We start from the raw sequence: 57,671 nt of genomic DNA on the forward strand, positions 1-57,671 counted from the left end.
CACCACGCGGGCTGTCAGGCGGCGGCGCCGGCGGCCTTCACCAAGTGGATCGTCTGGTCGATGGTGGCCTGGCGGTCGGTGGTGAAGGCCGGGTCGAGCAGGGCCTCCGGGTCGGCGAAGGGCAGCAGGGCGGAGATGTGCAGGTGGCCTCCGGGGATGTCGGTGGCGCCGAGGGCCACGCGGAGACGGTTCGAGCGGTACATGCTCTCGTTCGACAGGTAGCTTCCGCCGCCGCCCGAGGAGGCCTGGCCGCCCGGGGTGGGTTCGCCGTCGTGGCATGTCACCCGGCCGGTGGGGCGGTCGCCGGCGGCCCATTCGCACAGCTGCGGGTTCAGGCGGGTGGGCCACGGGGTGGTGCCGGCGCCGACCATCGCCTGGTGCGGCAGGGTCGTCTCGATCCACTCGGGGGTGGGGGTGGGCTGCGGCCAGCCGGCGGCCGGGGGCACCTGTTCGGGGGTGCCCACGTTGTTGTTGTCGGGGACGCCGCCGCGCCAGCCGGCCGCCCAGCGCTCCACGTGCATCACGCCGCGCAGGCCCTGGCTGATCGTCATGATCAGGTCGGCTCGCTGCGGGGACCGGCGGGTCAGGTGCGGGCCGAAGGCGTCCTCGACGATGCCCCGGTCGAAGCCGCCCCAGGTGACCGGCAGTGCCACCGCCTGCACCTGCACGGTGCGGCCGGCACTGCGGAAGACCGCGCCGTCGAGTTGCAGGGCGGCGCCGCCGGACGGATTGGAGCGGCGGATCTCGGCGTCCAGCTGGTACGGGTCGAAGCCGCTGACCAGCACCCGGGTCACACCGGGGCGGAAGGTGGTGGAGGTGAGGCCGCGGGCGGCGTACTCATAGGTCTTGACCAGCTTGTCGCGCTGGGTTCCGGAGAGCGGGAAACGGGGCGTCCACTGCCGGATGTCGCGGGTGCCGGTGAGCCGGGTCCAGTAGAGCGGTCGGTCGTCGTACCGTTCGATGTCACCCATCTGGATGCGGCCCTGCGCGCGGGCGACGGCGGTCGTCCACAACCGCTCCCCGGCCGCTTCGGCCTTCCTGGCCGCGGCGGCCAGGGTGGGTGCGGAGCAGAGCGCGGCCCGCAGCCCGCCGGGCAGCCCGGTGAATCCGCCGGCCTCGATCAGGGCGCCGGGCACCTGTTCGGCGGCGATCCGGGCCTCCTCCACGGTGACCGGCAGCGCGGTGTCGAAGCAGTCACGGGTGGCCGCGGAGGCGGGTGCGGGCGCGGCGACCGCCCCCAGCAGGAGGGCGGTCAGTGCTCCGGTGATTCGTACCAAGGTCACAACCTCTTCCCAAAGACGACATCAACACTTGTACGTCTACAGGGGATAGATCGGAATCGCTACTGTGACGTCATGCCGCAAGACTTCAACCCCGCACTGCGTGGGTACGAGATGAGAAAGGTCGACGCGGTCCTGGATCGCGCCGTCAAGGCCCTGGCCTCCGGGAGCCCGTCACAGCGCGCGTCGGCGCAGGCGGCGCTGCGGGCGGCGGATTTCCCGATCGCGCTGCGCGGTTATGTCCGGGACGAGGTCGACGACGCGGTGCGGGAGCTGCTGCGGCAGTTCGGCGAGCACGACCTGCGGGAGACGCTGGGATCGGTGCTGCGGCTGACGGAGCCGACGGACGAGTCGATCGTCGACGAGGTGCGGCGGCTGCGGGAGCTGGCCGATCGGCACGATCGCTGAGTCTCGTGGCCGGGACGCCATCGTCGGCGCCGTCGCCCTGGACGGTTTCGCCGAGCCGGCCGCCCGGCCGCGAAACAATAAATTCATATTCTTCTTTTTCTCACCCCGGCGGTTTCTACTTCGGGCATGAAACGCGCCGCCGTCCTCCTCGCCACCTCCCTGCTCGGCATCGGCCTCGCCACCCCCGCACGGGCCGCCGCCCCCGTCGACTACGCCGCCCTCGGCGACTCCTACTCCTCCGGGGTGGGGGCCACCGGGCAGTCCGGCTCCTGCCTGCGCAGCAACCGCAGCTACGGCCCGCTCTGGGCGGCCGCCCACAACCCGGCCACCTTCCAGTTCCTGGCCTGCAGCGGGGCCACCACCGACGACGTCCGCAACACCCAGATCCCGGCGCTGAACAGCGGCACCGACCTGATCAGCATCACCATCGGTGGCAACGACGCCGGCTTCACCAGCACCCTGCTCACCTGCTGGACCACCAGCGACGCCAACTGCGCGGCCCGGGTGAACCAGGCCAAGGCCTACGTGGCGAACACCCTGCCCGGCAGACTGGACGCCACCTACGCCGCGATCCGGGCCAAGGCGCCGGGCGCACGGGTCGTGGTCCTGTCGTACCCGCTGATGTACGCCTCCCCCGCCCCCGGCTGCGCGCTCAGCGCCGCCAAACGGCAGGCGATCAACGACGGCGCCCGGGTGCTGGACGAGAAGATCCAGGAACGGGCCGAGGCGGCCGGATTCGTCTATTCGGAGGTGCGTGACGACTTCGCCGGGCACGAGATCTGCTCACCACAGCCGTACCTCAACGGTGTGACCCTCATCCCGGCGCAGAACTCGTACCATCCCAACAACAGCGGATACGCCAACGGCTATCTGCCCGCGTTCACGGAGATGGCGGGATAAGACCCGTAACCGGTGCGGTCCGTCAGTCGTTGGCGAGTCGGTATCTCCGAACGGACGCATAGATGTCAGGCCAGGCCCGTTCCGTCCTCGTCGCCGTGCCCGCCGTCCTCGGCGGGGCGGCGCTGATCACCGCGCTGATCCTGCTCCCGCCGGCCGTCGGCGCCGGGCTGCTGACCGCCTGCTCGGCCGGCACCGCGGCGGTGATGATCCGGGCCGCGGCGACCGGCCGGGTGGCCGGACCGCGCACCCGGGCCGCGGCGCTGGCCGCCGGGGTCCTGCTCACCGCGCTGGCCGGGGCCGGCAGCGGGCTCGCCTCCTGGCTGGCGCCGGACGTGCTGGTCGGCGGTGGGGTGCCGCTGCCCGCCGAGATCCCGCTGGTCACCATCTTCCTGGTGGCGCTGCTCTACCTGCCGGCGGTGCTGCGCCCCCGGCAGCCCCGCGACGTGCTGAGCCGGCTGCGGGTCGGGCTGGACATCCTCGGCGTCACCGCCTGCCTGATGTTCCCCTGCTGGCTGCTGATGTTCAGCGGCGGTGGTGAACGCCGGGGCGCGTCGATCACCGCGCTGATCTTCGGGGGTGGCGCGGCCGCCGCGGTCGCGGTGATCGGCCTGCACGCCGTCCGGCACCGGGGCGCGCTGCGCTGGTGCGGCCCGGCCGCCGCACTGTCCCTGATCTCGTCGACCGCCATCGTCGTCGGCCTGGACCATCCCGGTCACCCGAACGCCGACATCGCCACACTCGTCGCCGCCGCGGCGATCAACGTGGCCGCGGTGCTGCTCTGGTACGGGTCGGTCCGGCTCGCCCCGGACACCGGCGCGGTGCCACCGCCGGGCAGCGAGTCGGCCGCCAGCTTCCCCCTGCTCACCGTGCTGAGCGCGGGCGCCGCCCTGGTCGCCGTCTACCACCTGATGAACGGTGGCGCGATGGACGCGACCACCATCGCGCTCGGCGCCACCGCGGTGATCGCCGTGGTCGGCCGGGAGTGGGCGTCAGCGGTCACCCTGCGCCGGCAGGCCCAGCACCTGATCACCCAGGGCAACCGGCTGCGCGGGCTGATGTTCGGCACCACCGACGTGGCGATGGTCCTCGACTCCACCCTGGCCGTGCGCTGGCAGTCGCCCGCGGTGGCCCGCCAGTTCGGCCTCTCCGACCAGGAGGTCCTCGGCCGCAGCGTGTGCGCGCTGGTGCACCGCGACCATGTCGACGCGGTGCACCGATTCCTCACCGAGCAGATCACCGGCGGTGGTACGGCGGACGGCCTCGCGGTCCGGCTCCGCGACGGATTCGGCCGGTGGCGGGAGACCGAATGGAGTACGAGCGGGGCCGACCCCGCCGAGCCGGGCGCCAACCTGGTGGTGCACGTACGGGATGTGACAGGTGTCCGTGATCTGGAACAGACCCTGCGCGAATCCGCCCACCTGGACCGGCAGACCGGCCTGGCCAACCGGGACGGGCTGCTGCGGGCCGCCGAGCTGACCCCGGGCGCCGGCGCCGTCCTCGTCGTCGAGCTGGACGGGCTCACCGCGATCGGTGACGTGCACGGGCCGGACGTCGCCGAGATCGTGCTGGTGGAGGCGGCCCGGCGGCTGCGGGTCCAGGTCACCGGCCCGGACATCACCGCCCGGCTCGGCGAGACCCGGTTCGTGGTGCTCACCGGGCGCGGGGCGATCCGGGCGCAACTGCTGGCCGGGCAGGTGGTCAACGCGCTGTCCGCGCCGTACCCGGCGGCCGGGGTGGTGGCGCACCTGTCCGCGTGGGCCGGCCTCGCCGACCGCACCGGCACCGACCTGGTGGACGAGGTGATCCGCCGGGCCACCCTCGCCCTGCGGTCGGTGCGGTCCGGGCCGACCGGCGCGGTCGAGTGGTACGCCGCCGAGATGGAACAGCGGCTGCTGCGCCGGTCCACCCTGGAGCAGGACCTGCCCGGCGCGCTCGCCCGCGGTGAGATCGACCTGCTGTTCCAGCCGATCGTCGAGCTCACCGACCGCGGCCCGGCCGGAGTGGAGGTGGTCCCGGTGTGGCGGCACCGCACCCTCGGCCCGGTGGAGGCCGCCGAGTTGCGGCCGCTCGCCGAGGATCTGGGGCTGCTCACCCGGCTCACCGAGTCGGTGCTGCGCCGGTCCGGGCCGCTGCTGGCCGGCTGGCGGCGGCAGTACGGCGACCTCCGGCTGTCCGTCGACGTGCGCCCCCGGGAACTCCTCGACCCGGCCTTCCAGGTGTGTGTGCAGACCGTGCTGGAGGGCAACGGGCTGCCGTACCCGGTGCTCACCGTCGAGATCGCCGAACAGCACCTGCTCGACGCCCAGCCGGCCATCGACGACCTGGCCGCCTGCCTCGGGCAGTTGCGCGCCCTCGGGGTGCGGACCGCGGTCGACGACTTCGGCACCGGGCCGATCTCGCTCAGCCGGCTCCGGATCCTCCCCATCGACCTGCTGAAAGTGGGACGGGAGGTGTACGGCCACAGTTCGGTGATGGACGTGACGGTCTCCCTCGGGCAGCGCCTGGGGATGGAGGTGATCGCCCTGGACCTGCGGGATCAGAGCGACATCGACGCCGTACGGTCGTCGGGCTGCCGGATCGGGCAGGGCCCACTGCTCGGGCGGCCGATGCCGGCGGAGCGTCTGGAAGCACTGTGGGAGGACCACCGGAGCCGTCGTCCACTGTAGAGTCCTGCGGTCATGGGGGAACTCTCGGTTCGGTTCCTGGACGGAAAACCAGACACCGACCTATTGCGTACGCTGTACGAAACGGTGATCGAGCCCAGTTTCGTGGCCGGTGAGCGGGAGCCGTTCGACAGGTTGACGCGTGTGCTGGACGCCGGGGAGCTGCGCGGGGCGGTCGCGGTGACGCCGGACGGGGAGCCGGTGGGCGCGCTCTTCCTGGAGTGGTTCGCGGACGTGCGGGCCGCGCTGCTCTGCTATTTCGCGGTCCGGCCCGATCTGCGCGGGCAGGGCGTGGGGCGGATGCTGGTGGCCGGCGCGACGCCCCGGTGGCGGGCCGAACTCGATCCGCTGGTGGTCTTCGCCGAGGCCGGTGATCCGCGGGCCGCCACCCCCGCCGATCTCGGGGACGCCTCCGATTTCGGGGACGATCACGCCCGGTTGCGGCTCTACGCCGGGTTCGGGGCCCGGCGGTTGCCGATCGGCTATCTGATGCCCGAACTCTCACCCGGCGCCGGCCGGCTGTCCGATCTGCTGCTCCTGGTGGTCTCGGCGAGCCCGGCGGTGAGTCCCGAACCCGGCCTGATCAGGGGATCGATCGTGGCGGACTTCCTGGTGCGGTATTTCGCCCGGCAGGAGGGCCGGGCCGACCCGGACGGCGACACCCGGCTACGGCGCCTACTGGCCGAATGCCGCCGCGACGACCACATCCCCCTGCTGCCCCTCGCCTGAGCCGGGCGATGAGTTCCCGGCTCGGCGCCGGTCCTGGACAGTGCTGGTCCTGGACAGTGCTGGTCCTAGACAGTGACGCCGACATCGCGGAGGACATCATGGGACTGATTCACATCGATCTTTTCACCACGCTCGACCTGGTCGCGCAGTCGCCGGGCGCGCCGGATGAGGACCCGGAGGGCGGTTTCGCGTTCGGGGGCTGGCAGGCGCCGCTGATGGACGAGGCGGTCGGCGGGTCCGTGCTGGCCGGGATGGACGGGCTGGACGCGCTCCTGCTGGGCCGGAAGACGTACGACATCTTCGCCGCCTACTGGCCGCATCAGGACGACACGATCGGCCGGCTCTTCAACCGGGTGCCGAAATACGTGGCGTCCCGCGGCAACCCCGATCTGCACTGGACCGGATCGTCGCTGGTGACGGACGTACTCGAAATCCGGTCCAAGCATGAGAACACGCACGTGATCGGCAGCCTGGACCTGGTGCAGACCCTGCTGCGCGAGAAGCTGTTCGACCGGCTCACCCTGTGGGTCTACCCGATCCTACTCGGTGCCGGGAAGAAGGTGTTCGACGGCGGTCAGGTGCCCTCGAACCTGACCCTGCTGGAGCCCCCGGCCGCCGGTGGAAGCGGCGCGGTGATCCTGAAGTACGGGCTGGCCGACGGCGTCCCCGGCACCGGAGACATGACGAGGAACTGAGCGCGGGGTGCTCCGGACCGCGGGCGCGATCCGGAGCACCGGACTGTCAACGACGCGTCTTGGGCAGGTCGTACTGATCGGCCGATCGGCAGTCCTTGTGGTTGCCGATCGCACCCGGGCCCAACTCGGCGAGCGCGTCACGGGCCCGTTCCCGGCCGAGGTTCCACGCGTACCACGGATCGTCGCCCCGCAGATCGTCGGCGATCCAGCTCAGTGTGCAACGCCGGACCGGGTCGGGCAGGGTGGCCAGGGCCGGGGTGGCGTCCGCGGACAGCGCCCGCAGATACCACGCGTCGATCCGGCCGGTGTCCGCGTACCGTTTGGCGTTGCTCCGGGCCACGTAACCCTCCGGGTCCAGGACCGCCAGACCGAGAAGCATCACCACCGCCAGACCGACCGTGGTCGACGGGATCCAGCGGCCCCGCCACTTGACGCCGGCCACCGCGATCAGCACGAACACGACGCCGAGCAGCATCTCCGACGCCATCACGAAGATCCGTTCGCCGGTGAAGCTGTACACCCGCTGGTACTCCCACATGCGCGACAGCGCGGACGCCACGATCACCACGCTCAGCGCGCAGATCAGGCCGAGCAGGACCCGCAGCATGACCCGTTCGGTGCCGGTGTCGCGTTTCGCCCAGCGGGACAGCGCGGCCAGCAGCACCAGTGACAGCAGCGTGACCGCCACCAGCTGCCAGAAGCCGCTGCGGGCGTACTGCGAATAGCTCAACCCCGCCGTTTCCAGTACGTGCGTGCTCCCACCGAACAACACGGTGAACTGCACGGCCACGAACCCGGCGAACAGAACCACCAGGGCGGCACAGGCCGGCGCCCACTCCAGCAGACCGAATCTGCCCTCCCCCTCGGTGTCCATGCCGGACGTCTTCGGCGGCGCCGACAGGGTGTAGACGCCGGACACCGCGAGCAGCGCACCGGCCACCGCGAGGAAGACCCACTGGAAGACCGAACCGCCGTTGAAGTCCGGCACCACCGTGTCGAGCAGGGTGGAGAAGGCGACGTCCGCCGACGACAGCAGCGCGCCGAAGACGAGCAGCACCACGACGGTGAGCCCGGCCGAGAAGAGAACCCGGCCGGCCATGCCCGGATTGCGGCTGGTCCGCAGGTGGTTACGCACCCACGGGATGCCCTTCAGCGACGCGTACGGTGCGGCGATCAGACTGAAAAGGATCGACCGGACCTGCCGGCCGCCGACGATCGCCAGAGCGGTGCAGCCGATCGCGCCGAGCACACTGAACGTCACCAGCCACCAGGCGTTCCGGAACGCCGGAACGAGCATCAGAGCCAGCGCGGCCACCGCCCAGCCACCGCGGTAGAGCCGCTCCGGCCGGGGCAGATCCTTCGAGGTGCGCACCGCGAACGCCACACTCAGCGTCAGCGTCAGCCATGCCAGGAACCAGCCGACACCGACCCGGTCCAGCGGCAGAAAGAGCAGAAAACCGAGACCGCTTGCCAGTACGGCGGCCGGAACGGCCCAGCCCTGCGCCGCCTTCGGCCCGCCCCAGTGCTTCTCCCGGAACTTCTGCCACGCGGTCGGCGGCGGCTCATAGGCGCCGAACGGCCGCATCGCATACGGCGCCCCATGCTGATATCGCGGATCCGCGCCCTGCTGGTGCGGCTGCCCGGCCTGACCCGGCTGTCCGGCCTGACCCGGCTGCCCGGCCTGACCCGGCTGCCCGGCCTGACCCGGCTGCCCGGCCTGACCCGGCTGCCCGGCCTGACCCGGCTGCCCGGCCTGGCCCGGCTGTCCGGCCTGGCCCGGCGCAGTTCCGTGCCCGGCCCCCTGTCGCGCCGCCGGGGATCCGGTCGCGGACTTCGCCACCACGGCTGCCGGGTCCACCGGTGACGATGACGCCTGTGCCATCGGCTGGGCCGCTCGGTCATCAGCCCTCGCCGCAGACGCGTCCTTCCCGGTCTCGCCCGCGCCCTTCTTCGATCCGGTCCGGTCCACGCCCGTGACCGATTCTGATCCACCCGCACCCGCGCCCGCAGCAGTCCCGGCGACACCCGCACCCGCGGCCGTCCCAGCGACACCCGCACCCGCGGCCGTCCCGGTGACACCCGCACTCGAAGCCGGTGCCGGGCCGCCCGTGCTCACGGCCGGGCCGGACCCGAGAGTCCCCGTTTCCGGCGCGGATCCACCCGCGCCACTCTCGGATCCGGGCCGGCTCGTGTGCCCGGGCGCCACCGCTCGGCTCGCGTCACTCCCGGTCACGGTCCCGCTGTCCGCCGGAGCGGCCGCTGACCGCTGAGCCGGGACCTCTTGGACCGGAAGCATCGGCACGAACAGTGCGTAACCTCGCGTCCCCGGTGGAATGCTGACCGGAATCGCCCAGGCCGGCTCGCCGTCGGCCCCGGGCCAGACCATCGACGGAATGGCGTCGGTCGGCGGCATGACCAACAGCTGCGGCGCCGATACGGGCGCCGCGGCGGCCGGCTTCGGCACGATGGTCGGGTCCGGTGCGGTGGTCGACTCCGGTGCGGTGGTCGGTTTCGGTGCGGTGGTCGGTTTCGGTGCGGTAGTCGGGTCCGGCACGGCGGATCGCCCCGTCTCAGCCGGATCAGGTTGCTCTGGTGGCAGCTCCGCCACTGCACCCTCCTAGGTTGCTCGGTTCGCACACTGTAGGGCGTGCGCCGAGCAATTTCTACGCTGGGACGGGTCCGTACCGCCGCGACGGTCCTCACTGATGGCACAGATCCGGGATGTCGCCGTCACCGAACCGGTCCGCGCCCGGCCGACGTCGCGGAGGCGGAGGCCGGTTCGCGGCCCGGCGCGGACCCTGACGGCCACTTCAGTCAGGCCGATCACCCGCGGAAACGTCATGGAGACGGGCCGCGACGTGAAAACACCGGCCCGGCGAAGGACGCCGGGCCGGTGTGGGAGGAGTGCGGGTCAGGCGGGCTGCAGTTTGCGCAGCGGCTGGGCCTCGACCACCTGGCCGGAGGCGAGGGAGTACCAGGTGGGCACCACGTTCACCCGGCCGGCCGTGACCGCCCGGTCGATCAGGGCGGAGCGGTCCAGAAGCTGTTCCGCGGTGAACCGGGCGTGCTGCTCCACCGTCTCCTCGAACGTCTCCGCGCCGGCGATCCGGGCCCGCACGATGTCCGGCGCGATGTGCTCGGCGACGTCGCGGATGCAGCCGGGCGGCACCTTGCCCTCGTCGACCATGGTGGTGGCGGCGGCCACCGCGCCGCAGCCGTCGTGGCCGAGGATCACGATCAGCGGGACGCCGAGGACCTCGACCGCGTATTCGATGGAGCCGAGCACCGACACGTCGAAGACGTGCCCGGCGGTCCGGACCACGAACAGGTCGCCGAGCCCCTGGTCGAAGAGGATCTCCACCGGCACCCGGGAGTCGGCGCAGCCGAACACCAGGGCCGAGGGCGCCTGCGCGCCGACCAGTTCGGCCCGCCGGTCGGCGCCACGGCGTACGTCGGCGGTGCTCAGCCCGGCCACGTACCGGGCGTTGCCCTCCCGGAGGGCCGCCCAGTGCGTGCCGGTGGCGGTACCAATGACGTTCGACATGTCTCTCCCGATCAGTTGAGGATGGCGCCGGTGACGGCGACCTGCTCCTTGAGGACCTCGTTGATGAGGCCCTGGGTTTCGTTGATCTTCTCGACGGCGGTGTGGATCTGAGCCAGGGAGCCGACGACCGCGTCGACGCGCGCCTGGATGGTGCTGACCCGTTCGCTGACCTCGGCGGTGGCCCGCTCGGTCTCCCCGGACAGCTCCTTGACCTCGCCGGCGACCACGGCGAAGCCCTTGCCCGACTCGCCCGCGCGGGCCGCCTCGATGGTGGCGTTGAGGGCGAGCAGGTTGGTCTGCGCGGCGATCTGCTGGATCGTCTTGACCACCTGGTTGATCTCGGCGCTGGCCTGGCCGAGGGCGGCCACCTGCTCGTTGGCCTCGACGGTGAGCCGTTCGCCGGTCTGGGCGACGGCTGACGCGTCGGCGACGTTGCGTTCCACCTCACCGATGGATTCGAGGAGGGTACGGCCGGCCGTGTTGAGCTGGGCGGCCGCGGTGAACCGTTCGAGGGCCTGACCGACCAGGAACGCCGTGTTGCGCAAGGCCGCCTCCCGTCCGGGGTACATGATCAGCGTCCGGGTGGCGAAGAAGTCCATCGTCCCGACGATCTGCCCTCCCACTCTGATCGGCAGGCAGACGCCGGATTTAACCCCGGCGGCCTGAGCCGCGGGCCGGCGTACACAATCGGTCAGTTCGCCGAGGTCTTCGACGAACACCAGGTCGCCGCGCGCCCAGGTGCGACCGGACAGGCCGACACCTTTGGCGAACGAGGCGGACATCGTGACGCGGCGGAACTCGGCGCCGGCGTCCCCGGACTCCAGGGCGAAGCGGAGCACGTTCTCCTCCTCGTCCAGGGACCAGAACGAGCCGTACTGCCAGTCGAAGTCGGCGCGGATGGTCTCCAGCGCGGAGCGCAGCGCCTCATCCCGGCTGGTGGCCTCGGTCATCTGCCGGATCACCGTGGAGACGGCTTCCACGTCCTGGGCGTTCTTCTCCTGCTGGACGGCCTCGTGCAGGCGGACCAGGGCGGCGGAGACCAGCACGCCGACGGCACGGAGCACGCCGAGGCGGCTGTCGGTCAGGGCGAGTTCCTCGGTGGAGAAGAAGTCCATCGTCCCGACGACGGTGTTCTTCTCCACGATCGGGAAGCAGATGCCGCTCTTGACGCCCGCGTTCAGGGCTGCCGGGGCGCGTACACAATCGGTGAGGTCTGCCAGGTTTTTGACGAAGACCAGGTCGCGCGAACGCCAGGCGCGACCGGACAGGCCCACCCCTTCGGCGAACGCGGCCTCCAGGGTGACCTTGCGGAACTGGTCGGTGACGGTGCCGCTCTCCTGGGCGAAGCGGAGCAGTTTGGCGGGTGCGTCGAGCTGCCAGTAGGAGCCGTAGGCCCAGTGGAACCGTTCCCGCACCAGCGCCAGCGCGGTGCCGATGGCTTCTTCAGGGGACTTGCACGTCTCCATGGCCCGCACGATCGCGGTGACGGCCTCGACGTCTTCCCGGGCTTCGGTCAGCTGCTCGTTGAGCTGATCCGACTCTCGTTTCCTGGCGCCGAACACTCTGCTCCCTCCGGCGGGCGGCGGGGGTCGCCGCTCGTCTTGGCGGGAATGTCGGCACGGTGGCGGGCCGGTTGAGGAAAATCAGTCGTCGTCGGTGAAGACCTCCTCGCGCCGCTTGCGGATCGTCGGCAGGACCGCCAGGACCAGGATGAGCACGGTCAGTGCGAGCAGGGCCGCGGAGATCGGCCGGGTCAGGAAGACCGCCGGGTCACCGCGGGAGATGATCAGCGCCCGGCGCAGGTTCTCCTCCAGCAGCGGGCCGAGCACGAAGCCGAGCAGCAGCGGCGCCGGCTCGCATCCGCATTTGATCAGCACGTAGCCGAGGAGGCCGAAGAAGGCGATCGCGTACACGTCGTACGGGTTGGCGCTGAGCGAGAACGTGCCGATCACCGCGAACAGCACGATCATCGGGAACAGCACCTGGTAGGGGATGCGCAACAGCCGGACCCAGATGCCGATCAACGGCAGATTCAGCAGTACGAGCAACACGTTGCCGATCCACATGGACGCGATCAGGCCCCAGAACAGGGCCGGTTCCTCGGTGACCACATTCGGTCCCGGGGTGATGCCGTGCACGATGAACGCGCCGACCATCAACGCCATCACCGGGTGCGCCGGCAGTCCCAGGGTGAGCAGCGGGATGAACGAGGTCTGCGCGGCCGCGTTGTTGGCCGACTCCGGGCCGGCCACCCCCTCGATCGCGCCGTCGCCGAACTGCTCGCGCCGCCGGGAGATCCGTTTCTCGACCGCGTACGAGGTGAACGACGCCAGCACGTGACCACCGCCGGGCAGGACGCCGAGCGCCGCGCCGAGCCCGGTGCCGCGCAGGATCGGGCCGGTGATCCGGCGCCGGTCCTCGGCCGTCGGCCAGAGGTTCGCCACCGTGCCGAGCAGGGCCGGGCGGTCGCGTTCGTTCTCCAGGTTGCGCAGGATCTCGGCGATGCCGAACATGCCGACGGCCACCGACACGAAGTCGATGCCGCCGAAGAGTTCCCGCTGGCCGAGGGTGAAGCGCGGGGTGCCGGTGTAGATGTCCTGGCCGACGGTGCCGAGCAGCACGCCCAGGGCGATCATCGCCAGTGCTTTCAGCGTCGATCCGCGGGCCAGTGCGATCGACACGATCAGCCCGAACAGCACGAGCGCGAAGTAGTCGGCCGGGCCGAACCGCAGCGCCACACCCGCCAGCGGCGGGGCGGCCACGGCCAGGATGACGGTGGCGACGGTGCCGGCGAAGAACGATCCGACCGCGGCGGCGGCCAGGGCCGGGCCGGCCCGGCCCTGGCGGGCCATCGGATGGCCGTCCAGGGCGGTGACCGCCGACGACGACTCACCCGGCAGGTTGATCAGGATGGCGGTGGTGGAGCCGCCGTACTGGGCGCCGTAGTAGATGCCGGCCAGCATGATCAGCGCGGTGACCGGCTCGAAGTTGAAGGTGATCGGCAACAGCATCGCGACGGTGGCGGTCGGGCCGATGCCGGGCAGCACCCCGACCGCGGTGCCGAGCAGCACGCCGGCGAAGCACCAGAGCACGTTCTGGGCCAGCAGGGCGGTGGAGAACCCCAGCTGCAGGTTGCTGAGGAGATCCATCACCAGCCCCACAGCGGGAGCCGGACCTGGAGGCCGTAGAGGAAGATGAGTGTGGCGGCCAGGGTCAGCCCGGCCGCCACGGCCACCGCGGTCAGCGGCCGCACCCGGCTGCTGGCGAACGCGGTGAGCAGGGCGGTCACCAGCGCGGTGGGCACGAAGCCGAGGCGGCGCACGAAGAACCCGAAGAACAGCACGGCCGCGGTGATCAGGCCGGCGGCCCGCCAGGGCACCCGCTCGAACGGTGCCCCGGATCCGGCGAACAGGCCCTTCCCGGCGATGGCCAGGCCGAGGGCGGCGACGATCGTACCGGCGAGCAGTGGGAAGTAACCGGGACCCATGCGCAGCGGGGTCCCCCGGTCGTAGCCCAGTGACCCCACCACGAACAGGCCTCCGATCAGGACGAAGATCCCTCCGGACAGCACATCCGCCCGCCGCATCTAGGAGGCCCTGACGCCGGCGTCGGCGATGACCTTGGCCCAGGTGGTGATCTGTTCCTCGAGGTGGGCGCGGTGGGCGGCCGGGGTGGCGGCGGCGGCGTCGACCGGCGCGGTGCCGAGCTCGGCCATCTGCTCGACGACGGCCGGGTCGGCCAGGGCGGTGGTGAGGGCGGCGGACAGCTTCTCGATCACCTCCGGTGGGGTGCCGGCCGGGACGTAGAGGCCGTGCCAGACGCTGACCTGCAGTTGCGGCATGCCGGCCTCGGTGGTGGTGGGCACGTCCGGCAGGCTGGCGACCCGGGACGGGGTGGTGACCGCGTACGGCTTGACCTTGCCCGCGGTGATCTGCCCGCTCGTGTTGGTCGTCTGGTCACACATGAAGTCGACCTGTCCACCGACCAGATCGGTGAGCGCCGGGCCGGTCCCCTGGTACGGCACCTCCTGCAGCTTCACACCGGCCGCGGCCTGGAACAGCAGTCCGCAGAGGTGCGAGGCGGCGCCGATGCCGGCGTTGGCGAGGGTGACGGTGCCCGCGTTGGCCTTGACGTATTCGGTCAGGCCGGCCAGCCCTTCCGGCGGAAAGTCGGGCCTTGCCACGATCGTCATCGGCACCTCGGTGACCATCCCGACGGTGGCGAAGTCCGCCAGCGGCTGGAAGCCCAGCTCCTTGTAGAGGGCGGGCGCGGTGGACATGCCGATGTGGTGCATCAGCACGGTGTACCCGTCGGGCTGGGCGTTGGCGACCTGGCCGGCGCCGACCGTACCGCCGGCACCCTCGACGTTCTGGACGACGATCTTGCCGCCGAGCGCCGCGGCCATCGGGTCGGCGATCATCCGGGTGACGGTGTCGGTCGGTCCGCCGGCGCTGAACGGCACGACGAAGGTGATGTTCTCGCCGGGGTACTCCGCGCCGGTCTCGGCGGGTCCGGCACATGCGGCGGCGAAGAACACGAAGGCAACTACGGCGATCGATTTCGTACGCATGCGCGGACGGTAGTTGCCCTGTGAACTAGATCACTAGAGTTGCCGCCCGTACGTCATCGAAACGATGCCTTGCCGACCACGCCCGCGATCGCTATGTTAATGGGAAATCACACATCGATGAACTTTAAAACCCCTCCGTAGCACCGGTGAGAGCCGCTCGGGAAGCAGGTAAGCGAATGCAGAATCTCAGCAGGAGAAGCGTTCTGACCCTCGGCGCCGCGCTGGGGCTGGCGGGCGCCACCGCACCCTCGCAGGCGTGGGCCTGGTCGTCGGCGGGCTCCATCGCCGGCACCGACACCATCTCCGACCCGTGGAAGGTCTGGGACGACGCCACCGACCCACTGCTCGTCTCGATGCTCCAGAACGGTCAGATCCCGGCCGTCAACAACGCCTTCGAGACGTGGGTGAAGAACGGCGACCCGCTGCCGTCCGGCCCCGGAGTGCCCGCCGCGCTCACCAGCTACCTCCAGACGTACAACCGCCTGCCCGCGTGGGCCGACCAGACCAAACTCAACCGGGCCGCCCAGTTCAACAAGCGGATGAGCCTGTACCTCTTCCTGCTGTACGGCCTGGGCAGCGGCATCATGAGCACGGTCATCCCGCGCGAGGCCCGCAACGTCTACTGGTCCGAAGGCGGCGCGGTGATGAAATCCCGCGCGGCCAAAACCTTCACCTACGGTTACGACCTGAGCGCCCTGGACGCCTTCCAGCCCAGCGGCCACTTCATCACCACGTCCAACAAGACCCGACTGACCCACGCCGCCGTACGCCATCTGCTCCCCCAGTCGTCACACTGGCGAGCCGTCACCGACGACCAGGACTTCATCCCGATCAGCAACGGCGACATCCTGATCACCTTCCACAGCCTCGGCACGTTCGTGCACGGCAAACTCAAGTCCTGGGGCATCCGGATGTCCGCCGCCGAAGAGGAGGCGTTCCTGCACATGTGGCAGGTCGCGCTGCACCTGCTCGGCGTCCGTGACGACTTCATCCCGGCCACCTGGGCGGCCGCTAGAGAGCAATCCCAGTACGCCCTCAACCCGCTGCTCGCCCCCACCCCCGAAGGCATCGACCTGGCGAGCATCCTGCTCAACCTGACCTCCGAGATCGACCTCGGCGTCACCCGCGGCTTCCAGCGGGAATTCGCCCGCTACCTGCTCGGCGACAAGGTCGGCGACTGGCTGAGACTCCCGCGCGACCTGGTGTCCCGCGGCGTGATCGAAGTGGGCTGGCCGGCCTACGTGGCCTTCCGCGAGGGCACGTCCGGGATCATCCCGACCACCTACTCGCTGTTCGACCGGTTCATCCGCGGCCTCGCCATGCTGTTCCTCAACAACGGGACGTCGGCCACCTACACCCCGATCACCATCCCCACCGGCAACCGGGCCGGCACCTGAGGTCGTGTGGTGTTCTCCGGCGCGGATCGCGCCGGAGAACACCACACGACGTTGCTCAGACGGTCAGAGCACCGGCCGCCAGAGCGGTCACGATGTCGCGGTGGCCGGGCGTGTCCTCCCAGCGCAAGGCCCGCCCGGCCTCCACCACCACACCGAAATCACTGTGTACGAGCAACCGCGCCTGCCTCGGATCCAGCTCCGGGCGAGCCGACCGCAACTGCTGCTCCCACACCGCGATGTACTCCCGCTGCGCCAGGATCAGCGGGCGGCGCAGATCGGCCGGCAGCCCACGGATCTCCGCCTCGGCCACACTGTTCAGCGCGTTGTGCTCGAAACTGTAGGCGACGTACGCCGCGGTCAGCGACATCAGCGCCGACCGGGGATCGGACCGCTCGTACAGGCTGCGATCCACCGCCTGCGCCAGCAGACCCGCCGCCTGCAGACACGCCGCCACCAGAATGTCGATCTTCCCCGGGTAGTGCCGGTAGATCGCCGACGGGGCCAGCCCCACCGCCTGCGCGATCTGACCGTTCGTGACATTGGCGAACCCGTCCCGGGCGAACAACGGCACCGCCGCCGCCAGAATCTCCGCCCGCCGGGTCCGCGGCACCGGCGGAGCCGGCAACTCGACCAGGCCCGCACTGCCCGCCGCCGACCCCGGATCGGTGCCGGCCACCCGCAACGCCGACGCCAGCAGCAACTCCTCGATCCGGCGCTGGGCGATCGACGTGTGATGCATGGTCACCGAACCGATCGCGCCGAGCGCCGCCACCGCCCGCAACCGCTCCGCCGGAGCCGGCACCCGCGCCGCGACCCGGGCCACCACCTGCTCGAACTTGGCCCGCAACAGCCGCCGGTCGGCACGCTCCAGATAGCGGGCCTCCCACCGGTACAGGCCACCCGACGCCCGGTGCGCCACCGTCACCCGGGTCAGCGCCGCCAGCACGTCGGCCAGAGCCGCGTCCTCCGGGGTCTCGTCCAGCGCGGCCACCAGCCGGTCCACCATCACCTCGGCACAGCCGGCGAACAGGGCGTACTTGTTCGGAAAATGCCGGTACAGCGCGGCGGCACTGATCCCCACCGCGGTGGCGATCTCCTCCATCGAGGCGGCGTGATAGCCGCGCTCGCTGAACACCTGGCCGGCCGCCTCGACGATGAGCTGCTTACGGTTGTGCGGTCGGGTGGCCGCGGTCGGCCCGGCTGTCATCCGGCTAGTCAATCACAGCACTGTTTCCGCCCCCGTCCTCGTCGCTCCGCTCCGCCCCACCCACCGTCGTTCCCCAACCCACCACCGTCTCCCGCCCCGGCCCTACTCCCCAGCCCACCACCGCCATCTGCTCCAGCACTGCTTTCCGGCCTGGATCGGCGCGCCCCACCCCGCCGTTATTCGCGGTCCCGGCGTCGGCGCGCACCGCGTTCCCCACCCGAACGGTTTCCGGCCTTGAACCAGGCCACCGCTTAGATCAACCAACGGCGAGAGTCGAGTCCACCGAAAAAGCGGCATTCTTGGCTTCCGGCTCGCTCAGCACCAATCCCTCGTTCGAGCACCTTCCAGCTGAGATCTAGGCAAATCTGCCACCGCAAAAGCCATCTTCTAGGCCGCCGACCCGAGCTCGGTAAATTCCCCACATGAATGTCCGTTACTCGCCTTCATCCTGACCAATCTTGGCAGATTTACCACCGGAAAAGAGTCTTGTTCTCGGCTGCCTGATCATTCGCGGTCAATCCCACGCGCAAACGCCCCACCCAGCCGAGATCTTGGCGGATTTACCACCGAAAACGGTGGTAAATCCGCCAAGATCGGCCAAGGCGGAACTGGAAGGCGGACACTCGCCCGGGGAATTGACCTCAGACGGGCCAGCTGTGGGGTCTCAGTGGATCTGATCCGGCCAAATGGCCTCTGAACTGCATGGATCAGTTCCAGCGAGACTGCTGATCGGTCCCGCGTGTCTCAGTGGATCTGATCTCTTTCGGGCCGCAGAGCGTTGGTGTCCTGTGTCAGCCGATCCTCGGCGCGGTGTCTCTGGGGTGCTGTGAGGAATCTTGAGTGGCGGACTCTCCGTGATCATGGTCGAGAGGCATGCTTAGATTTCTCCCGTTTCTGTCATTGGTTCTTGCCTGTTTGTTGCGTTCTGCTGGCCAGTGCGTAGTGGCGGAGCTTGACGGGCCTGCCGTCAGGGGTGGTCCAGTCGGCGACTGTCGTGTGGGTGTGCCGCCAGCCAGTGGCTTCGTAGAAGGCGATAGCTGGCGAGCGGTGTTCGTCAGTGACGTTCAGCGTGAGGTCGTATTCGTTTTCGGTGGCCCAGGTTCGGACGTGGTCGACGAGTGCGCTGGCGAGAGCGCGGCGACGGGCCACGGGAGCGACGAAGAGCCGGGAGAGTTCGACGTGGTGGCCAGCGTTCTCACCGGGGGTGCGTTGGACCGCGATGTGGCCGTCGACAGTGCCCGCCACCTCTTCGGCGATCCATGCTTGCAGCAACCGCGGCGGATTGAGCCATCTGCGCGGGTCCGCCGGCCAGTTCAGTGGGTATGCGTCGGTTTCATGCACCGCGCGCAGAGCTTTGACGCACTGATCCAGGTCGGTGACTCGCCGGGTTCGGATGGTTGGGCGTGGCATCAGAACATTATTTGTGGCTGCGGGCGATCAACTGTCACAGGACAGTTGGGATGGTGTTGTTCCTGAGCGCGGTATAGATCGAGCGGTCGGGTTCGCGGGTGTTCGGTAACCACCAGGCGGGCAGCTCGGAGCCTTGGGCCCAGTGGAGAAGTGGGCTGCCTTGGTCGAGTAGCCGGCGGGGTTCGGGGTGGTCGAGATAGCGCGCGGCGTGCGCGAGGAAGATCATCGGTGTGGGGCCGCGGCTCGGTAGTTGCGGGACGCGCAGCAGGCCGGGGTGCCGTGCGAAGAGCGTGGTGAGAGCGATGGTCTCTGGCGAGCGGATGACGTCGCCGGTGACGTCGGGCAGTAGGGCGGCGCGATCGCGCCAGCGCTGGGCGATGTGGTCCGCGCTTCCGGTCTTCGCGCGGGCCCAGTCGTTGGTGATCTCGGAGGCCGTCGTGAACGCCGTGGTCACCGTGTTGCGGCGTCGTCGGCGCAGGATCGTGAAGCGGCGCCAGGCCGTGAGGATCTCTGGTGCGGGGTGCAGCGACTGGTCGACGGCGCGGGGCTCGGTGTGGGGCGCCAGCGCTCGGCCGTGCCGGAGGCAGATCGGCAGAACGCTGGGCCGTTTGGTCATGGCCAGGGTCTGGACGTTGTAGCGGGCCGCGCAGTGGGAGCAGGGCCGGACCAGGTCGTTGTCCCTGCTGGTGAACCGGTGCCAGGTGTAGGCGGGTGGCCATCCTTTTCGGGTTCGGCGGACGTGCAGGACTCTGCGCAGCGGGTCCTCGTAGTAGCCGCTGAGCAGCGAGAGCCGGAAGAAGGCGTGCTCGTTGAGTTCGAGGTCGTAGGTGTGGATCTGTCTGCTGATCGTCCAGCCGGTGCCCTCGCCCAGGTGGTCCAGGAGCAGGCCCGTTCCGGTCCGGTTGGCGCGGCCGAGACGGTGCATGTAGGAGAACACCAGCTCACCGGGCAGCGGCCGGACCTGGACCGGAAGCCGCCGAAGGTCGCTCTTCCAGTCCTGCCTGCGGGCCGTCATGGTCAGGCTGCCCCGGTCGTGGCGTCGGCTTGCTGCTCGGCGGCCGGCGTGGTGCGGCGCCGGGGCTTCGGCGTGGCCGCGGTGGCCGGAAGATGTTCGGCGGCGTGGTCGAGAACCACCCTGGCCAGACTCGTGCGGGTGATCTGTTCCGTGCCGTCGAAGATGGCTTCGACGGCGGCGTCACGGATCAGATGAGACAGGCTGCCGATCATGCCGCCGGTGCGTTGATGCAGGTAGTTGGCCAGACGGACCAGGCTGCCGGTGCGGTGACGGTGCAGGCAGAGCGCGTGTTCCATGGCGCTGACCAGAGCCGTCCATTGCTCGCGTTGGCCTCTGGTGCCATAGGCGAACGGGGTGGTGGCGATGGAGGCGAACCGGCCGGCGATCTGCCGGCCGCGGACTCCGGAGAACAGCCCGGCGTCCTCGACGGCGATGCCCGCGTAGACGAACGTCGCGGGTATGCGTTCGGCCAGGTATTTGAGCTGGTCAGAGGTCTCCGCGCCGATGCGGGTCGTCAGGCTGATGTTGTGGATCTCGTCGACCAGCACCAGGTCGGTGCCGAGCTGGCAGAGCACGTCACAGACCATGTTGGTGATGTTGACCTGGTTGAGGTTGCGGGGAATCGGCAGGCCGAGGAAGCGGGCGAACTCGGCTGCCAGGACTTTCGCCGTCGCGGCGGGCGGGACGGTGACGTAGACGACCGGCTGGAAGGCGCCGGCGAAGGGCCGCCGGCGGCGGACCAGCAGTTCGTGGTGCTTGCCGAGCTGCTTGAGCGCGGTGCTCTTGCCGGTGCCCGAGTCCCCGGTGACGATCAGGCCGCGCCGGGCGGTGTCGGTCCCGGCGTTAAGGGTGACCAGCCGGCGGCCGGTCTTGACGATCTGGTCGACGGTCGGGGTGGCAACCACGACCAGCCGCGCGTGGTGCGCGATCCGGGCCTCGTCATAGACCTCGCGGTCCTCGGCGCTCAACACGTTCAGCAGTTCCGGGGCCAGCCTCTCGACGTGCGGCGGCTGGTGGCTGACGAACCTCGCCCAGCCCTCTTTCGTGGTCGGCGGGTCATGTCCTTGCAGGTCACTGGCGTATCCGGTCATCGGTAGCGCCGTTCGTCGCCGGCCACGAATACCCCGAACGGGATCACCGTCGCCAGCGGTGCGTCATCGTCGCCGGCGTCGTCCTCGGCGGGCGCCGGTTCCGGTGGTGCGTCGTCGGTGCAGGTCAGCGGCGTCGGCCGGGACCCGGCCCGGGTGCGGGCGACCACCCGCCGGTGCCGCGGGTCGCTGTCCGGCCCGTTGCCGGCTCGGGTGAGCAGATCGTCCAGGGCCCGCGCGATCGCGGTCTCGTTCGTGTCGTCGCCGCCGCGTTGCGCCACCAGCTGGCGGGCCGTCCGCCAGGTGAAGTCCGCGAACGGTGCGCCGACCATCGGCAGGTGCGTCCAGTCCGCGGTGATCCAGCCGCCGTCGCGGTGGTTGCGGACGAACACTTGCGACAGGTCGTAGGGGTCGTAGTGGACCTCCCATTGCTTGTCCTTGCCGACCACCCCGGACACCTCGTGCCGGTAACGGCGCAGCTCAGTGCTGGTGTAGGTCCGGTAGTCGATCTGGATGCCGTGATCGCCGATCTGGCGCCACTCGATCGGCAGCAGTTCCAGGTAGTCGGCGCCGGTCAGCGGCATGGTGACGTGGCCGGCCGCCGCGATCGCCGCGACGAACATCTCGTTCGGTGACAGCACTCGGGCGCCCGCGTCCGGGTCGCGCAGACCTTCATGCGGCCGTGATTGCCACCCGGCGACGATCCACTCGTCGAGCAGTTCCTGCATCTGGGGCAACGACCAGACCGCCTCGGTCGCGGCCGCGGTGCCGCGGCGGGTGACGTTCGGGCCGAGGTAGCCGGCGACGTGCTGGCTGAACAGGGTGCGGATCGACAGGAAGGTCCGCTCGACGATGCCCTTGTCGGTGGGTGTGCCGGGACGGGCCGGCTGAACCGAGATTCCCAGCCGGTCACACGCGCGCACGAACGTCTCCGAGATGAACACCGTGCCGCGGTCGGTGACGATGGTCTCCGGGACGATCACCGGGCGGGCGGCGGCGTGTTCCAGCCGGGCGTCGAGCTCCAGCAGCCGCCGGTGCGGAATCCGTGACCGCGACATCCGCAGCGCCTGGTCCCAGCCCGGCCGCATCGGCTCCGGGACCAGCATCTTGGCCAGCAGCAGCGCCGCGTCGACCGCCTTGGTGCCCCGAGGGCGCAGCACCGCAGCGCAGATCGACCGGGTGCGGACGTCCAGCACGGTCGTCAACTCAACCCGGCCCGGCACCCCGTCGTCGAGCAGCGCCATCACGTCCAGCGGGGACGTGTCGGTCTGCACGATCTCGCCCGGCCGCAACGCGACCGTCGCGGTGAACGGGCGATCCGGGCGGTTCGCCTGGGTGCGGCGGGTGGTCGCCTCCCCGAACGTGTGCCGTCCGGTGTCCATCGCCGTGAGCAGCCGGTGGAACGTGGCGTGCGACGGCATCGGCACCACCCCCGCGCCGTGCTCGTCCTCGAGTAGCTTCTCCACCCGCCGGCGCAACCGCGTCCGGGTGCCGGTCGACTGGTTGACCTGCTCAGCCATCGCCGTCGCGACAGCCGTGACCACCCGCTCGTCCACCCGGCCGTAGGCGCTGACCGGCCGGGTGCCCCGGTGATCGACCAAGCCCCAAAGCCCCTGCTCGCGGTAGCGCAACCGCATCCGCTTGACCGTGATCGCGCTGGTCGGCTGGCCAGCCGAGGTCAGCTCCGCCGCCTTGGCCGCCTCCCGGTCGCGAAGGCTGTGCCGCGCCGGATCGTAGGGCTCCCGCGGCCGCGCCCCGTCCAGAGAGTCCGGCGGCAGACCGGTCTGGACCTCCACCACGTGCCGCTCCCAGCGGCGAGCCAACTCCCGCACCGACGCGGGCAACGCGTCGAGCAACCCGACCGGCTCCAGGCGCGGCGGCGGTGCGCTGGCCTCCAGCAGCTCGAAGCCCGCAGCCGCCAGCAGGTGTGCCAGCAGCAGCACCTGGGCGCCGCCGGCGTCGTCGACCAGCCGGACCCGGGCGCCGTCGAACCCGGCGACCGTCACCGGGCGGCCCTCGAACAGCACCCGGTCCCCGACACGCAGCACCGATCGCCCGGCGCTCACCGGGAAACCGCCGTGACCAGCGACGACTCCGACAACGGCACCGCCAGGTCCGTGTGCAGGCGCCCAGACCACAGCAGATGAAACACCGTCGGCAGGCTGGCCAGCGGATCACCCAGCAGCGCGGCGCCCTCCATCAACGGCGTGGGCTCGGCGAACACGCTGGGCGCGGCCGCGGCGACCGCCGGCCGCAGACAGCGCGGATGCCGATACCCCGCCAGCCAGCGCACGTTCGCCATCAGCACCGGATCCGGCTCATGGACCAGCCGGTAGTCCCAGCCGACCTGCTCACAGGCCCGGCCGGTCACCGCGAACACCGCGGCGTCCTTCGCCGGCATCCGATCGGCCGGACGGACGTCGACCACCACACCGGTGCCGTCGACCAGCCGGACGAAGAAGTCCGGCGCGTGCGACCGGCGCCGGCCGCCGTCGTCCCACGACAGCCAGAACGGCTGCGACGCCATGCCCGTCACCGTCGGATCGAAGTCCAGCAGCGTCAGGTGGTCGCGTTCCAGCCAGGACTCGAAGCCGACATGACAGCCGACGGTGGCCGACCACCACAGACCCGTGTTGTTGCGCTGACCCCGGTACACCGGGAACGACCGCACCGGCGCCACCGACTCGAACGCCACCGCCGCCGCGGCGGTCAGACTGTCGCGCCGCTCCCGTCCGTCCGGGCCGACATACCCGACAGCGAAGCCCGGCACCGGCGCCGGCACGGCCCCACCCACCGCAACCAGCCCGCTCAACGCCACCCCCGGCCTCAGAAAACGGGACGAGAGTATCGAGACATACCGACACCGGCATAGACCGCCCGGATCAGATTCACTGAGACGGGTCACGTGCGGATCAGATCCGCTGATACACGGATCAGATCCACTGAGAACTCACAGCCAGCAGCCGAGAAGAAGGCTCTACTCGGTGGAAAATCCGCCAAGATCTGCCAGCGTGGGGCCGGAAGGCGGACACTCGCGCGAGGAATTGACCCCAGACGGGCCAGCAGCCCAGAGAAAGGCACTTTCCGGTGGAAAATCCGCCAAGATCTGCCAAGGGCGGAGCCGGAGCGGGACATTCGCGGGGAATTGACCGCGCGGGCCGGCAGCCGAGAACAACATTCGAAACGGTGGCAAATCCTCCGAGATCCGCCGCGGAGCGCACTCGCGGCGAGTTTGGAGGAAACGCGCGCGACGAGTGGAGAAATGCGGAGGGCGCGGAGGACATTCGCGCAAGACGAGAAAAAAATCACGCAGGACACGAAGGAAACGCGCGGAGAGCGCGGAGAGAATAGCGCAGGACGGGCAGGACGGGCAGGACGGGCAGGACGGGCAGGACCCGGAAGACGCGCAGGACCCGGAAGACGCGCAGGACCCGGAAGACGCGCAGGACCCGGAAGACGCGCAGGACCCGGAAGACGCGCAGGACCCGAGGCGGTGGGGACCGAAGGGGTCGGGAAACCTAAGGCAACCTGGTCGGGCTCATGCGGCGCCGGTGAACCGCACCTCGGGGAACGCCGCGGACGGGCCCTCCAGCAGGCGCTGCCGCCGGTTGCGCAGATGCAGGTCGAAGAAGGCCAGCGGGTACGACCGCTGGATCCGCGTCGCCCGCTCTGGGGTCAGGGTGCCGACCAGCGCCCTCAGATCCTTGTCGCTCAAGCCGATGATCGTCGCCAACTGTGGGAGCAGCATCTGATGGTCGCAGTAGGAGCCGTGCACCACACCACAGGCGCGCACCGCGAGCCGCCAGCCGTGCAGGCGTGACCAGAACTGGGCGACGCTCGGTGAACCGGCCAGCGTGAAATCCGCGGTCATCAGCATGAACGGGCGGTCCAGGCCGGTGAAGACCGGGTTCGACTGCATCGGGCCGTCGAGGCCGAGCCCGGCCCGCACCCGCCGGTCGGTGCTCATCGCCAGGGCGGTCGCCGTCGCGCCCTTGGACCAGCCGAACATGCCGATCCGCCCGGGATCGAGCGAACGCCCCAGCCCGGCCGGCAAACGCTGCCCGGCCGGCAAACGCTGCCCGGCCCGGCGGCCGACGGCCAGGCCGCCGAGCTGACGGTCGGCGGCCAGACCCCCCGTCATGCGGCCGGCGGGCTGGCCCCCGAGGTGGTGATCGGTGGTCAGACCCCTGATCCGGCGGCCGGCGGCCAGGTCGTCGATGCGGTCGAGGAGGAAACGCAGGTCGGCCGCCGAATGCCACGGGGTGAACGGCTCGTCGCCGGGGACTGCCAGCCGGCCGTCCGGGAACTCGGTGAACGCGTCGCCGGTGTGATCCACGGTGACCACCACATAGCCGTGGCTGGCCAGCTCCTGAACGATCACGGTGGTCTCGGAGCGATGCCCGCCGGCGCCATGCGAATACACGATCACCGGCCATCGGCCGGGTGCCACCGGAGCGCCCTCCCGCCCGGCGGTGAGGGGCGCCGCGACGGCATCGGGGTCGAACCCGACGTCGGCGAGCAGCGCCCGCATCGGCGCCGGTGTCAGCCAGGGGGCCGGCGGGTGGTGCCGGGTGACGGTGGCAGCCGGGTACCACACACTGGTCATCAGCTCCCGGTCCTGCCGCTCCTCGTCGACGAGACGGAGCGACACGACGCCGACCGGATGTGGCCCGGTCGGTGCCGGAAGGGTGAGCAGCGCCGGCGACGCCGCCGCCCGGCCGGGGCCGAGCGGCACGACGGCCCCGGCGGCGAGGGCCGCGGCGAGCAGACGACGACGGGTGAACGCGGTGGTAGCGGTGGTAGCGGTGGCCTTCATGCCCACCACGATGCCCGCCGGGCGGGTCCCACCACATCGGCCCGTGGTCCTAATACCCTGGTCTACCCCCGGCGGGCCGAGGACGACGCGGCAAGACGAGCCGACCCGAACCCGGCGCGAGAAGGCCAGAAACGGAGAGGACGAAAAGGCCCAAAAGGATAGGAAGGGCGCGGGTCACGGTGTGCCGAGACGGGCGACGACCCAGTCGTGGAAGGCGCCGATGTGATGTTCGGAGGGAACCAGGACCCCACCGCGGGCGTACGCGCGGGACCCCATCGCCGGCTGACACCGCTCACAAGCGTCGAAGTCCTGCACGTTGACCCGATGGAACAACTCCACCGACCGGCTCACGTCCCGCCCGGAAGCCACCACCTCCTCGGAGTACAGCCAGTCACATTCCACGACCGTACGATCGGCGGCCACCGGGTACATCCGGTGCAGGATGATGTGGTCCGGCACCAGGTTGACGAAGACCTGCGGCTTGATGGTGACGGCGTAGTACCGGCGGTCCTGGCCGTCGGTCACTCCGGGCAGTCTGCCGAGCCCGGCCGACCCGTCGACGGTGAACCCTTCGATCCCGGTGCCGAATTCGGCCCCGTGCCCGACGTAGTACTGCGCGGCGTACCCGTCGGCGAACTCGGGCAGCACCTCGGTCAACTCGGGGTGGATGGTCGCGCAGTGATAGCACTCCATGAAGTTCTCGACGATCAACTTCCAGTTCGCCCGTACGTCGTACGTGATCCGCCGCCCCACCCGCAGCGTGTCGATCCGGTACGAGTCGATGGCCGTCAGCGCGCCGAGCCGTTCGGTGACCGCTCCCATCACGTCGTCCTCGAAGGACGGCGGCTCGTCGGCCAGGCACACCCACGCGTAGCCGATCCATTCCCGGAGACGCACCGGGACCAGCCCGTACTCAACACGGTCGAGGTCCGGCATCCGGGTCAGGTTCGGCGCTGCGACGAGCCTGCCGTCCAGACCATAGGTCCATGCGTGGTACGGGCATTGAAAGGCCCGCTTGACCTGCCCGGATTCCTCGGTGCACAGTTTCGCGCCGCGATGCCGGCAGATGTTCAGGAAGGCCCGCAGTTCACCATCGCGCCCGCGGACGATCAGCACGCTCTCCCGGCCGACCTGGACGGATTTGAAGCTTCCGGGGGTGGGCAGGTCGGCGGCGCGTACCGCGCAGAACCACATGGTCTCGAAGATCCGGGACTGTTCCTGGGCGAAGACCGCGGGGTCGGTGTAGAAGTGGCCGGGCAGGGTGGGTATGAGGCTGGTGGTCACGACAGCACCTCTATCGGCGGATTCGTTCCATCTTGGGGTCGTACAGCGGCTCCGCGGTGACGGTCGCGGCGAGTCGGGTGCCGAAGTATCCGATGTCCACCGGGGTGCCGGGGACGGCGAGCGCGGCGGGCAGCCAGGCGTAGGCGACGGTGCGCCCGATGGTGTAGCCGTAGGCGGCACTGGTGACGTACCCGACGGGCTCTCCGCCGTCGAACACCGGTTCTTTGCCGAGCACCACGGCGGTGTCGTCGTCCAGGGTGAGGCAGGTGAGCCGGGTGGACGGGATCCGGCCGGCGATGGCCGAGCGGCCGATGAAGTCGCCCTTGTCCATCCGTACGGCGAATCCGAGCCCCGCCGCGTACGGATCGTGTTCGGTCGTCATGTCGACGCCCCACGCCCGGTAGCCCTTCTCCAGCCGGAGGCTGTTGAAGGCGCTGCGCCCGGCCGCGATGATCCCGTGTTCGCGCCCGGCCGCCCACAGCGTGTCCCACAGTTTGAGCCCCAGGTCGGCGGTGGTGTACAGCTCCCAGCCCAGTTCCCCGACGTACGACAGGCGCATCGCGGTGACCGGGACCTCGCCGATGAAAGCGCGCTGAGCGCGGAAGTACTTGAGTCCCTCGTGGGAGAAGTCGGTCCGGGTGAGCGGCTGGAGCACGTCCCGGGCGCGTGGCCCCCACAGCCCGATGCAGCAGGTCCCGGCGGTGATGTCGCGGATGTGCACGGTGTCCGGGGCGTGCCGGCGCATCCAGTCCTCGTCGAGCGGCCCGTTGGCACCGATCTGGAAGGTCCGCTCGCCGAGCCGGGCGACGGTGAGGTCGCTGCGGATCCCACCGGCATGATCGAGCATCAGCGTGTACGTGACCGATCCAACCGATTTGTCCAAGTCGTTGGTCGTCAGGTACTGCAGAAGATCAAGTGCCCCGGGCCCACTCACCTCCAGGCGTTTGAGGGGAGTCATGTCGAACATGGCGACACGTCGGCGAGTGGCTGCGGCCTCCACCGCGGCGATCGGCGACCAGTATCGCGCGGCCCACGCGTCACGAGGGGGGACCTCGACCGGCGGGAGGTCGGCGTTGGCGGTGAACCAGTGCGGGCGCTCCCATCCGGCGGCCTCCAGGGACACCGCCCCCAGCTCCTGGTGCCGAGAGTGGAACGGGCTGGTCCGCAGGGGACGCGGCCACTCCATCGGCTGCAGGGGGTGGACTATGTCGTACACCTCGATGAAGTTCTGTTTCCCCCGCTCCTCGATGTAGGACGGGGCGAGCTGCACCTCCTCGAAGCGGTGCAGATCGGCCTCGTGCAGGTCGATCCGGGGCCGGCCCTCGACCAGCCATTCGGCCATCGCCCGCGCCACCCCGGCCGAATGCGTCACCCAGACCGCCTCGGCCACCCAGAAACCGGACAGATCACGGTGTTCGCCGAGGATGGGGGCGCCGTCGGGGGTGAAGGAGAAGATGCCGTTCATCCCCTCCTCGACCGAGGTGTGCGCGAGGTCCGGCAGCAGTTCCACGCTCTCCCGCCAGGCGGGGGCGAAGTCGTCGGGGGTGAACTCCAGGACGCTCGGCATGACCGGCGCCTCGGCCGGTGACCGGAAGTCGTGCACCGGGATCGGCCGGTGCCCGTAGTAGCCGATGCCGATCCGGTCGCCGTGGTCGCGGTAGTAGAGGTCCTGGTCCTGGTGTCGCAGGATGGGCCGGCTCGCCACCGCCGGCGAGGAGGGCACCGGGCCGGTCCGGGCGTACTGGTGGGCCAGGGGCTGCAGGGGAATCGTCAGGCCGACCATCCGGCCGATCCGCGGCCCCCAGAATCCGGCGGCGCAGACCACCACGTCGGCCGGGATGAACCCCTCGGACGTCTCGACGCCGGTGACCCGGCCGCTCTCCTGCCCGATGCCGGTGACGGTGTGTGAGCCGAGGAACCGGGCGCCGCGCGAGACGGCCCGGCCGGCCTGTGTCTCGACCGCGAGCACCGCCCCGGCCAGCCCGTCGGTCGGCACATGGAATCCGCCGAGGATCTTCGACGCGGACAGCAGCGGGTGGAGGGCCACGCATTGGTCGGCGTCGAGCAGTACTCCCTCGACACCCCACGAGGTGGCCAGGCCCTTCTTGCGTTCGAGGTCGCGCCGGCGCGCCTCGGTGGTGGCCACCTCCAGCCCGCCGACCTGCTGGAAACATCCGAGGGCGGAGAGTTTCCGGACGGTGTACGCGGCGAGTTCGGTCATGGTCTTCGACGGGTTGGTCTGGAAGACCAGGCCGGGGGCGTGCGAGCTGGAACCACCGGGGGTGAACAGCGGCCCCTGGTCGACCACCGTCACGTCGGTCCAGCCGCGCTCGGTCAGTTCGTCGGCGAGCGCGCTGCCGACGACACCGGCGCCGATGATCACTACACGGGGGGATTTGGCCATTGAGCGTCCTTGCGTTTCACGAAGCGCAACTCGACCTGAGATACGCAACAGCTTCGATGCTTGTCGCGCTCGCCGTCAAGACACTCAGATTTCCGGTCCGTGAAGCTTCCGGCTCGCGGTCCGCGGTCGTTCTCAACCCTTTGGCGGTACGCCGATCGGGCCCTCGGAAATCGGGTCGCCCCGCCCCGTCCCCGCGAGGCCGGCGGCACCGCCGGACCGCCCGGCGACCGCCGGGCGAATGCGGTGGCCGGGGGGGGCAGCCGAGCAGCCCGGCGCGGCCGGTGACGCCGTTGTCGCGCACCCGATGTCACGGTCGGGTTCCGGGGTGTCCTCAGCGGGTCCAGCCCATGCGGAGGCTCACCTCGTCGGCGGTGCGGATCACGCGTTCGGCCACCTCGGGGAAGGCCGAGCGGTCCAGGCGGTAGGCGGGCCCGGAGACGCTGAGGGCGGCTGTCACCGAACCGTCGGCGCCGCGGATCGGGGCGGCCACCGCGTTCAGGCCGACCTCGTACTCCTCGGCGGTGAACGCCCAGCCCGCGGCCCGGACCCGGACGAGTTCGGCGGTCAGCTCGGCCACCCCGGTGATCGTCGACTCGGTGAACCGCTCCAGGCCGGCGGGGACCGGGCCGGGGGCGAACGCGAGCAGCACCTTGCCGCTGGAGGTGGCGTGCAGTGGGGTCTGCTTGCCGATCCAGTCGTGGCTGGCGACCGACGCGGCGCCCCGGCTTTGCAGCACGTTGACGGCCCGGCCACCGTCCAGGATCGCGATGTTGACGGTCTCGCCCAGCTCGGCGGCGAGTTGTTCGCACGCGGCGTGGCCCTCCCGGCTGACGTCGAGCTGGGCGGCTACCGATCCGGCCAGCCGGACGATGCCGAGACCGAGGCGGTAGGTGCCGCGATCGTGGGACTGTTCCACGAATCCCCGGTGTTCCAGGGCGGCGAGCAGGCGGAACGCGGTGGACTTGTGCACGCCCAGCTCTCTGCCGATCTCGGTGACCCCGGCGGTTCGACGGCGGGCGAGGATCTCCAGGACGGCCAGGGCGCGGTCGACGGACTGCACGTGGGCCGGGTTCGACTCGCGTTCGTTGCTCATGACGCAACGATAGGACAGCCGTCCGGCCATCTCGGTCAGCCGGTTTCCGGCAGGTTGCCAGACGTGACCGCTCGCTGACGGACTCTTGACTATCGATCTCTGTCTCGGCAGTCTGTTGCGGATCTCACGAGCTGTTTCGTTTTACACAACGAATGGCGGTTGTCTGCGTGCGAAAAGTCGTGATTGTCGGGGCATCCCTGGCAGGGCTGAGTGCCGCACGCGCGTTCCGGCGGCAGTCCTTCACCGGCGAGATCGTCGTGGTCGGGGCCGAGCGGCATCACCCGTACGACCGCCCGCCGCTCTCCAAACAATTCCTCACCGGCGCGATGACCGCCGGCGACATCCGGCTCGGTGACAACCTCGACGACCTGGCCGTCTGGCGTCTCGGCGTCACCGCCACCCGGCTGGACCCGCACGATCGCGGCGTCGAGCTGGACACCGGCGAGCGGATCCGCGCGGACGGCGTGGTGATCGCGACCGGCGCGCGAGCCCGGCCGCTGGGCAATCCCGGTCACCTGGCCGGGGTGCACACGCTGCGCACCCTGGACGACGCGATCGCCCTGAAGGATGATCTGCGCGACGGCGCCCGGCTGGTGGTGATCGGCGCGGGTTTCATCGGCGCCGAGGTGGCGTCCAGCGCCCGTGCGCTCGGCCTGGACGTGACGGTCGTCGAGTCGCTGCCCACCCCGCTGGCCGGCCCGCTCGGTGTCGAGATGGGCGCGATCTGCGCGCGACTGCACACCGATCACGGGGTACGGCTACTGGCCGGCGTGCCGGTGAGCGCCCTGATCGGAACCGGCCGGGTGCGGGCGGTCGAGCTGGCCGACGGCACCCGGCTGCCGGCCGACGTGGTGGTGGCCGGGATCGGCGCGCTGCCCAATGTGGAGTGGCTGGCCGGATCCGGGCTGGACGTCTCCGGCGGGGTGCTGACCGACGCGTCCGGCGCCACCTCGATCCCGCGGGTGGTGGCCACCGGCGACTGCGCGAGGGTCGCCGGTGGGCGGCGCTCCGAGCATTGGACGCATGCGCTGGACCATCCGGCGATCGCGGTGGCCGGCCTTCTCGACAGCCGGGGGCCCACCCCCAGGGAGCCCTACTTCTGGTCCGACCAGTACGGCGTGCGGATCCAGTTCGCCGGGCACCGCGAGCCGGGCGACAGCGTCCGGGTGATCGAGGGCGATCCGGCGGACCGCAGTTTCCTGGCACTGTACGAACGGGACGGCCGGCCGGTCGCCGTGCTGGGCCTGAATCAGCCGAAATCGTTCACCCGCTGGCGGCGTCAGCTGCGCGCCAATTCCCGGGAGGCGTGATGTTCCAGCCGGTCTGCCCGCTCAGTGCCGTCCCGCCCGGCGAGTCCTACCGCTGGGATGCCGACCCGCCGGTGGCGATTTTCCACACCGAGGACGGCGAGGTCTTCGCGATCGACGACACCTGCACCCACCAGGACGCCTCGCTCGCCGACGGCTGGCTGGAGGGCTGCGAGGTGGAGTGCCCGCTGCACGCCTCAAGGTTCGACCTGCGGACCGGCCGGGTGGACGAGCCTCCGGCGAAGAGACCGGTCCGGGTCCATCGGGTGGAGGTGACCGACGGTGTGGTGCACGTCGAACTCTCCGAGGAAGCACCGAATCTGCCACCGGGAGTGAAGCAGGGATGACCCAGTACGACTTCGTGATCGTCGGCGGCGGTTCGGCCGGATCGGCGCTGGCCAACCGGCTGTCCGCGGACCCGTCGAACAAGGTTCTGGTGCTGGAGGCGGGCCGGCCGGACTACCCGTGGGACGTGTTCATCCACATGCCGGCGGCGCTGCCGTTCCCGATCGGCAACCGGTTCTACGACTGGAAGTACGAGTCGGAGCCCGAGCCGCACATGAACGATCGGCGGATCTATCACGCCCGCGGCAAGGTGCTCGGCGGCTCCAGCAGCATCAACGGGATGATCTTCCAGCGCGGTAATCCGCTCGACTACGAGCGCTGGGCCGCCGATCCGGGCATGGAGTCGTGGGACTACGCGCACTGCCTGCCGTATTTCAACCGGATGGAGTCGTGCCTGGCCGCCGACCCGGACGACCCGTTCCGCGGCCATGACGGCCCGCTTGCGCTGGAACGCGGCCCGGGCACGAATCCGCTGTTCGGGGCGATGCTGGAGGCCAGTCGTCAGGCCGGGTACCCGCCCACCGGCGACGTCAACGGGGAACGCCAGGAGGGCTTCGCCCTCTTCGATCGCAACATCCGCCGTGGTCGCCGTCTCTCCGCGGCGCGCGCCTATCTGCACCCGGCGATGAGCAGACCCAACTTGACGGTACGCACCCGTACGCTCGTGTCCCGGGTGTTGTTCCGGGGCCGGCGCGCGGTCGGGGTCGAGTATCTCAAGGGCGGCGGCGGGACCCCGTTCCGGGCGTACGGCAAGGAAGTGATCCTCTGCGGCGGGGCGATCAACACGCCGCAACTGATGCAGCTGTCCGGTGTGGGCAACGCCGCCGAACTGTCCGCGCTCGGCATCGACCCGGTGCACGACCTGCCCGGCGTCGGCGAGAACATGCAGGACCACCTGGAGGTGTACGTCCAGTACGCCTGCACCCGGCCGGTGTCGGTCCAGCCGTACCTGAAGTGGCGGTACCGGCCGTGGATCGGTGCGCGGTGGCTGTTCCTGCGCAGTGGGCCGGGCGCGACGAACCACTTCGAGGCGGGCGGTTTCGTCCGGAGCAACGACGAGGTGGCGTACCCCAATCTGATGTTCCATTTCCTGCCGATCGCGGTCCGCTACGACGGCTCGGCTCCGGCCGGCGGCCACGGCTATCAGGTGCATGTCGGCCCGATGTACTCCGACGCCCGCGGCTCGGTGAAGATCGTCAGCCGGGATCCGCGCGAGCACCCGGCGCTGCGGTTCAACTATCTCTCCACCGATCAGGACCGGCGGGAGTGGGTGGAGGCGGTCCGGGTCGCGCGCGACATCCTGAACCAACCCGCGCTGGCCGGATTCAACGGCGGCGAGACGTCACCCGGGCCGTCGGTGCGGACCGACGAGGAGATCCTCGACTGGGTGAGGCGCGAGGGTGAGACCGCCCTGCACCCGTCGTGCACGGCCAGGATGGGTGTCGACGAGATGTCGGTGGTCGAGCCGGGGAGCATGCGGGTGCACGGGCTGGAAGGCCTGCGGGCCGTGGACGCGTCGGTGATGCCCTACGTCACCAACGGCAACATCTACGCCCCGGTGATGATGGTCGCCGAGAAGGCCGCCGACCTGATCCTCGGCAACACTCCCCTGGACCCGGTCAAGGTCCCGTTCCATCGGCGGGACGTGCGATGAGGGAGATCCACTGCCCGGCGGACGGCAGCCTGGTCGCCACGGTTCCGGAGCACACCCGCGCGGACACGGTCGCCGCGATCGGGGTGGCCCGCAAGGCGTTCGACGACGGCCCGTGGCCGCACACCCCGGCAGCCGAGCGGGGCGCGCTGCTGCACCGGGTCGCCGAGCTGATCACGCGGGACAGCGGCAGCCTGGCTCGCGCCGAGTCCCTGGACACCGGGAAACGCCTGGTCGAGGCCGAATACGACATGGCCGACATCGCCGCCTGCTTCCGCTACTACGGCGGGCTGGCGGCCACCGACGCCGGCCGGGTGATCGATACCGGACGGACCGACGCGATCAGCCGTGTCGAGTACGAGCCGATCGGCGTCTGCGGGCTGATCACCCCATGGAACTATCCGCTGCTGCAGACCTCGTGGAAGGTCGCCCCCGCGCTGGCGGCCGGCAACACCTTCGTGCTCAAACCGAGCGAGCTGACCCCGTCCACCGCGATCATGCTGATGGCTCTCCTCGCCGAGGCCGGGCTGCCGGACGGGGTCGCGAACCTGGTGCTCGGCGCCGGTGCCGAGGTCGGCGCGCCGCTGGCCGAGCACCCGGACGTGGACATGGTGTCGTTCACCGGCAGCCTGCGCACCGGCCGGCTGCTGACAACGGCCGCCGCGGCCACCGTGAAACGGGTCGCGCTGGAACTGGGCGGCAAGAACCCGAACGTGGTGTTCGCCGACGCCGACTTCGACACCGCCGTCGACATGGCGCTGACCGCGGTGTTCCTGCACTCCGGGCAGGTCTGCTCGGCCGGCGCGCGGCTGATCGTCGAGGAGCCGGTCCACGACCGGTTCGTGGACGCGGTGGTGGAGCGGGCGCGGCGGATCCGGCTGGGCGGGCCGTTCGACACCGAGGCCGAGACCGGGCCGCTGATCTCGGCGGAGCACCTGGCCGAGGTGGAGGCGTACGTGGCCGCCGGTCTCGCCGAGGGCGCGGTGCTGCGCTGCGGTGGCGAACGGCTGGACGGGCCGGGCTTCTTCTACCCGCCGACCGTTCTGGACCAGTGCCGGTCCGGGATGAGCGTGGTCCGGGACGAGTCGTTCGGGCCGGTGCTGACGGTGGAGACGTTCACCGGCGAGGACGAGGCGGTCCGGATCGCCAACGACACCGAATACGGGCTGGCCGGGGCGGTGTGGACGCGGGACGCCGGGAAGGCCCAGCGGGTCGCGCGCCGGCTCCGGCACGGCACCGTGTGGATCAACGACTACCACCCGTACGTCCCGCAGGCCGAGTGGGGCGGCTTCAAGCAGTCCGGCAACGGTCGCGAGCTGGGTCCCACCGGACTGAACGAATACCGCGAGATCAAGCACGTCTGGCAGAACATCGACCCGCGTCCCCAGCACTGGTTCCGCCCCTAAGAAGGAGTCGAAGTGAACACCGAGGCAGTCATCTCGGTCCGGGACCTGTGGAAGGTGTTCGGGCACAAGGCGGAGCAGGTCCCGAAGTCGGCCGAGCTGTCCGCGCTGTCCCGCCGCGAGCTGCTGGACCGGACCGGGTGCACCGCGGCGGTCCGGGAGGTGTCGTTCGACGTCGCCCCCGGCGAGGTCTTCGTGGTGATGGGGCTCTCCGGATCCGGGAAGTCCACATTGGTGCGGTGCCTGACCCGGCTGATCGAGCCGACCGCCGGTCACGTGGTGTTCGAGGGCGAGGACATCCGGACCGCCGGACCGAAGCGGCTGCGCGAGCTGCGCCGGCGCAAGTTCTCGATGGTCTTCCAGAACTTCGGGCTGCTCCCGTTCCGGCAGGTGATCGACAACGTCGCGTACGGGCTGGAGATCCGCGGCGCCGGTAAGGCCGAACGCCACCGCCGGGCCCGCGAGGTGATCGAACTGGTCGGGCTGGACGGGTACGAGCACAGCTACCCCGACCAGCTCTCCGGCGGCATGCAGCAGCGGGTCGGGCTGGCCCGCGCCCTGGCCGGCGACCCGGACGTGCTCTATTTCGACGAGCCGTTCTCGGCGCTGGACCCGCTGATCCGCCGGGACATGCAGAACGAGGTCATCCGGCTGCACCGCGAGGTCGGCAAGACGATGGTGTTCATCACCCACGACCTGTCCGAGGCCCTGAAACTCGGCGACCGGATCCTGATCATGCGGGACGGCAGGCAGGTCCAGTGCGGGACCGGGGCCGAACTGGTCGGCGCGCCGGCCGACGACTACGTGCGGGACTTCGTCAGTGACGTACCGAAAGCCGACGTCCTGACCTTGCGCTGGATCATGCGGGACCGGCGGGACGACGATCCGCTGGACGGCCCCGAGCTGGGACCGGAGGTGATCGTGCGGGAGGCGGTCCGCCCGGTGCTGGCCGCGGGGAAGCCGGTGCGGGTGGTCGAGAACGGCGCCCTGCTCGGTGTGGTCACCGCCGAGGAGATCATCGGGGCGACCGCGTGAGGCGACCGCTGCTGATCGCCGGAGTGCTGGCGGTCTGGGTGGCCGCCTGGGTCCCGTTGCACGGCCTGCACACGCTCGCCCTCTCCCCCGCCGACCTGACCCCGCTGCACCACTGGCTGAACGAGGTCAACGACGCGGCCGGCGCCAGCCGGAACAGCAGCCCGGTCTTCCTCTACTTCTTCAACGAGATCCGCGCGGTCGTCGACGGGTTCGTCGGGTTCGTGCAGGAACTGATCGCCCAGCCGTCGGCCGGCCGGCCGGTCCCGGTGCTCGGCTGGCTCGGCGTGGTCGCCCTGATCGGGTACGTCTCGTGGGCGGTCGCCAACTGGCGGGTGGCGCTGCTGGCGATCGGCGGGTCGCTCCTCCTCGGCGCTCAAGGGCTCTGGACCGAGAGCATGGACACCCTCGCCCTGACCCTGTCCGCGGTGTTCCTCGCCCTGCTGTTCGGCATCCCGCTGGGCATCTGGGCCGGGCTCTCCGAACGGGTGCACCGGCTGATCACACCGGTGCTGGACTTCATGCAGACCATGCCCACCTTCGTCTACCTGGCCCCGCTCACCCTGCTGTTCCTGATCGGCCCGGCGTCGGCGACCATCGCCACCCTGATCTACGCGATGCCCCCGGCGATCCGGCTGACCGCGCACGGCATCCGCTCGGTGCCCCGGGCCGCGGTCGAGGCCACCGAATCCCTCGGCGCGACCCGCCGGCAGATCCTCACCGGGGTCCAGCTGCCACTGTCCAGGAGCACCATCGTGCTGGGCGTCAACCAGACCATCATGGCGGCCCTGTCGATGGTCACCATCGCGGCGCTGATCGACGCGCCCGGGCTCGGCAAGACCGTCATCAAGGCACTGCAGACCCTGGACGTGGGTACGGCCTTCAACGCCGGGCTGGCGATCGTGGTGATGGCGATCGTGCTGGACCGGGTCACCACGGCGGCCGGCGTCACCACCCGCCGGACCCGCCTGCACAAGCCGCTGCTGGCCGGATTCGGGGTGGTCGCGGCGGTCTGCGCCTACCTGTCGCACACGTACTACTGGGCGGCCGAGTTCCCCGATCGGTTCAGCGTCGGCCCGCTGCTGTCCAGGGGCGCCGACGAGGTGACCTTCTGGGCACAGACCGAGTTGTCCACCGCCACCGGATGGATCAAGGACCTGGTGACGTACGCGCTGCTCAATCCGTTGCAGTCGCTCCTGGTCGAATCACCGTGGTGGCTGGTCGGGCTGGTCGCGGTGGCCCTCGCGGCGCTGCTCGGCGACATCCGGGCGGTGCTCACCACGGCGGTCTGTGTCGGCGCGCTGATCGGCACCGGACTGTGGCAGGACAGCATGACCACCCTGGCCATGACCATCGTCGCGACGCTGCTGGTGATGGTGCTGGGTGTGCTGGCCGGAGTGTGGATGGGCCGCAGCCGGACGGCCGACCGGATCATCCGGCCGGTGCTGGACGCCGGGCAGACCATGCCGTCGTTCGTCTACCTGGTGCCGTTCCTGGCGCTCTTCTCGGCCACCCGGTTCACCGCGATCGTCGCCGCGGTGGTGTTCGCCGCCCCGGTGGCGGTCAAGCTGGTGGCCGACGGCATCCGCGGCATCCCGGCGGCCACCGTGGAGGCCGCCACCGCCGCCGGATCCAGCACCTGGCAGCTGATCACCAAGGTCCAGCTGCCGATGGCCCGGCCGTCGCTGGTACTGGCGGCCAACCAGGGCCTGATCTACGTACTGGCCATGGTCGTGGTCGGTGGCCTGGTCGGAGCCGGCGCGCTCGGCTACGACGTGGTCGCCGGCTTCTCCCAGGGCCAGCTCTACGGCAAGGGCCTCGCGGCCGGCGCCGCCATCGTGTTGCTCGGGATCATGCTCGACCGGATCGCCCGGGCCTCCTCCCCCTCGAAAGGCGACAACTCATGAGATTGCTGCGACTGGCGGCGACCGCCACGATCACGGCACTGGCCCTGACCGCGTGCGGTGGCGAGAAGATCGGCGGCACCCAGCCCGCGGGCGGGGCCTCGGGCGCCGCGGCGAACTGCGGAACGTTCAACCTGGCGATCAACCCCTGGGTGGGGTACGAGGCGACCGCCGCGGTGATCGCCCACGTCGCCGAGACCAGCCTGGGCTGCACGGTCACCAAGAAGGACCTCAAGGAGGAGATCGCCTGGCAGGGCTTCGGCACCGGCGAGGTGGACGCGATCGTGGAGAACTGGGGCCACGACGACCTCAAGAAGAAGTACATCGACGAGCAGAAGACCGCGGTGTCGGCCGGCTCCACCGGCAACAAGGGCATCATCGGCTGGTACGTGCCGCCGTGGATGGCCGAGAAGTACCCGGACATCACCGACTGGAACAACCTCAACAAGTACGCCGCCGAGTTCAAGACCTCCGAGTCCGGTGACAAGGGCCAGCTGCTGGACGGCGACCCGTCGTTCGTCACCAACGACGAGGCCCTGGTGAAGAACCTGAAACTGGACTACAAGGTGGTGTACGCCGGTAGCGAGACCGCGCTGATCACCGCGTTCCGGCAGGCCGAGGCCAAGAAGACCCCGCTGATCGGCTACTTCTACGAGCCGCAGTGGTTCCTCGCCGAGGTGCCGCTGAAGAAGGTCGACCTGCCGGAGTGGACCGAGGGCTGTGACGCCGACGCCGCGAAGGTCGCCTGCGACTACCCGGAGTACGACCTCGACAAGATCGTCAGCAAGAGGTTCGCCGACGCCAACGGCCCCGCCTACCAGCTGGTGAAGAACTTCAACTGGACCAACGACGACCAGAACGTGGTCGCCAAGTACATCTCCGAGGACAAGATGTCCGCCGCCGACGCCGCGAAGAAGTGGGTCGACGCGAACCCCGACAAGGTCAAGGCGTGGCTGCCGTAAACCCCGGCACGGTCGACCACCCGGAGCGCCTGTGGCGTAACCCGGAGCCCGCCGCCCACTACGACGTGATCGTCGTGGGCGGCGGCGGGCACGGCCTGGCCACCGCCTACTACCTGGCCAGAAACCATGGCATCACCAACGTGGCGGTCCTGGAGAAGGGCTGGCTGGCGGGCGGCAACATGGCCCGCAACACCACCATCATCCGGTCCAACTACCTGTGGGACGAGAGCGCCGGCATCTACGAGCACTCCCTCAAACTCTGGGAGACCCTCGAACAGGAGCTGGACTATCCCCTGCTGTTCAGCCGGCGCGGGGTGCTCAACCTGGCGCACAGCCTCCAGGACGTCCGCGAGGGTGTCCGCCGGGTGCACGCCAACCGGCTCAACGGCGTCGACGCCGAATGGCTCGACCCACGGCAGGTCCAGGAGATCTGCCCGATCATCAACATCGCCCCCGACGTGCGCTACCCGGTGCACGGGGCGACCTACCAGCCGCGGGCCGGCATCGCCAAACACGACTACGTCGCCTGGGGGTACGCCCGGGCCGCCGACGCCCTCGGCGTCGACCTGATCCAGCACTGCGAGGTCACCGGTCTCCAGGTCACGAACGGCCGGGTGACCGGGGTGCACACCACCCGCGGCACCATCGGGGCCGGAAAGGTGGCACTCAGCGCGGCCGGGCACACCTCGGTCGTCGCCGGGATGGCCGGGATCCGGCTGCCGTTGCAGAGCCACCCGTTGCAGGCGCTCGTCTCCGAACTGCTGGAACCGGTCCACCCGACGGTCGTCATGTCCAACGCCGTGCATGTGTACGTCAGCCAGGCGCACAAGGGTGAACTGGTGATGGGCGCCGGCATCGACACGTGGAACGGCTACGGGCAGCGGGGCGCGTTCCACATCATCGAACGGCAGATGTCCGCGGCCCTGGAGTTGTTCCCGGTGTTCGCCCGCGCGCACGTGCTGCGCACCTGGGGCGGCATCGTCGACACCACCCCCGACGCGTCCCCGATCGTCGGCCTGTCCCCGGTCGGCAACCTGTATCTGAACTGCGGGTGGGGCACCGGCGGGTTCAAGGCCACCCCCGGCGTCGGCTGGTGTTACGCGCACACCGTCGCGCACGGCGAACCACACCCGCTGAACGCCCCGTTCAGCCTCGACCGCTTCACGACGGGCGCCCTGGTCGACGAACACGGCGCCGCAGCCGTCGCCCACTGACCCCGCCCCCACCACGTGCCGACTTCCGGTCCAATCCACACCAAAAGTCACCACGCGATCGACAACCCACACCACGTGCCAACTTCCGGTCCATTCCACACCAAAAGTCACCACGCGATCGACAACCCACACCACGTGCCAACTTGCGGTCCGATCCGCACCACAAGTCGGCACACAACCGAGAACCCACACCGCGTGCCAACTTCCGGTCCAATCCGCACCGCAAGGCGGCACACAACCGAGAACCCACACCGCGTGCCAACTTGCGGTCCGATTCGGGCCGGAAGGCGGCACGCGATTGAGAAACCAGACTGCGTGGTTAGTTGCGGTCCGATTCGGGCCGGAAGGCGGCACGCGAATGAACGCTAGGAACGCCCATGATGCTGATTCCCTGCCCCTGGTGCGGGCCACGTGACGAGTCCGAGTTCCACTACGGCGGGCAGGCGGGGGTGGCCTATCCGGCCGATCCGCGGGCGCTGTCCGATCAGGAGTGGGCGCACTACCTGTTCTTCCGGGACAACCCGAAGGGACCGTTCCGGGAGCGGTGGAGTCACAGCGCGGGCTGCCGCCGCTGGTTCAGCCTGACCCGGGACACCGTCACCAACGAGGTGCTGTCGTGACGCTGCGGTTCACCTTCGACGGGCGCGAATACCAAGGCCGGGCGGGTGACACGCTCGCCTCGGCGCTGCTGGCCAACGGGGTGCGGGTGGTGTCGTCCGGGATCGCCACCGGCCGCCCGCGCGGCGTCTTCTCCGCCGGGGTGGAGGAGCCGAACGCGATCGTGCAGATCGAGGAGCCGTTCCCGGAGCCGATGCTGACCGCGACGACCGTGGAGCTGTTCGACGGGCTGGTGGCGCGTGGCCTGCACGGGCGGGGACGGCTCGCCGACCGGCCGGATCCGGCCCGCTACGACGCCATCCACGCGCACTGCGAGGTGCTGGTGATCGGGGCCGGCCCGGCCGGGCTGGCGGCCGCCGCGACCGCCGCCACCGCCGGGGTCCGGGTGATCCTGGTCGACGACCAGCCGGACCTCGGCGGCAGCCTGCTCGGCACCGGTGAGCTGCTCGACTGGGTGGCGGCCACGGCCGCGACCCTGCACGCGGCGCCGGAGGTGCGGGTGCTGTCCCGGACCACCGCGTTCGGCTACTACGACGACAACCATGTGGTCGCTGTCGAACGCCGGACGAATCATCTCGGCGCGGCGGCACCGGCGGACGCGATCCGGGAGCGGATCTGGCGGATCCGGGCCGGGCGGGTGATCCTGGCGACCGGCGCGCACGAGCGGTCGATCGCCTTCCCGGACAACGACCGGCCGGGTGTGATGCTGGCCGGGGCGGCCCGGACCTACGTCAACCGGTACGGGGTGTCCCCCGGTGAGCGGGCGGTGATCCTGACCGGGAACGACAGCGCGTATGCGGCGGCTCTGGACCTGCACGCGGCCGGGGTCGAGGTGGCCGCGATCGCCGACCTGCGCGACGGTCCCGGCGCGGAGTGGGCGCGGCGGTGCGCCGAGGCCGGGATCGAGGTGCTGCCCGGCTGGGCGGTGGCCGGGGTGACCGGAACCGATCGGGTGTCGGCGGTGACCCTGCGGGGGCCGGGCGTGTCCCGGGATGTGGACGCCGATCTGCTGCTCGTGTCGGGTGGGTGGAATCCGGTCGGGGCGCTGTTCTCGCAGGCCGGCGGGCGATTGACCTACGACCCGGAGATCGGCGCGTTCCGGCCGGACGGTGGCTGCCGGCAGCGGCTGGAGGTGGCGGGTGCGGTTCGGGGCACGTACACGATCAGTGGTTGTCTGGTTGATGGTGTCGATGCCGGGCGGCGGGCCGTTCCGGGCGCGGGGGTGATCGACCTGCCGGTGGTCGACGAGGTTCCGGCGGGGAAGGCGATCGCGGTGTGGACGCTGCCCGGGGATCCGGCCGTCAGCTTCGTGGATCTGCAGCGGGACGTCACGGTCGCCGACATCGCGCGGGCCACCGGGACCGGAATGCGCTCCGCCGAGCACGTGAAGCGTTACACCACGGCCGGTACCGCACACGATCAGGGCAAGACGTCCGGCACGCTGACCAGCGGAGTCGTCGCCGAACTGCTCGGTGTGGAGATCGGCGCGCTGGGCACCACCACGTTCCGGCCGCCGTACCGGCCGGTGTCGTTCGCCGCCCTGGCCGGCCGGGACCGGGGCATGCGCTACGACCCGGTGCGGGTGACCGCCCTGCACGGCTGGCACGAGGCCGACGGTGCGGTGTTCGAGAACGTCGGCCAGTGGAAACGCCCCTGGTACTACCCGCGGGACGGCGAGGACATGGCGGCCGCGGTGGATCGCGAGTGCCGGGCCGCGCGGGAGAACGTGGCGATGATGGACGCCTCCACGCTCGGCAAGATCGACGTGCGGGGTGCGGACGCCGGAGAGTTCCTGGACCGCCTCTACACCAACATGATCAGCACGTTGAAACCCGGCGCGATCCGGTACGGGCTGATGTGCGGACCGGACGGCATGGTGCTCGACGACGGGACGGTGATCCGGCTGGCCGAGGACCGGTTCCTGGTCACCACCACGACCGGCAACGCCGCGCTGATCCTGGACTGGATGGAGGAGTGGCTGCAGACCGAGTGGCCCGCGCTGAAAGTGCGCTGCACGTCGGTGACCGAGCAGTGGGCCACCGTCGCGCTGGTCGGGCCGGGATCGCGGGAGATCCTGGCCGGCCTGGCGCCGGAGCTGGACGTCAGCCGGGCCGCGTTCCCGTTCATGACCTGGCGGGACGCCACCGTCGCCGGGATCGGCGCCCGGGTGTGCCGAATCAGTTTCTCCGGGGAGCTGGCCTACGAGATCAACGTGAGCTGGTGGGACGCGCTCGCGCTCTGGACCCGGCTGGCCGGGCTCGGGGTCACGCCGTACGGCACCGAGACGATGCACGTGCTGCGCGCCGAGAAGGGCTATCCGATCATCGGGCAGGACACCGACGGCACGGTCACCCCGCACGATCTGGGCCTGGGCTGGGCGGTCTCGGCGAAGAAGGCCGATTTCATCGGCAAGCGATCATTCACCCGTACGGATACCGCGCGCCCGGACCGGAAACAGCTCGTCGGTCTGGTGCCGGTGGACGGGGTGCTTCTGCCGGAGGGTTCGCACCTGCTCGGGACCCCGGAAGTTCCGGAACCGCCGGTCACCGCCCTCGGTCACGTGACGTCGTCGTACCACAGCGCCGCGTTGGGCCGGACCTTCGCGCTCGCCCTGATCCGCAACGGTCGCGCGCTGCACGGGCAGACGCTGTGGGCGACTCTCGACGACGGTCTGACCCCGGTGACGGTCACCGGTTCCGTCCTCTACGACCCGGAAGGAGCCCGTCGTGACGGCTGACCGGACCACACCCCTGACCGGGGTGCCGCTGCCGTCGATGGTGGTGGAAAGGCCGTTCCTGACCCAGCTCAATCTGCGGCTGGACCGGGAGCCGCCGGCCGAGCCCGGGGTGACGCTGCTGCGGCTGGGCCCGGACGAGTGGCTGGCGATCGGGCCGCCGGACGCTCAGGAGCGCCTGACCGCACGGTACGAATCGGTCGCCGGCGCCTCGGTGGTGGACGTGTCGGCACAGCGCACCACTCTGGAGCTGAGTGGTCCCGGCATCCGCGAGCTGCTCGCCCTCGGATGCTCGCTGGATCTGCACCCGTCGATGTTCGCTGTCGGTGACCACGCGCAGACCACGCTCGCGCACACACCGGTGATTCTGCTCCGCCGCGAACCGGTTTTTTGGCTCATGGTGCGAGCGTCCTTCGCGGCGCATCTGGCCGGCTGGTTGATCGACGCCAGTCGCGACCTCACAGGCGGTCACTGAAAACGCTCCCAAATAACCGCGCGTAAGGGTGCCAATGCATAAAGAGGTTGCACTGCCGTAAATTTCGGCCCTTGGTGTTGACCATCAAGGGCGAAGAGAAGAAGCTGTTGCGGCGATCCCGGAAGATCAGTTCCTTCCCCGGGTTCGCCGCATCGCTTTGTTCCTTTCTCCACCCCTTGTTGAAAAGAAACCTGCCGGTTCACCCGTAGTGAATCGACGCACCGGCCGTGATCACGCCCGGCCGATGGTCGACAGAGGAGCTGATCGCTTGTCCGTCCAGGTTCAGGGCGCCGAGCAGTCCGAGCAGTCCGCGCCGGTCGGCGAGACTCAGCCGGTCCCGCGGGCCCCGGAGGGCGGAATGTGGGCGCGGGCCGCCCGGCGATCCGGCGGCACGATCCGCCGTCGCGTGGTCCGCACCCTCGCCCTGCCGGTCGCGACCACCCTGGTGCTGCTCGCCATCGTGGCGGTCGGCGAGGTGGACAACTACCGCACCGCCTCGGCCACCGCCCGCGCCGTCACCATCGACCTCGCCGTCGCCGAACTCGTCCAGGACCTGCAGACCGAGCGTGGCCTGACGGCCGGCCTGCTCGGCGGCAACGAGGCCTTCCGCACCGAGCTGCTGCCCGCCCGCGACGCCGTCGACCTGCGCCGCGACCAGCTGGAGAACCTGATCACCGACGGCGAGGAGGTCGACGACCGGGTCGCCGCCGCGGTGCAGCAGCTGGACGGCCTGGCCGGAGTCCGGGCCGGCACCGACACCGGCTCCGGCCAGCGCGCCGCCACCTTCGCCTTCTACACCGCCCGGATCGCCGACCTGGGCAACCTCGACTTCGAACTGGACAGCAACGGCGACGGCGAACTGCGCCGCGGCGCGGCCACCCTGGAAGCGCTCGGCGCCATCAAGGAGGCCACCTCCCAGGAGCGGGCCTTCCTCAACGGCGTCTTCTCCGCCGGCGGCTTCAAACAGGGCGAGTTCCTGCAGTTCGTGACCATGCGCTCCACCAAGGACGCGGCACTCGTCGCGTTCCAGCGCTCGGCCAACGCGACCGAGCGGGCCTCGATGGACTACGTGCTGGACACCGGCGCGGCCCGCGAGGCGGCCTACTTCGAACAGGTCGCGCTGCAGTCCGGCGACGGCCGGGCCCTCCAGGTCAACCCGCAGTCCTGGTGGTCCGCGCACACCACGGTGCTCGACGACGCCCTGCAACTGGAACACCACGTCGGCTCGGTCATCGCCGCCCGCGCCACCGCCCTGGAGGACGAGGCCTCGATCCGGATGGCGGTCCTGCTCGGCGCGGTGCTGCTCTGCCTGATCGGCTCGATCTGGCTGGCCACCGTCGCCTCCCAGTCGGTGGCCCGGCCGCTGACCGTGCTGGCCTCCGAAGCCAACCGGCTGGCCAGCTTCCAGCTGCCGGACGCGGTGCAGAAGGCCAGCACCGGCGACGGCACCGACCCGCCGGCGCCGGTCCTGGTGCCCCGCGGCGCGAGTGTCGAGGTCCGGCTGGTCGCCGACGCCTTCGACCGGGTGCAGGCCACCGCGTACGCGCTGGCCACCGAGCAGGCCACGCTGCGGCGGACCACCGCCGAGTCGCTGGCCAACCTGGGCCGCCGCAACCAGAACCTGCTGCGCCGCCAGCTCGGCTTCATCACCAAGCTGGAACGGGAGGAGTCCAACCCGACCGGCCTGGCCAACCTCTTCGAACTCGACCACCTGGCCACCCGCATGCGGCGGAACGCGGAGAGCCTGCTGATCCTGGTCGGCGCGGCCAGCCCCCGGCAGCTCTCCGAACCGCTGCTGGTCTCCGACGTGATCCGCGCGGCCGTCTCCGAGGTCGAGGAGTACCGCCGGGTCACCCTGCGCCGGGTGGACGAGACGCTGGTCAACGGCGCCACCGTCAGCGGCATCGCGCACATGCTGGCCGAGCTGATCGAGAACGCGCTGAACTTCTCCCCGCCGGACGTCGACGTGGAGATCCACGGCCGGCGGATCGGTGGCTCGTACCTGATCGCCGTCACCGACCAGGGCATCGGCATGTCGGCGGCGGACATGCAGCGCTACAACGAGCGTCTGCGCGGTGAGGGCGACTTCATCACCGCCCCGGCCCGCTACCTCGGCCACTACGTGGTCGGCCGGCTCGCCCAGCAGATGGGCATCGAGGTGCAGCTGACCCCGTCGCCGGTGACCGGGGTGACCGCGCGGATCACCCTGCCCGCCGAGATCCTCACCGACCAGCAGAGTGTCGGCGCCACCCCGCGCCCGCCCGCGCCGCCGGCCCGTCAGCGGCGCCCCGAGACGCCGGTGTCCCCGGCCGCGCCGCTGCGGATCCCGCCGGCCGAGGTCGGCCAGGCCGCCCAGCCGGTGACCGCCGGTGTGGTCACCGCCGACCGGCCACTACACTCCACCGCCATCGAGTACGTGGTGGTCAAGGACGACAGGACGAACGCGGCGGCGATGACCGCGGTGCTCGACATCGGACCGTCCGACGACGACGCGCCCCGGACGGCCAACGGCCTGAAGAAGCGCACACCCCGCGCCCAGCGCGGCCAGACGCGACCACCCACCGCGTCGAGCAGCGCGCCGGCCGACCGGCCGGCCCCCGTCAGCGGCTCCGCGGAGTCGGTGCGGGACCGGCTCAACGCCCTGCGCAGCGGCATTCAGCGTGGCAGTTCGGAAAATGCGGGGTCCCAGTGACGACCGTCCCGCAGTGGCCCCTCGGCAGCAACCCGGAAAGAAGAATGATGAGCGTTGACACGTCGTCGGATCGGCACCAGTTCAATTGGCTGCTCGGCAACTTCGTCCACCAGACGGACGGCGTGCGTGACGCCGTGGCGGTGTCCTCCGACGGGCTGCTGATCGCCAGTTCGGACGGGCTGAACCGGGCCGAGGCGGACCAGCTGGCCGCCATCGTCTCCAGTCTGGCCAGCCTGGCCCGCAGCGCGTCGCGGCGCTACGACTTCGACGGCCTCAAGCTCATCATGATCGAGATGCACCGGGGTTTCCTGCTGGTCTCGGTCATCGCGGGCGGCAGCTGCCTCGGGGTGGTGGCCGGCAGCGACTGCGATCTCGGCCTGGTCGGCTACGAGATCTCGCTGCTCACCGAGCGGTTCGGTGATCTGCTCACCCCGGCCCTGATCGCAGAGTCCCGGCAGCACCTGCCGCGATGACCAGGCCGTCGTGGGACGCCGAGTCCGGCGCCGTACCGTACGCCGGGTCACACCGGCCGTCGCCGGGTGGCGGCCTGCACTCGAGCGACATGGACGAGGATCCGGTGATCCGCCCGTTCATGCTCACCGGGGGGCGCACCCAGCCCCTCCAGGACGGCCTGCGTATCGAGACCCTGCTGCACGCGGCCCCGGCCGCACTGTCGGCGCCACTGCGCTTCGAGTCCCGGCGGATCGTCGAGCTCGCGCAGTCGCCGATGTCGGTGGCGGACCTGTCGGTGGCGCTGCGCGCGCCGCTCGGCGTGGTCCGGGTCATCGTCGCCGACCTGATCACCCAGGGTTTCCTCAGCGTGCAGGACCAGCCGGAGGAACTCTCCACCAGTTTGATCGAAAGGATCAGGGACCGTGTCCGGGCGCTCTAGGGAGCCGTCGGCAGCGCACCCCATCGCTGTCAAGATCGTCATCAGTGGCGGTTTCGGCGTCGGCAAGACCACCTTCGTGGGGGCCATCTCCGAGATCGAGCCGCTCGTCACCGAGGCCGAGATGACCGAGAGGTCGATCGGCATCGACGACACCTCCGCGGTGTCCGGCAAGACCACCACCACGGTCGCGCTCGACTTCGGCCGCATCACCCTCGACGAGGCGCTGCTGCTGTACCTGTTCGGCACGCCCGGCCAGGACCGGTTCGCGTTCCTCTGGGACGACCTGGTCACCGGCGCCCTCGGTGCGATCGTGCTGGTCGACACGCGGCGGATCGAGGACTCCTTCCCCGCCATCGACTACTTCGAGGAGCACGAGATCCCGTTCATCGTCGGCATCAACCGGTTCCCCGGCGCCCAGCGGTTCGTCCTCGACGAGGTCCGGGACGCCCTCGGGGTCTCCCCCGGCGTACCGCTGATGGAGTGCGACGCCCGCGACCGCGAATCGGTCAAACACGTGCTGGTGTCGCTCACCGAGGAGGTCCTCGCCAAGCGGGCCAAGCGGGAACGGGCGGCGGCATGGTGATCCGCCGGGTCGTCCAGGCGCTCGCCGCGCTCAGCCTGACCGTGGCCGCCGGGTGCGCCACCACCGAGACGGCGATCACCCCGCCGCCCGGGGTGCCCAGCCCCGACACCTGCGGCACGGTCAACATCGCGATCAACCCCTGGTCCGGGTACGCCGCCAACGCCGCCGTGGTCGGCTACCTCCTGAAGGAGGAGCTGAACTGCAAGGTGAACAGCTACGAGCTGACCGAGACCGCCTCGTGGGCCGGCTTCGTGGACGGCAGCATCGACGTGATCCTGGAGAACTGGGGTCACGACGACCTGAAGAAGAAATACATCGACGGTCAGAAGGTCGCCGTCGAGCTGGGCCTGACCGGCAACAAGGGCGTGATCGGCTGGTATGTGCCGCAGTGGATGACCGAGGAGTACCCGGACATCACCCAGTGGCGCAAACTCAACGAGCACGCCTCGCTGTTCAAGACCGCCACCACCGGGGAGAAGGGCCGGTTCATCGCCGGTGACCCGTCCTTCGTCACCAAGGACACCAACCTGATCGAGAATCTCGAACTCGACTACACGGTGGAGTACCTGGGCAGCGAGGACAAACTGATCGCGGCGTTCCGGAAGGCGCAGAAGAACCGCACCCCGGCGATCGGCTACTTCTACGAACCCCAGTGGCTGCTGTCCGACGTCGAACTGGCGCACATCCCGCTGCCCCGGTACAAGGTCGGCTGCGACGCCGACCCGGACGAGGTCACCTGCGACTACCAGCCGTACGACCTGGACAAGATCGCCCGCAAGGCGTTCGTCGACTCGGGCAGCCCGGCCGCCACCTTCCTGAAGAACTGGACGTGGACCAACAACGACCAGAACCAGGTCGCCAAGGACATGGTCCAGGGGAAGATGACCGCCGACCAGGCCGCCAAGAAATGGGCCGACGGCAACCGCGAGATCTGGGAGAAGTGGATCCCGTAGGCGCCCGCTCCGGAGGCCCTGGCCTACTTCGGCGTGCCGGACACGGTCACGCTGTTCAGGGCCTCCGTCCAGGCCGGCTCGTCACCCGGCGCCACCATCTTGATCTCCACGGCCAGGACCCGATCACGACCTTCCGGCCAGCCGTACGCGTACCGCCAGCGCACGCCACCCGGACACGTCCACAAGCCCTGCACCCCGGTCAGCGCCAGCCGGTCCAGCCGGAAACCGCCGGTCTCCGCCACCGTGCAGCCGGACGGGCCGAAATACCGCGCCATGTACTCCGGCGTGAACCCGCCCTCCGCCACCACCTTCGACGAGACCCCCACGAACAGGCCCGGCACGGCCGCGTCGGTGAACCAGTCGGACACGTTCGGGGAGGCGTTCAGACCCGGGCCGACATTGACCCGGTTGAAGAACGGGCTCTGACCGGGATGCCAGCCGTTTCCCCACCGTTGGCTCCAGGTGCTCGGTACGCGTACCGCAATCGCTCCGGTGTCGTCCTTCACCTGCTCCCAGCGGACCGTGGGCGAAACGGCCGGCGCCGCCCCGGAAACACCTCCAGCCTTCGGCCAGCCGTAGCCCAGAAGTGTCACCGCGACCACCGTCAACGCCACCACCAGCGCCGATGCCACCATCCCGGTTCGCATCAGCCGGTGACCGCCCGGGGCCCCGTCCAGATCGGCCAGCCACTGCGCCGCCGACGACGGGCGCGCGTCCGGTGACGGACTCAGCCCGGACGTGATGGTGTTCCGGACCGCGGGGCTGATCGACCGGTCCGTCCCGTCCACACCACCGGGACGGCCGGTGAGCAGGCGGGCCAGCAGGGCGCTGCACGCGTAGACGTCGGCGCGCTGGTCGACGGCGGCGCTCGGATCGGACTGCTCCGGGGCCATGTAGCCGGGGGTGCCGACCGGCAGGCTCAGGCCGCTGGCCCGCACGGTCAGGTCCTTGGCCAGGCCGAAATCCCCCAGCACCAGCCGCTCCCCCGCCTTCAACAGCGGGCTGCCGTCACCCGTCGCCCTCCCCCCGTCGTCCTCCTTGAAGATCAACAGGTTGGCGGGTTTCACATCCCGGTGCACCACGCCCGCCTGGTGCACCGTCTGAAGTGCCAGCGCCACCTCCCGGACCACCGCCAGCGCCGCGTCCACCGGAACCCGGCCGCCCGCCGCGGCCAGCCGGTCCTCCACAGTGCCCCGATCGGCGTACGCCATCACGAAGTACGGCCGCCCGTCCGGCAGCTGCCCGATGTCGTGCACCGCCACCAGCCGCGGGCCGCCGATCCGGCGCAGCAGCCGCGCCTCGTTCAGGAACCGCTCCCGGATGTCGGCGTCCAGCGCCCACCGGTCCGCCAGCACCTTGATCGCCACCGGCGACTCCAGGTCCTCGTCGACGGCCAGGAACACCTCGGCGAACGCACCCCCGCCCAGTTTTCGAGAAACCCGGTAACGACCGATGAATTCGATCTCCGCCACGGATTGTGCCACCCGTCCCGTCGTTCCGCCGATACCGGCCGGTCATACCATTCCGGGATGCCGGAATCGCATGACGATCTCCACGAATTGGCGATCCGGGCCGCCGCCGGTTCCCGCCCCGACCTCCAACGGCTATTGAGCGAGATTCATATTCGGCGGCTGGCCCATTCCGGCGCCCGGCGTATTCTCGCCGACACCACCGACGTGGAGGACGCCGCCCAGGAGACCCTGATCGCGGTGGCCCGCGGGATCGGCGGTTTCCAGGCCCGCGCCCGTTTCACCACGTGGCTGCACCGGCTCGCGGTGAACGCGGCCCTGGAGGTGCTGCGCCGTAAGACCCGGGCCGGATCACCCACCGACGAGTTGCCGGCACCCACCGTCCGGATGAGTTCGGTGGCGGCCACCCGAATGGACGTGGACAATGCGATTTCTCGCCTGCCCGATCATTATCGGGAGGCGCTGCGTCTGCGGGAATTCGATCAGCGCTCGTACGAGGAGATCGCCGATCTTCTGCATCTGCCGCTGAACACCGTCCGCACCCGGATAGCGCGGGCCCGCCGCCTGGTCGCGATTTATCTGAATTTCCGGCCGGGCCCGGACGGGTGACGACCGCCGGTCAGCGGCGGGCGGGTTCCGGCAGGGTGTGGGTGGTGAAGGACGGGTCGGCGGCCGGCTTGGCGAAGTGGTAGCCCTGGGCGTAGTGGTAGCCGAGGTCGCGCAGGTAGACCGCCTGCGCCTCGGTCTCCACACCCTCGGCGACCGCTCGCAGGCCCAGGCCGGTGCAGACGTGGATCAGGGCGTCGACGATGACCGCGCGGCCGCCCGGTTCGGTGATCTCGTCGACGAAGCTCTTGTCCACCTTCAGGACGTCGACCGGGACGGTGCGGAGCAGGCCCAGTGAGGAGTGGCCGGTGCCGAAGTCGTCCAGGGCGATCCGGATGCCGGCCCGGTGCAGGGACTCGACCGCCTCGATGGCGGTGCCGCCGCCGAAGATGGCCGTCTCGGTCACCTCGATCAGCAGGGCGGCCGGTTCCAGGCCGGTCTCGGCGAGGATGGCGGTGACCACGGCCGGGAAGCCGGGTTCGCTGAGCTGGCGGGCGGACACGTTGACGCTGATGTAGAGCGGGGCGGCCGGGCCGAGGATGTGGCGCCAGTCGGCGAGGCGCCGCAGTGACGTCCGCATGATCCATTCGCCGAGTTCGACGATCAGGCCGTTGTCCTCGGCGACCGGGATGAACGCGGCCGGGCTGACGAACCCGCGGACCGGGTGCACCCAGCGGACCAGGGCTTCGACAGCGACCGTGCTGCCGTCGCGGAGGTCGACGATGGGCTGGTAGACGACGTGGAAGTCGCCGTCGTCGAGGCTGTGCCGCAGGTCGGCGCCGAGACGTTCGGCTGCTTCGGCCCGCTCGTCCAGGGCGGGGGTGTATTCGACGAGCCGGCCGCCGGTGGATTTGGCGGCGTACCGGGCGGTGTCGGCGCGGCGCACCAGCTCGGCGGCGCCCACCGGCGGGGAACCCGAGGAGGAGACACCCAGACGGGCGTTGAGGAGCAGTTCGTGTTCCCCGGCGTGGACCGGATGGCGCAGCAGGTCCCGGAGCCGCCCGGCGACGGCCGGACCGTCCCCGGGCAGGGTGTCACGGGCCAGGACGGCGAACTCGTCGGCGCCCATCCGGGCCACCACGTCGCCTTCCCGGACGCAGTCGCGCAGCAGGGCGGCGACCGCGATCAGGGCCTGGTCGCCGACGGCCCGGCCGAGCCGGTCGTTGACGTGTTTGAAGCCGGCCAGATCGATCATGATCATGTGGCAGGGGCCGGCGGCGACCGCGGCGGCGGCCTGCCGCTCGAAGTCGCGGCGGTTGGGCAGGCCGGTCAGGTCGTCGCGCATGACCAGGTGGCGCAGCTGGCGGGCCTGCGAGTCGACCCGGGTGATGTATCCGCTCATCCGGGTGGCGACCAGGATGAACAGGGCCATCGAGCAGACCGCGGCGACCACCCGGTTCATCGCCCCGCCGCCGTGTTCGCCCTGGATCAGCTGGACGGCCGGGACGAGCAGGGTGGAGGCGGTGAGGACCAGCAGGCGGCTGCGGCCGAGGCTGTCCCGGTCGCCGCTGAGCGGTACGGACATCGACGGGTGGGCGGCTGCGGCGGCCCAGAAGGCGTACGCGACCAGGTAGGTGCCGTACAGGATGGTCTCCGGCACCACCCCGTACAGCAGGGTGTATCCGACGTTGGCGGCCAGGGTGACCAGGCTGCCCGCGGTGAGCAGCCACAGGCTGGGGGTGCGTGGCCCGCGCCGGAGCAGGATCGGGGTGATCACCGCGCACAGCAGCACCCCGGCGGTCGGGTAGCCGGCGGTGACCAGCCGGGTGAGCAGGGGGACGGTGCTGTCGGCGACGATCGGCTCGATCACGAACGTCCAGTAGACGATGCCGACCCCGACGCCGATGATCGCCGAGTCGATGACGGTGCCGGAGCGCAGCGGACCGCGTTCCCGGGTGAGCCGGAACAGCCCGACCGCCAGGGTGGGATAGGCGCCCAGGTAGAGCCCGTCGGCCAGGGCCGGGAAGGTGGGGCCGCCACCGAGCAGCATCTGGTACGCGTAGGCGACGTCGCCGAGGATCCAGATGACCATCCCGGCGACGAACAGGCGCCAGGCGGAGGCGTTGGCCGGGTGGTGCCGCCGGATGCCGCCGATCAGCACCGCGCACAGCACCACCGAGACGATCGTGGCGATGGACACGGAGAGCCAGCCGTACGGCAGCATCATGTACGCCACGGCCGATACCAGCCCGCACACCAGCCAGGCCAGCCACCAGCGCGTACCCGGAACACTCGGCACGTATGTTCTGTTCGGCCGGGAACGCCGATCGTTGAGTGGTTACGCCGTCCGGCGGCGGGCGGCGATCCGCAGGTCGGCCTCGATCGCGGCGGTGGCGGCGAGCAGTGGCGGGAGCAGGCGTTCCCGGATGTCGCCGACGGTGGCGCGGGCGGCGTGCACGGAGACGTTGACGGCCGCGGCGGCGGCGCCGGTGCGGTCCCGGATCGGGGCGGCGATGGCCCGCAGCCCCTCCTCCAGCTCCTGGTCGACGACGGCGTGCCCGTGCAGCCGCACCCGGGCGAGTTCGGCGCGCAGTTCTCCGGTGGTCCGGACGGTGCGGTCGGTGAGCGGTTCGAGCCGGACCCGATCGAGGTACGCCTCCAGCCGCTCCTCCGGCAGTGCGGCCAGCAGGACCCGCCCCATCGAGGTCGCGTACGCCGGGAACCGGGTGCCCACGTTGATCGCGACCCGCATGATCCGGCTGGTCGGGACCCGGGCCACGTAGACGATGTCGTCGCCGTCGAGCACCGACATCGACGACGACTCGCGCACTTCGGCGACCAGCCGGTCCAGGTGTGGTTCGGCCATCTCGGGCAGCGAGATGCTCGACAGATATGAATATCCGAGCTCCAGCACCCGGGGGGCGAGGGAGAACAGCCGGCCGTCGGTGCGCACGTATCCGAGATCGCTCAGGGTGAGCAGGAATCGCCGGGCCGCCGCCCGGGTCAGGCCACAGGCGCGGGCCACGTCACTGAGGGTGAGTTCGGCGTGCTGCGCGTCGAAGGCGCGGATCACCGCGAGTCCCCGTTCCAACGACTGAACGTAGTACGGTTCGCGCGGCATCAGTTGATCGAACATCGTTGACGTGACACGGGGCACATCATAGCGTTCTACATGAGAATTCATGTTCGTTATGCGCACAGATTTCGAAGGAGTAAATATGCGGCGTCTTCTCGCGGGGCTCGCGGCAGTCGTGCTCGCGGGTTCCCTGGCGGCATGCGGTACGGACGGTGATTCCGGTGGCACGACCACCGAGGGCGGTGTCGACAAGGTCAAGGTCGGCATCATCCCGATCCTCGACGTGGCCCCGATCTACCTGGGTCAGCAGAAGGGTTTCTTCGCCTCCCGGAACATCGAACTCACCCTGGAGGCCGGCCAGGGCGGCGCGGCGATCGTGCCCGGTGTGGTCAGCGACCAGTTCCAGTTCGGGTTCAGCAACATGACCTCCCTGATGATCGCGCAGACCAAGAACGTACCGATCAAGGTGGTCGCCGCCGGTGTCGCCTCCACCGGTGAGGCGGGCAAGGACTTCGGCGCCGTGGTGGTCAAGGGCGACAGCCCGGTCAAGACCGCCAAGGACCTGGCCGGCAAGAAGATCTCGGTGAACACCCTGAAGAACATCGGTGACACCGTGACCCGGCAGTCGGTGCGCAAGGCCGGCGGTGACCCGGCGACGCTGCAGTTCGTCGAGATGCCGTTCCCGAACATGGCCGCGGCCCTCGCCGACGGCCAGATCGACGCCGCCTGGGCGGTCGAGCCGACGCTCAGCACGATCAAGGCGGCCGGTGGCCGGGAGATCGCCTCCACCTTCGTGGACGCCGCCCCGAACCTGACCGTGGCCGCCTACTTCACCTCCGGCAAGCTTCAGGAGACCGACCCGGACCTGGTCGCCCGGTTCACCGAGGCGGTCAACGAGTCGCTGACCTACGCCGACTCGAACCCGGACGAGGTGCGCGCGATCCTGGCCTCCTACACCAAGATCGACGAGAAGCTCCGCGCGTCGCTGGTCCTGCCGAAGTGGCCGGTCCAGATCAACGAGGCGTCCGTGCAGACCCTGGCCGAGCTGGGCGCCACCGACGGCATCTTCACCGGCACCCCGGACCTGGCGAAACTGCTGCCGTGACGACGGCCCGCCGTGCCGGCCCGGCCCGGGCCGGCAACCCGCTCCTCGGGGTTGCCGGCCTGGCCGGGTTGCTTCTCGTGATGGAACTGGTGCCACGGCTGGGTCTGGTCGACGACCGGTTCCTGCCACCGGCCAGCCGGATCGGGGCCGCACTGGCCACCGAAGCCGGCACCGCCGTGTTCTGGGCGGCACTGTGGGACACCCTGTTCGCGTGGGCGCTCGGGCTGGCCCTCGCGGTCGGCGCCGGGGTGCTGGCCGGCATCGTGATCGGCTCGGTGCCGCTGCTGCGGGCGCTGACCGCCTCGACCGTCGAGTTCCTGCGCCCGATCCCGTCGGTGGCGCTTATCCCGCTCGCCGTGCTGCTCTACGGCACCGATCTGGGCTCCACCCTGCTGCTGGTCTGCTACGCCGCGTTCTGGCAGGTCCTGGTCCAGGTGCTGTACGGGGTGGCGGACGTCGACCCGGTCGCGTTCGAGACCGCGCGCAGCTTCCGGTTCTCGGCCTGGGCCCGGATCCGGTACGTGCTCTGGCCCACCGCCCTGCCGTACGTCTTCACCGGTGTCCGCCTCGCCGCCTCGGTGGCCCTGGTGCTGGCGATCACCGCCGAGCTGGTGATCGGCTCGCCCGGTCTGGGCCGGGAGATCGCGGTCGCGCAGGCGTCCGAGGCGGTGCCCACCATGTACGCCCTGATCGTCGTCACCGGACTGCTCGGCGTGCTGATCAACCTGCTGGCTCGTACCGGCGAGCGCCGCCTGCTCGCCTGGCACCAGTCAGTCCGAGGCGAGGTGACCGTTTAGGTGGGCGTACTCAAAGCGCTTGCTCTGCCTCTCGTGCTTTTCGCGGGATGGTGGATCCTCAGCGCGAACAGCGAGAACTTCTATGCCCCGCCGCTGTCGGACATCCTCGTCGCCTTCGGTGACACCTGGACGCTCCAGCAGCTGCGGACCGACGTGGTGCCGAGTCTGCTGCGGCTGTTCGCCGGCTACCTGCTGGCGGCGGTGATCGGGATCGCGGCCGGGGTGGCGATCGGGATGAACCGGCGGCTGCGGGCCGTGGTGGAGCCGGTCCTGGAGTTCTTCCGGGCCGTCCCGCCGCCCGTCCTGGTGCCGGTGATCATGCTGTTCGCCGGGATCGGCGACGCGATGAAGGTGATCGTGATCGTCTTCGGATGCGTGTGGCCGATCCTGCTGAACACGGTGGAGGGCGTCCGCGCGGTCGACGGCGTCGTCCTGGACACGGCACGGTCCTACGGGGTGACCGGCACCGCCAGGATCAGCCGGGTGATCCTCCCGTCGGCCGGACCGCAGATCGCGGCCGGACTGCGCCAGGCGCTGTCCATCGCGATCATCCTGATGGTGATCAGCGAGATGTTCGCGGCCAGCAACGGTCTCGGCTTCACCATCGTGCAGTTCCAGCGCAGCTTCGCGATCCCGGAGATGTGGAGCGGGATCATCCTGCTCGGCCTGCTCGGTTTCGTGCTGTCGCTGCTCTTCCGGCTCGCCGAGAAGCGGGCGTTGCGATGGTACGAGGGCCTGCGCGCGGCCCGGAAGTCCAGTTAGGGGGCGTGGCGGATGCTCGAAGTCAAAGGTTTGCGGAAAGTCTACAAATCCGGGGAGCGTGAGGTCGAAGCCCTGCGCGACCTGACGTTCACCGTCGGCAACGGCGAGCTGGTCTGCCTGGTCGGGCCGTCCGGCTGCGGCAAGACCACCCTGCTGCGCTGCGTCGCCGGGCTGCTCGACCCGACCGGCGGGGAGCTGACCGTGGACGGCAAGGCGGTGGACGGGCCGCCGGAGGGCATGGCGGTGGTGTTCCAGGAGTACGGGCGCAGCCTGTTCCCCTGGATGACCGTCCGGGCCAACGTGGAACTGCCGCTGAAGCAGAAGCGGGTGCCGAAACAGCGGCGCGCCGAACTGGTCGCCGAGTCACTGGACGCGGTCGGGCTGTCCGGCTCCGAGTCGGCGTACCCGTGGCAGCTGTCCGGTGGCATGCAGCAGCGGGTGGCGATCGCCCGGGCGGTCGCGTTCGAGCCCCGGACCCTGCTGATGGACGAGCCGTTCGCGGCGGTCGACGCGCAGACCCGCGCCGACCTGGAGGATCTGGTCCGGCAGCTGTGGAAGCGGCTCGGCGTGACCATCCTGTTCGTCACCCACGACATCGACGAGTCGGTCTACCTGGGGCAGCGGGTGGTGATGCTGTCGTCGTCGCCG

48 protein-coding genes and 1 pseudogene (1 of these 49 only partly in view) are annotated in these 57,671 nt (G+C 70.3%); 28 read left to right on the top strand and 21 right to left on the bottom strand.

What is annotated here, in order from left to right:
* Positions 1–14: 14 nt before the first annotated feature.
* Positions 15–1,283, bottom strand: coding sequence for a hypothetical protein (locus tag ACQ0O7_RS18395; protein ID WP_430783339.1), 1,269 nt, complete (start codon positions 1,281–1,283; stop codon positions 15–17).
* 72 nt (positions 1,284–1,355) lie between these two features.
* On the opposite strand from ACQ0O7_RS18395, the gene ACQ0O7_RS18400 reads away from it, so the two are divergent.
* The 5 genes from ACQ0O7_RS18400 to ACQ0O7_RS18420 all read left to right on the top strand — a co-directional run bounded on the left by ACQ0O7_RS18400 (position 1,356) and on the right by ACQ0O7_RS18420 (position 6,675).
* On the top strand, positions 1,356–1,688 hold the full coding sequence (locus ACQ0O7_RS18400; RefSeq protein WP_430783340.1) for a hypothetical protein: 333 nt from the start codon (positions 1,356–1,358) through the stop codon (positions 1,686–1,688).
* A 126-nt stretch (positions 1,689–1,814) separates the two neighbouring features.
* On the top strand, positions 1,815–2,588 hold the full coding sequence (locus ACQ0O7_RS18405; RefSeq protein WP_430783341.1) for an SGNH/GDSL hydrolase family protein: 774 nt from the start codon (positions 1,815–1,817) through the stop codon (positions 2,586–2,588).
* 62 nt (positions 2,589–2,650) lie between these two features.
* Positions 2,651–5,254 (top strand): EAL domain-containing protein, encoded by a 2,604-nt coding sequence (locus tag ACQ0O7_RS18410; protein WP_430783342.1) that lies wholly within the window; start codon positions 2,651–2,653, stop codon positions 5,252–5,254.
* 84 nt (positions 5,255–5,338) lie between these two features.
* Positions 5,339–5,980, top strand: a complete 642-nt coding sequence (locus tag ACQ0O7_RS18415) for a GNAT family N-acetyltransferase (protein ID WP_430783343.1) — start codon at positions 5,339–5,341, stop codon at positions 5,978–5,980.
* A gap of 98 nt (positions 5,981–6,078) precedes the next feature.
* Positions 6,079–6,675: a dihydrofolate reductase family protein gene (locus ACQ0O7_RS18420; protein ID WP_430783344.1), complete on the top strand. Its 597-nt coding sequence runs from the start codon at positions 6,079–6,081 to the stop codon at positions 6,673–6,675.
* 46 nt (positions 6,676–6,721) lie between these two features.
* Here the strand turns inward: ACQ0O7_RS18420 and ACQ0O7_RS18425 are convergent, their stop codons facing one another.
* Positions 6,722–8,260 carry a DUF4153 domain-containing protein gene (locus ACQ0O7_RS18425; RefSeq protein WP_430783345.1) on the bottom strand — a complete coding sequence of 513 codons (1,539 nt, stop codon included), beginning with the start codon at positions 8,258–8,260 and terminating at the stop codon, positions 6,722–6,724.
* A 15-nt stretch (positions 8,261–8,275) separates the two neighbouring features.
* Between ACQ0O7_RS18425 and ACQ0O7_RS18430 the strand changes: the two genes are divergently transcribed.
* Positions 8,276–8,539 (top strand): hypothetical protein, encoded by a 264-nt coding sequence (locus ACQ0O7_RS18430; protein ID WP_430783346.1) that lies wholly within the window; start codon positions 8,276–8,278, stop codon positions 8,537–8,539.
* 1,047 nt (positions 8,540–9,586) lie between these two features.
* Here the strand turns inward: ACQ0O7_RS18430 and ACQ0O7_RS18435 are convergent.
* The 6 genes and pseudogenes from ACQ0O7_RS18435 to ACQ0O7_RS18460 form a co-directional block, all read right to left on the bottom strand.
* Positions 9,587–10,219, bottom strand: a complete 633-nt coding sequence (locus ACQ0O7_RS18435; RefSeq protein WP_430783347.1) for a carbonic anhydrase — start codon at positions 10,217–10,219, stop codon at positions 9,587–9,589.
* A gap of 11 nt (positions 10,220–10,230) precedes the next feature.
* Positions 10,231–10,662 carry a methyl-accepting chemotaxis protein gene (locus ACQ0O7_RS18440; protein WP_430783429.1) on the bottom strand — a complete coding sequence of 144 codons (432 nt, stop codon included), beginning with the start codon at positions 10,660–10,662 and terminating at the stop codon, positions 10,231–10,233.
* A 75-nt stretch (positions 10,663–10,737) separates the two neighbouring features.
* Positions 10,738–11,685, bottom strand: a pseudogene (locus tag ACQ0O7_RS18445) (GAF domain-containing protein); the annotation flags it as partial.
* A 177-nt stretch (positions 11,686–11,862) separates the two neighbouring features.
* Positions 11,863–13,368, bottom strand: a complete 1,506-nt coding sequence (locus ACQ0O7_RS18450; protein WP_430783348.1) for a tripartite tricarboxylate transporter permease — start codon at positions 13,366–13,368, stop codon at positions 11,863–11,865.
* Entirely contained in the window at positions 13,368–13,805 is a 438-nt protein-coding gene (locus ACQ0O7_RS18455; protein WP_430783349.1) for a tripartite tricarboxylate transporter TctB family protein, read from the bottom strand. Before ACQ0O7_RS18455 ends, ACQ0O7_RS18450 begins: the two co-directional genes overlap by 1 nt.
* On the bottom strand, positions 13,806–14,789 hold the full coding sequence (locus ACQ0O7_RS18460; protein ID WP_430783350.1) for a tripartite tricarboxylate transporter substrate-binding protein: 984 nt from the start codon (positions 14,787–14,789) through the stop codon (positions 13,806–13,808).
* Positions 14,790–14,965: 176 nt separating this feature from the next.
* On the opposite strand from ACQ0O7_RS18460, the gene ACQ0O7_RS18465 reads away from it, so the two are divergent.
* Positions 14,966–16,186: an oxygenase MpaB family protein gene (locus ACQ0O7_RS18465; protein ID WP_430783351.1), complete on the top strand. Its 1,221-nt coding sequence runs from the start codon at positions 14,966–14,968 to the stop codon at positions 16,184–16,186.
* Between the two features lie 55 nt (positions 16,187–16,241).
* On the opposite strand, the gene ACQ0O7_RS18470 is transcribed toward ACQ0O7_RS18465, so the two are convergent.
* The 10 genes from ACQ0O7_RS18470 to ACQ0O7_RS18515 form a co-directional block, all read right to left on the bottom strand.
* On the bottom strand, positions 16,242–17,393 hold the full coding sequence (locus ACQ0O7_RS18470; RefSeq protein ID WP_430783352.1) for a TetR/AcrR family transcriptional regulator: 1,152 nt from the start codon (positions 17,391–17,393) through the stop codon (positions 16,242–16,244).
* A gap of 897 nt (positions 17,394–18,290) precedes the next feature.
* Positions 18,291–18,803, bottom strand: coding sequence for a GNAT family N-acetyltransferase (locus ACQ0O7_RS18475; protein WP_430783353.1), 513 nt, complete (start codon positions 18,801–18,803; stop codon positions 18,291–18,293).
* A 34-nt stretch (positions 18,804–18,837) separates the two neighbouring features.
* Entirely contained in the window at positions 18,838–19,818 is a 981-nt protein-coding gene (locus ACQ0O7_RS18480; RefSeq protein ID WP_430783354.1) for a TniQ family protein, read from the bottom strand.
* Positions 19,819–19,820: 2 nt separating this feature from the next.
* Positions 19,821–20,909 carry an ATP-binding protein gene (locus tag ACQ0O7_RS18485; RefSeq protein ID WP_430783355.1) on the bottom strand — a complete coding sequence of 363 codons (1,089 nt, stop codon included), beginning with the start codon at positions 20,907–20,909 and terminating at the stop codon, positions 19,821–19,823.
* Positions 20,906–22,972 (bottom strand): Mu transposase C-terminal domain-containing protein, encoded by a 2,067-nt coding sequence (locus ACQ0O7_RS18490; protein WP_430783356.1) that lies wholly within the window; start codon positions 22,970–22,972, stop codon positions 20,906–20,908. The genes ACQ0O7_RS18485 and ACQ0O7_RS18490 overlap by 4 nt, the downstream gene beginning before the upstream one ends.
* Positions 22,969–23,724, bottom strand: a complete 756-nt coding sequence (locus ACQ0O7_RS18495; RefSeq protein ID WP_430783357.1) for a TnsA-like heteromeric transposase endonuclease subunit — start codon at positions 23,722–23,724, stop codon at positions 22,969–22,971. The genes ACQ0O7_RS18490 and ACQ0O7_RS18495 overlap by 4 nt, the downstream gene beginning before the upstream one ends.
* 720 nt (positions 23,725–24,444) lie before the next feature.
* Positions 24,445–25,722 (bottom strand): alpha/beta hydrolase family protein, encoded by a 1,278-nt coding sequence (locus tag ACQ0O7_RS18500; RefSeq protein WP_430783358.1) that lies wholly within the window; start codon positions 25,720–25,722, stop codon positions 24,445–24,447.
* Positions 25,723–25,896: 174 nt separating this feature from the next.
* Entirely contained in the window at positions 25,897–27,006 is a 1,110-nt protein-coding gene (locus ACQ0O7_RS18505; protein WP_430783359.1) for an aromatic ring-hydroxylating oxygenase subunit alpha, read from the bottom strand.
* 10 nt (positions 27,007–27,016) lie between these two features.
* The gene (locus tag ACQ0O7_RS18510) at positions 27,017–29,410 is read right to left on the bottom strand and encodes a GcvT family protein (protein WP_430783360.1); all 2,394 of its coding nucleotides are present in this window, start codon (positions 29,408–29,410) and stop codon (positions 27,017–27,019) included.
* A gap of 331 nt (positions 29,411–29,741) precedes the next feature.
* Complete coding sequence (locus ACQ0O7_RS18515) at positions 29,742–30,503, bottom strand: IclR family transcriptional regulator (RefSeq protein ID WP_430783361.1); 762 nt, start codon at positions 30,501–30,503, stop codon at positions 29,742–29,744.
* Positions 30,504–30,670: 167 nt separating this feature from the next.
* Here ACQ0O7_RS18515 and ACQ0O7_RS18520 point away from each other — a divergent pair, with 167 nt between their 5' ends.
* The 16 genes from ACQ0O7_RS18520 (at position 30,671) to ACQ0O7_RS18595 (ending at position 49,268) form a co-directional block, all read left to right on the top strand.
* Positions 30,671–31,813, top strand: a complete 1,143-nt coding sequence (locus tag ACQ0O7_RS18520; RefSeq protein ID WP_430783362.1) for an NAD(P)/FAD-dependent oxidoreductase — start codon at positions 30,671–30,673, stop codon at positions 31,811–31,813.
* Positions 31,813–32,157: a bifunctional 3-phenylpropionate/cinnamic acid dioxygenase ferredoxin subunit gene (locus ACQ0O7_RS18525; protein WP_430783363.1), complete on the top strand. Its 345-nt coding sequence runs from the start codon at positions 31,813–31,815 to the stop codon at positions 32,155–32,157. The genes ACQ0O7_RS18520 and ACQ0O7_RS18525 overlap by 1 nt, the downstream gene beginning before the upstream one ends.
* Positions 32,154–33,809 carry a choline dehydrogenase gene (gene betA, locus ACQ0O7_RS18530; RefSeq protein WP_430783364.1) on the top strand — a complete coding sequence of 552 codons (1,656 nt, stop codon included), beginning with the start codon at positions 32,154–32,156 and terminating at the stop codon, positions 33,807–33,809. Before ACQ0O7_RS18525 ends, betA begins: the two co-directional genes overlap by 4 nt.
* Positions 33,806–35,212: an aldehyde dehydrogenase family protein gene (locus ACQ0O7_RS18535; protein ID WP_430783365.1), complete on the top strand. Its 1,407-nt coding sequence runs from the start codon at positions 33,806–33,808 to the stop codon at positions 35,210–35,212. The genes betA and ACQ0O7_RS18535 overlap by 4 nt, the downstream gene beginning before the upstream one ends.
* A 12-nt stretch (positions 35,213–35,224) precedes the next feature.
* Positions 35,225–36,244, top strand: coding sequence for a quaternary amine ABC transporter ATP-binding protein (locus tag ACQ0O7_RS18540; protein ID WP_430783366.1), 1,020 nt, complete (start codon positions 35,225–35,227; stop codon positions 36,242–36,244).
* Positions 36,241–38,148, top strand: coding sequence for an ABC transporter permease subunit (locus ACQ0O7_RS18545; RefSeq protein WP_430783367.1), 1,908 nt, complete (start codon positions 36,241–36,243; stop codon positions 38,146–38,148). The genes ACQ0O7_RS18540 and ACQ0O7_RS18545 overlap by 4 nt, the downstream gene beginning before the upstream one ends.
* A complete protein-coding gene (locus ACQ0O7_RS18550) occupies positions 38,145–39,107 on the top strand; it encodes an ABC transporter substrate-binding protein (protein ID WP_430783368.1) in 963 nt (320 codons plus the stop codon). The genes ACQ0O7_RS18545 and ACQ0O7_RS18550 overlap by 4 nt, the downstream gene beginning before the upstream one ends.
* Entirely contained in the window at positions 39,095–40,321 is a 1,227-nt protein-coding gene (locus ACQ0O7_RS18555; RefSeq protein ID WP_430783369.1) for a sarcosine oxidase subunit beta family protein, read from the top strand. Before ACQ0O7_RS18550 ends, ACQ0O7_RS18555 begins: the two co-directional genes overlap by 13 nt.
* A 377-nt stretch (positions 40,322–40,698) precedes the next feature.
* Entirely contained in the window at positions 40,699–40,941 is a 243-nt protein-coding gene (locus tag ACQ0O7_RS18560; RefSeq protein WP_430783370.1) for a sarcosine oxidase subunit delta, read from the top strand.
* Positions 40,938–43,676: a 2Fe-2S iron-sulfur cluster-binding protein gene (locus ACQ0O7_RS18565; RefSeq protein WP_430783371.1), complete on the top strand. Its 2,739-nt coding sequence runs from the start codon at positions 40,938–40,940 to the stop codon at positions 43,674–43,676. Before ACQ0O7_RS18560 ends, ACQ0O7_RS18565 begins: the two co-directional genes overlap by 4 nt.
* The gene (locus ACQ0O7_RS18570) at positions 43,666–44,148 is read left to right on the top strand and encodes a sarcosine oxidase subunit gamma (protein WP_430783372.1); all 483 of its coding nucleotides are present in this window, start codon (positions 43,666–43,668) and stop codon (positions 44,146–44,148) included. Before ACQ0O7_RS18565 ends, ACQ0O7_RS18570 begins: the two co-directional genes overlap by 11 nt.
* A gap of 358 nt (positions 44,149–44,506) precedes the next feature.
* Positions 44,507–46,840: a sensor histidine kinase gene (locus ACQ0O7_RS18575; RefSeq protein WP_430783430.1), complete on the top strand. Its 2,334-nt coding sequence runs from the start codon at positions 44,507–44,509 to the stop codon at positions 46,838–46,840.
* Positions 46,841–46,887: 47 nt separating this feature from the next.
* Positions 46,888–47,313 (top strand): roadblock/LC7 domain-containing protein, encoded by a 426-nt coding sequence (locus ACQ0O7_RS18580; RefSeq protein ID WP_092557322.1) that lies wholly within the window; start codon positions 46,888–46,890, stop codon positions 47,311–47,313.
* Positions 47,310–47,732, top strand: coding sequence for a DUF742 domain-containing protein (locus ACQ0O7_RS18585; RefSeq protein ID WP_430783373.1), 423 nt, complete (start codon positions 47,310–47,312; stop codon positions 47,730–47,732). Before ACQ0O7_RS18580 ends, ACQ0O7_RS18585 begins: the two co-directional genes overlap by 4 nt.
* Positions 47,716–48,315, top strand: coding sequence for a GTP-binding protein (locus ACQ0O7_RS18590; RefSeq protein WP_430783374.1), 600 nt, complete (start codon positions 47,716–47,718; stop codon positions 48,313–48,315). The genes ACQ0O7_RS18585 and ACQ0O7_RS18590 overlap by 17 nt, the downstream gene beginning before the upstream one ends.
* Positions 48,309–49,268, top strand: coding sequence for an ABC transporter substrate-binding protein (locus tag ACQ0O7_RS18595; RefSeq protein ID WP_430783375.1), 960 nt, complete (start codon positions 48,309–48,311; stop codon positions 49,266–49,268). The genes ACQ0O7_RS18590 and ACQ0O7_RS18595 overlap by 7 nt, the downstream gene beginning before the upstream one ends.
* A gap of 23 nt (positions 49,269–49,291) precedes the next feature.
* Here the strand turns inward: ACQ0O7_RS18595 and ACQ0O7_RS18600 are convergent, their stop codons facing one another.
* Positions 49,292–50,740 carry a serine/threonine-protein kinase gene (locus ACQ0O7_RS18600; protein WP_430783376.1) on the bottom strand — a complete coding sequence of 483 codons (1,449 nt, stop codon included), beginning with the start codon at positions 50,738–50,740 and terminating at the stop codon, positions 49,292–49,294.
* Positions 50,741–50,797: 57 nt separating this feature from the next.
* Between ACQ0O7_RS18600 and ACQ0O7_RS18605 the strand changes: the two genes are divergently transcribed.
* Entirely contained in the window at positions 50,798–51,346 is a 549-nt protein-coding gene (locus tag ACQ0O7_RS18605; RefSeq protein WP_430783377.1) for an RNA polymerase sigma factor, read from the top strand.
* A gap of 10 nt (positions 51,347–51,356) precedes the next feature.
* Here the strand turns inward: ACQ0O7_RS18605 and ACQ0O7_RS18610 are convergent, their stop codons facing one another.
* Together ACQ0O7_RS18610 and ACQ0O7_RS18615 are read right to left on the bottom strand one after the other, a co-directional pair.
* A complete protein-coding gene (locus tag ACQ0O7_RS18610; protein WP_430783378.1) occupies positions 51,357–53,582 on the bottom strand; it encodes an EAL domain-containing protein in 2,226 nt (741 codons plus the stop codon).
* Positions 53,583–53,621: 39 nt separating this feature from the next.
* A complete protein-coding gene (locus ACQ0O7_RS18615) occupies positions 53,622–54,374 on the bottom strand; it encodes an IclR family transcriptional regulator domain-containing protein (protein WP_430783379.1) in 753 nt (250 codons plus the stop codon).
* Between the two features lie 127 nt (positions 54,375–54,501).
* On the opposite strand from ACQ0O7_RS18615, the gene ACQ0O7_RS18620 reads away from it, so the two are divergent.
* The 4 genes in view from ACQ0O7_RS18620 to ACQ0O7_RS18635 are tightly spaced (at most 33 nt apart) and all read left to right on the top strand, a layout consistent with a single transcriptional unit that may run on beyond the window.
* Positions 54,502–55,464 carry an ABC transporter substrate-binding protein gene (locus ACQ0O7_RS18620; protein WP_430783380.1) on the top strand — a complete coding sequence of 321 codons (963 nt, stop codon included), beginning with the start codon at positions 54,502–54,504 and terminating at the stop codon, positions 55,462–55,464.
* Positions 55,461–56,261, top strand: coding sequence for an ABC transporter permease (locus tag ACQ0O7_RS18625; RefSeq protein WP_430783381.1), 801 nt, complete (start codon positions 55,461–55,463; stop codon positions 56,259–56,261). Before ACQ0O7_RS18620 ends, ACQ0O7_RS18625 begins: the two co-directional genes overlap by 4 nt.
* A gap of 33 nt (positions 56,262–56,294) precedes the next feature.
* Entirely contained in the window at positions 56,295–57,023 is a 729-nt protein-coding gene (locus tag ACQ0O7_RS18630; RefSeq protein ID WP_430783382.1) for an ABC transporter permease, read from the top strand.
* Between the two features lie 30 nt (positions 57,024–57,053).
* Positions 57,054–57,671, top strand: the 5' portion of a protein-coding gene (locus ACQ0O7_RS18635) for an ABC transporter ATP-binding protein (protein ID WP_430783383.1). The gene runs 135 nt beyond the window's last position; 618 of the gene's 753 nt are visible here — the first part of the coding sequence; the start codon lies at positions 57,054–57,056; its stop codon lies off the right edge, out of view.

Source organism: Actinoplanes sp. G11-F43, assembly GCF_050589265.1.
Taxonomy (GTDB): Bacteria; Actinomycetota; Actinomycetes; order Mycobacteriales; family Micromonosporaceae; genus Actinoplanes.

Excerpts from the sequence above, each read along its gene's own strand:
- ACQ0O7_RS18580 (WP_092557322.1), top strand. The coding sequence starts at position 46,888 with ATGAGCGTTGACACGTCGTCGGATCGGCACCAGTTCAATTGGCTGCTC.
- ACQ0O7_RS18500 (WP_430783358.1), bottom strand. The coding sequence starts at position 25,722 with ATGAAGGCCACCGCTACCACCGCTACCACCGCGTTCACCCGTCGTCGT.
- ACQ0O7_RS18515 (WP_430783361.1), bottom strand. The coding sequence starts at position 30,503 with ATGAGCAACGAACGCGAGTCGAACCCGGCCCACGTGCAGTCCGTCGAC.
- ACQ0O7_RS18575 (WP_430783430.1), top strand. The coding sequence starts at position 44,507 with ATGTGGGCGCGGGCCGCCCGGCGATCCGGCGGCACGATCCGCCGTCGC.
- ACQ0O7_RS18430 (WP_430783346.1), top strand. The coding sequence starts at position 8,276 with ATGCTGATATCGCGGATCCGCGCCCTGCTGGTGCGGCTGCCCGGCCTG.
- ACQ0O7_RS18620 (WP_430783380.1), top strand. The coding sequence starts at position 54,502 with ATGCGGCGTCTTCTCGCGGGGCTCGCGGCAGTCGTGCTCGCGGGTTCC.
- ACQ0O7_RS18475 (WP_430783353.1), bottom strand. The coding sequence starts at position 18,803 with ATGCCACGCCCAACCATCCGAACCCGGCGAGTCACCGACCTGGATCAG.
- ACQ0O7_RS18405 (WP_430783341.1), top strand. The coding sequence starts at position 1,815 with ATGAAACGCGCCGCCGTCCTCCTCGCCACCTCCCTGCTCGGCATCGGC.
- ACQ0O7_RS18420 (WP_430783344.1), top strand. The coding sequence starts at position 6,079 with ATGGGACTGATTCACATCGATCTTTTCACCACGCTCGACCTGGTCGCG.
- ACQ0O7_RS18560 (WP_430783370.1), top strand. The coding sequence starts at position 40,699 with ATGATGCTGATTCCCTGCCCCTGGTGCGGGCCACGTGACGAGTCCGAG.
- ACQ0O7_RS18450 (WP_430783348.1), bottom strand. The coding sequence starts at position 13,368 with ATGGATCTCCTCAGCAACCTGCAGCTGGGGTTCTCCACCGCCCTGCTG.
- ACQ0O7_RS18455 (WP_430783349.1), bottom strand. The coding sequence starts at position 13,805 with ATGCGGCGGGCGGATGTGCTGTCCGGAGGGATCTTCGTCCTGATCGGA.
- ACQ0O7_RS18550 (WP_430783368.1), top strand. The coding sequence starts at position 38,145 with ATGAGATTGCTGCGACTGGCGGCGACCGCCACGATCACGGCACTGGCC.
- ACQ0O7_RS18425 (WP_430783345.1), bottom strand. The coding sequence starts at position 8,260 with ATGCGGCCGTTCGGCGCCTATGAGCCGCCGCCGACCGCGTGGCAGAAG.
- ACQ0O7_RS18525 (WP_430783363.1), top strand. The coding sequence starts at position 31,813 with ATGTTCCAGCCGGTCTGCCCGCTCAGTGCCGTCCCGCCCGGCGAGTCC.
- ACQ0O7_RS18410 (WP_430783342.1), top strand. The coding sequence starts at position 2,651 with ATGTCAGGCCAGGCCCGTTCCGTCCTCGTCGCCGTGCCCGCCGTCCTC.
- betA (WP_430783364.1), top strand. The coding sequence starts at position 32,154 with ATGACCCAGTACGACTTCGTGATCGTCGGCGGCGGTTCGGCCGGATCG.
- ACQ0O7_RS18400 (WP_430783340.1), top strand. The coding sequence starts at position 1,356 with ATGCCGCAAGACTTCAACCCCGCACTGCGTGGGTACGAGATGAGAAAG.
- ACQ0O7_RS18585 (WP_430783373.1), top strand. The coding sequence starts at position 47,310 with ATGACCAGGCCGTCGTGGGACGCCGAGTCCGGCGCCGTACCGTACGCC.
- ACQ0O7_RS18510 (WP_430783360.1), bottom strand. The coding sequence starts at position 29,410 with ATGGCCAAATCCCCCCGTGTAGTGATCATCGGCGCCGGTGTCGTCGGC.
- ACQ0O7_RS18465 (WP_430783351.1), top strand. The coding sequence starts at position 14,966 with ATGCAGAATCTCAGCAGGAGAAGCGTTCTGACCCTCGGCGCCGCGCTG.
- ACQ0O7_RS18480 (WP_430783354.1), bottom strand. The coding sequence starts at position 19,818 with ATGACGGCCCGCAGGCAGGACTGGAAGAGCGACCTTCGGCGGCTTCCG.
- ACQ0O7_RS18435 (WP_430783347.1), bottom strand. The coding sequence starts at position 10,219 with ATGTCGAACGTCATTGGTACCGCCACCGGCACGCACTGGGCGGCCCTC.
- ACQ0O7_RS18605 (WP_430783377.1), top strand. The coding sequence starts at position 50,798 with ATGCCGGAATCGCATGACGATCTCCACGAATTGGCGATCCGGGCCGCC.
- ACQ0O7_RS18485 (WP_430783355.1), bottom strand. The coding sequence starts at position 20,909 with ATGACCGGATACGCCAGTGACCTGCAAGGACATGACCCGCCGACCACG.
- ACQ0O7_RS18460 (WP_430783350.1), bottom strand. The coding sequence starts at position 14,789 with ATGCGTACGAAATCGATCGCCGTAGTTGCCTTCGTGTTCTTCGCCGCC.
- ACQ0O7_RS18535 (WP_430783365.1), top strand. The coding sequence starts at position 33,806 with ATGAGGGAGATCCACTGCCCGGCGGACGGCAGCCTGGTCGCCACGGTT.
- ACQ0O7_RS18470 (WP_430783352.1), bottom strand. The coding sequence starts at position 17,393 with ATGACAGCCGGGCCGACCGCGGCCACCCGACCGCACAACCGTAAGCAG.
- ACQ0O7_RS18595 (WP_430783375.1), top strand. The coding sequence starts at position 48,309 with ATGGTGATCCGCCGGGTCGTCCAGGCGCTCGCCGCGCTCAGCCTGACC.